A 57,671-nucleotide genomic window follows, 5' to 3' on the forward strand; every position below is an offset into this window, starting at 1 on the left:
ATACCAATGTAGAAGGCGGCGTATACAAAAATGAGTTTGAGGCAGTAGATGCCAATTTTGATGCTTACCCTAAGATGGATATCTACAGATTCCCAAAAAGTGAAACACAAACGGCTACTGTAGTAGAGAATTCCGATCCAGATGGATTAGGAAGAATCAAAGTACAATTTGCATGGCAGAAGCCATTGGGAGAGCGTACACCTTGGTTACGTATGATGACTCCCCATGCAGGCGCAGACAAAGGATTTCATTTTATCCCAGAGATCAATGAAGAGGTAATGGTAGGATTTGAAGGCGGTAATGCAGAACGCCCCTTTGTATTAGGTGCTTTGTATAATGGTAGTAAAAACCCATCATCATGGCAATCGCAGAATAATGATATAAAGGCAATTAGAACAAAGAGTCAGCACACGATTACTCTAGATGATAGTAATGGGGCAGAGATGATTACGATTACCGATAAGAACAATAATATCATTCGTATAGACACAGCCAACAACAATATAGAAATCTCTGCATTAGAGAATATGACGCTGAATGCTAAAAACATGCAAATCAACGTTCAGGAAAATTTAGATGTTTCGGTAGGAGAAAATAAAAATGAAAGTATTGGTAAAAATCAAACATTAACAGCAAAAAACAGTACTATTTTAATTGAAGAAACAGCGGAATTTCAATCTAAAGAATTAGAAAAAAATGCTGAAAGAATAGTAATGAATAGTACCAAAGAAAATATGGAGCTTTCTAGTTCTAAACAATTAGTAAGTAATAGTTCAGAGAAAAATATATTGATATAATGCGGGATTTTGGTACCGATATATTAAAAGATACTAACCAGAATAAAGATTCTATCTTACTCAGGCATCTACGTAATATAAAACCTTCAGATGAGTTTATTTCTTATCTGGTTGCTTTAAAATATTATGAAGGCGATAAAGATGCAGTGTCAAAACGCATTGATTATAGAATAGGGATAGAATACCTAGGTGAGGATTCACAAAAGCTTCCACACGTTTTTAGATTGTATAAAAAAGAATTATTCTTTAATAGAAAAAAACCTTCTCTTATTATTGAAGAAATAGCAACAGCTTTATCATCGGTTATCTACCCGTTAGAAATAACAGTAGATCATAGGGGTAAATTCACATCTATTATCAATCACGATCAAATAAAGAAGCGGTGGCCTGCGGTAAAGAGAAATATTCTTAAAGAATACAGAGGGGATATCACTTTTAAAATCATAAAAAAGTTTGAGGAAACAATCAAGGATCATAAAAAATTAGAGACATCCTTATATCGTGAGATTTTTTGGAGCATCTTTTATCATCCCGTTTATATTGGGCATAATGAGGAACTGAAAAAAGAAACCTCGATGTTATTTCCTTTAGAACCTTATGATCCGTTAGTTGTATACAAAGGAGCAACTACAATAAGCCCGATAATCACAGAGTATAATACAATTCAAGTGCAATTTAATGGGCAATCAACCATACCCAATAAGAGTCGTTTTCATCTAGAGAAGAAAGAGCATGTTATCACTTCTGATCTTCAAATTGATTATGATCTAGATCAAAATACACGCATTCCCAATTTGATACATACTACCTGTGATATATATGATGAGACAGACGAGAAAGAAATAAAAGCAATAGAACTTTTGGTAACTCGACAAGAAGGTGATCAATATGCCAAGAGTAGCTTTATGAAGAAAGAAAATAAGCAACCTGATAGAGTAAAGGTGAAACCCAAAAAACGGGATTGGTTTTTTGGATTTAAGAAAAAACAAGTATGAGCCAGAAAAAGTTAGTGTGCCATGGGGCAATGTGCAAATGCCAGTTTGGTGATGTACCTGATATGTTGACTGTGCAAAGCCAACAAAAAAACTATATCAATGACAATGCAGGCAGTCAAAAACTGATTGCTACCGATAAAGAGTTAGGAACGCCATTTCAGGCAAAAACCTTTGGTCAGTGTAAATTACAACCAACAGGAAGTAGTTTTAAACCCTGTATGCAAAATATTACTGGGTGGGATGGTATTTTTGAAAAAACACAGCTACAAGCCAATCAAGGGTATCCGCTACTAGAGGACAGTAAAGCTACTTGTGCTATTGCAGGAGCCCCTTGTGTAGAAATTGCTTTTCATGGGCAGACGGCTACCCCTTCTGCGCAAAATGTTGACAATGCAGATCAAGATTTACTAAGCCAAGTAGTACCAATGATCAATGTACAAGAAATCGATATGCTTTCTCCATATGATGGGATAAAAGTAACAGAAGAAAATAAGAGTGAGGCTACAATAGAACAAGAAGAACAAAATATTTCTGTAACTGTAGACGTTACAAAAGATACTTTTGTTCCTTTGGGGGTTCCTGATCATACAGGAAACATAGAGAATGACCATATTAACTTTAGTATTGATATTGAAGAAAACCCTGCCGAGAAAATGATGGTAGAAATTTTGGATAATGGAAAACCTCATTACAAAGAAGAAATAACAGATCAGGCAATGCTCTCTGTGGGTAGTCATGAGTGGCAATGGGATGGCTTTGATACTCATGACAATTTGGATACAACTTTTTTAAAAAAAGGAAACCTAGAAATAAAGGTTACTGTATGGTTTCAGAGTAAAGAAGAGAATGACATTAAGGCTATAGACAAATTAGTAGCTGATGAAGTAGATTGGGTAGATGTTAATATACAACGTAATATAAAACAAATAAAAGTTACACTTAGAGTAAACCTAAAAGATGGAGGAGCAAAGGGGTTAAATCAATGGGATAATGTATCAAAAGAAGCTTTAGCTTATTATTCTGATTCTCCTTTCAAAACTAGATCAAAAAACTATAGTAAATTAAAAGAGATGACTCTAGACGGTATCTCTAATCATTGGAGTAGAAAATTATCAAAAACTAATGGAGTTACAATTGGAAATACTAATTATGAAGTTATAGTAAAAGCATTATATGATGAAGGTGGGATGAAAGCTCCTAAAGTTGTATACAATACTAATAAACAAGCAGGACGATCTAGAAACTGGGAATTATCGAGAAAACTGTTTTATAATATAGGGTTTTTGTATTATAAGGGTTGGAGAAAATTAGACTCATCTTATATTGTATTTAATACAAATGGATGGTATTTTGAAGAAGAGCGAAATGCTATTGTAGATTTTAAAGATACTGCCGCTCATGAAATAGGTCATGAAATCTTACTTGCGTATGGAGGGCATGCTTATTCTAAAAAACATAAAAAATCTTCAACACTTATTACGCAAAGTGTATTATCAAATCAGCCTGATTATCCAAAGGTGGGAGAAATAGATTTAATGAAGTATTATCAAAATACTGTTAAAATAGCTGATAAAAATAGGGTTGTAGCTTCTGAGAAAGATGTATTAAGTCTATTATGGTTAACCAAAATAAAGATTTCATGAATTACATAAAAAATATTTTATTTATTGCCTTAGTACTTATTGTTTTCTCTTGTAAAACGGTTATAATCAGACCTACGGTTAAAGGGGTTGTGTATAATGAGAGTAACATTCCAATAAAAGAAGCACAGGTCGGTGTTTATAAAAGTGTAGATTCTTCTTTTGTGAAAATGACTAAAACTAATAGCAAAGGAGAGTTTATTTTACCTAAACTATCAGTTAAAGAGAAAATTATTCCTTTAGCAAAAAGAAATAATTATAATTTTTTAAAATCTCTATTTATTATAAAAAAAGAAGGGTATCAAGAATACCTCATAGAAATAGATGTGCAAAATAAAGATACAATCTTATTGAAATCGATCATTCTAAAGCAAATTTCACAAAACTAACTGTTAAATGAAATGTATTATAATATTATTCATATTACTATCTGTTTTAAGTTGTAATACAACAAAAAAAATCAATCGTATAGAAGGACATATCTATCTTAAAGATTCTACTACATTAAATAATGTTCAGGTATATTACCCTTTAAAAATTGATAGAGCTTCATGGATATATAATGAACTTGCTAAAACAGATGAAAGCGGTTTCTTTTCAATAAAAAATAGTAATGTAAAAAAAAGTAAATGGATTTCTTTAAACAAAGCAAAAGACTCTATTAAAATATACCTAAGTTTTACAAAAAATAAAGATATAAAATCAAGTGTTACTAAGAAGTTTCCTGTAAATATTGAAATTACAAAATCAATAAAAAATATTATAGATTTAGGTGAGATTTATATGTCTTTTTGATACTATTTTAAAGTGAAAATATAAAGATGAAAAAATACTATTTAATACTTATAACTATTTTGATACATTCTTGTGCATACTACAAATATATTCATCGTAATAGAATTGAAGGATACGTATATGACTCAAATGGCATTCCTGTTGCAAATACAACTATTGTGTTCGTTATTGAAGAAAATGAAAAAGGTTTGGTAATCCTTTCTAAAAATGACTCCACCTTAACAGATAAACAAGGCTACTACTATTTTGATGAAATAAGTACTATTGAAAAAGGTGTTATTGGGGGTGAACGAAGAAAACCATTTCCGTTGCCATATACTTTTATTGCTAAAAAAAATGGAATAATTATAGATACTATTAATGCTAGATTATATGCAAATCAAAAAAACGAGATTAAAATAGATACATTAATTGCAAAGGTTGACTAAAATAAAGATTTTATGAGAAAAATTGTTTTATATTTTATAGGAATACTATTAATCTCATCCTGTGTGACAAACAAAGAGGTTTTACGCCCCTATGTAAAATTTGAAATCTATGATTCAATTACCAAAAAGCCAGTTGATAATGTTACTTTGTCTAGTACAATAAATGATTCGTCACAAGAGTTGAACGATCAGAACATGTTTTCTGATAAAAAAGGAATAATAATTATTCCAAAATCAGAAGTTTCTTTAGGGGATCACAAAAAGATTATGCTGTTGACCACTATAAAGTATGTATTTAAGAAGCAAGGATGTGAAAAGTTCATTTTGGATTTACACTCACATTTGAAAATAAAATCTTCTAATGATCTAAAAGAAAGATATAAAACAAAAATATTTCTAGAAAGAAGCAAGTAGTTCTATAATTCATGTCAAATGTGTTTAATAGCATAATATTGCACCAATATTGACAACATGATACCAATATAAGTTATGGCAGAAAAAAAAGACACACCTATTGTTTTAAAAACCAAAGGAATTAATGAAGTAGTCATAGGAGAAGAAGGCAAATTAAGAGTTGTCAAATCTGGGGAAACAGAGGTGCTAAGTGTTGCCACTACAGCCTCAGATAATACTCCTGTAAAATGGGTATGGATTGCTACAGAATATCTCAAAGAGGCAAAAAAAATGCAACCTGCTCAGGTATATGATAAGTGGGGCGAATGGAAATCTAAAAACACTGACAAACCAGTAAATAAATATGGTATTGGGCATCAATATGTATATGGTAATGCAGTTAGTGCAAAGCCTACAAAAAAGGATTTATTAGAAGGAACTATTTATTATTTTGAGCCTTTTATAGATGTTCCTTCTTTAGAAAATGGGTGCTATATAGCTTCTGTAGATACCCCAAAGATATTATCTGCCTATTTTGCTAAAAGCAAAGATGAATTCAAATACCCAGGAGAAACAGGTAAAAGTAATATCTATACCTATAAAAACACCATACGATTATATATTTTGGGGCATATGTTGCCTAATTATACGGTTGACTATCATAATTTTGCATTGTTTGAAATAGAGATATGGGATACCGATGGCAATAAGATTACAGAAGATGAAAAACCATTACGATATTTTCAAAAAACAAACCCAGGCACATTTTCTGTCAACACTTTAACAGAAATAAACATAGTGATCGATGAAAAATGGAGAGAAAAGAGTAAGCATAAAGAGAAAACTGTAAAAACCTATTATGCCAAAATCAAAACCACACTCTATTATAATGAAGATACCTCTACAGAAGAAAAATTAAGCGAAGAAGAAAAAGGGCGTAATATTAACCATCATAAAAACCCTACCAACAGAAATCCTCTCATGAGAAGCATTAATAAGTTTGAGAGCGTAGCCCCTAATCTAGAAACCGTTGCCGTAACTTATACAGAAGAAGATGAAAAGGTGAGTAATTCCCTAGAGTACAAGGTGCTATTTGGATTGTTTAGTATCAATGCAGGGAGAGATGTAGGTTATGGTATGCGCCATGCAGCAAAATATACAACAAAAGATGTAGGAACATACGACACTACAAAAGGTACAGTAGTAGAGAACCAAGAGGTGTCATTCCAGGTAAAATATGATACAATGGATGTTGTTCTGGATAAGTATGAAGCCCAGAAAAACAACATGTTTGTAGTGGTAGGTGATGTAGAATATAGTGCCCGAAGTAACGAGCCCTGTAAATATTCAAAACTGCTGATTGAGCATAAAAGTAGGGCAGAGCCTTTTGTACTTTTTGACGAAGACAGCACCTCTACAGCACCTATAGATCATACCGATCTTGTATTTGGTATTGTAGCAGGAGATAAAAAAGAAACCATCAAAATTACGGCTGTTGGGTTGGCAATACAAAATTACCAAGACAAAGGCTTAAAAAAGCCAAGATGCTTTGGGATTACCACATCAAAAAGACTTAAAAAAGGTAGACTAGTAAATAAAAAAGAAAAACACCGCGATCAAGAAGAGTTTAAGCACAATACCATAGAAGATGTGTTTACTATGGAGAAAGCCTATGTGTTATATCCCGATGCCCTTAATACTACTACCAATACTAATTCTGAAACGACAGGAGATGAAACCTTAGATATACAATCACAAGACATAGATTATACCCATACTAAGAATGGTATAAAACTAGAAGTAGGATACCTATATAATAAAAACTATGATAATAGAGTTTTAAACTTTTTGGCTTATGATACAGCCTATTTAAAGAGTAATCAGTTTATAGAAGCTTTACGAAATATTTGGGTGGTTCGTTATTTGGTAAAAATAGCAAAAGGAGAACCCATACATCAATCTTACTTTGTGCCTATAGGAACCTGTAGATACCCGAATCAATTAGCTCGTATTGCAGTATATCCAGATATGAAATGGGTAATTAATTTCCATTATAATATTAAAGAGCCATTATATTATAATCAAACCCCTACAGAGATGGAGTATCAAAGCCATTCTGGGGATCGTGACATGTCTGGCAATATAAAACGAAAAAGAGAAGCCGCTACGGCAAAACATATAAGTACAGCCTATCAAAACCAAAAGAGTGAGTTTGGATTATATGTGGAGTGTGAAGTTGATGGGAGTAGTAAAATAAAATTAGGAAAAGATTTTGCTGAGAAGTTTCGTAAAATGATTTCTCCTTTAACTTGGATGGTAGATAGGCTAGATAGTGACTTAGGGGTTTCTAATGCCAAAAAAGAAGAAGAGAAGCTAAAACTTTCAGGTAAAAAAGGTTTGATGGCACGTTTAAACAAACTACCCATGAGCTTTGAACTTAAGGCCCCTAATATAGGTGTGGGTCTTGGTATTGGGTATGGTGAAACACAATGTCATGAAGTAGGCTATGAACTTGAAGGTAGGATATTAATGAATCCTATTATAGGAGCCAATGTTACACTAGATGTATTAGCACTAGGGAGTAAATTTAAACCTTGGGGAGCTATTATAGATGCGTTGGATATTGCTGCTTTTTTACTAGAGTTTTGCTCTGGTGGTAAAATTGAAGCCGAATATGTAATAGAAGTTAAATTTACAGCAGAAATATCATTGGTTGGGACAGGAAGTAAAGATGGGAGTAATAAACCCGCAGAATTAACTTACAACTTTGCGAATAAAAAATATGCAGGAAATATTGCACTGCAAGGAAGACTAAGAGGAGAAATTACTTTTAAATTTGGAATAAAATTAAAAGCAGTTGTAATGGATGCAAAAGGTATTGTTCCAGAAGACAAAGACAAAAAAATGGAAGAAATAGCTGGTGTAGGAATAGAATTAGGAGCTCATTCAGAAGTTTCATTAACTCTAGGTAAAAACTTTGGAGAACAAGACAACTTTACTTCAGACTTTTATTTTTCGGGGGTTACTGTATTTATAAAATTTCAAGGAGGAAGGAAAAAAAAGAAAAAACCTTCACCTTATGAAATTATTCCTGACTTAGAAAAATCTTTTGATGTATTAAAAAATAAAGGAGAATATAAATGAAAACTATAAAATTAATAGTTGTAATAATAATTTTGTTTACTAACTGTAAAGGGCAAGACAAAAAGAATATTGAAATGGAAACTAAATATAATACGAAAACACCAAAAAATCTATACTACCTTAATATAGAGTTGTTTATGACTTATGAGATATATATAAACGACATCAAAATAGCAAATAACATTCAATCTGGCCCAGTATCTGGATTAAGATACTTAAATGAATATATATTAAATTCTGGAAAACAAACAATAAAGCTAGTAGATAGAGATATAAATCCTCCAGGAAAATCTAACCTTCCAGATAACATTTTCGAGAAATTTGGCTTAGAAGTTTACAGTACAGATGAAAATGAAGAAAATATACAAATCGTGAAAAAATTAGATTTCCCTAATATACCAACACCAAGACCATATTATTATGAAAATACTTGGGAATTTGATGCTGTAGTACCATATAATGTAGATGGTTGGAAGAAAGGTAAAGATTTATCAAAATTAGATGAAGAGGAATTAGAAGAAAAAGTAGTTGCTAAGTTCAAACATTTACGTAATTTAATAAATAACGGTAATGTTGATGAATTTATGACAGAAAATGCGAAAGGATATGAAGAGTTTGTAATTACTAATTATTATCAAAAAAAATGGTCAGAATTTGATGAAAATATCAGAGAATTGATTGATGATCAAAAAGGTTTTATGCTTCCACTCGAGAATTATAAAATAAAAATACATGGGAACGGTAAATTAGTAACTTTGGAGAGAGTGGATAGATCTTATTTAGGAGAGAGTGCATTGATAGCTCTTGACGAAGGAGAAAACACTTTGTATACAAACTACATTAGTTTATATATGCCAGAAGGAAGCCATGAATTAAAACCAATACGATTGGTTGTTGATTATACTATTGCCGATTTTTCAAAAAAATAAAATTAAGTTCTAAAATTTTAATAAAAATGATAGCTCCAAAATAATACCTATTATTTCTAGTGTTGATAAAACATTTGATTTAGTTAAAAATAAAGGAGAATACAAATGAAAAAATATGTGCTTAAAATTCTAATAGTAAACTTTATATTACTACAGATTTCTTGTAAAACTAAAAACAAGAATGATATCAATTTAGAAAAAACTCAGAATAACCCAGAATATTATCTTGGATATAAATACCCTATACCTTATGAAATATTGATAAATGACATAGTCGTTGATAAAAACTTAGAAGGAGGCAAAAATGGTGCTGAAAATCTAAATCAATATATATTAAAAAACGGTGAACAGAAAGTTGAGATAAAAGTACTTCATCCTTTTATAGAAAAAGGAGGTTTGTTATCTAGTCAAGATTTATCTATTTTAAAAGCGAAAGTATATTTAATAGAAGGAGAAGAAGAAGATATGACATTAATAAAGGAGTTAAATTTTAAAGAAATAGAAAAAAAAGTGCCTTTAATTAATCAAGAATGGAGTTTTAAAGCAACTTTACCTTTTCAACTTATTGGATGGGGGAAATCAAAAGATTTAAAATCCTTTGAAGAAGATGAATTAAAAGAATTAGTTGTAAAAAAATTTACTGTATTGAGAGAGCTTCTAAATACGGGAAAAACAAGGGATTTTATGGGAGAGCTAGAATTTAGAAATAATGAGTTTTTTATAGCTAATTTTTTCACTAATTCTGAAAAAAATGATTACCTCATTAATTTAGAAGAAACTTTCAAAGAACATAAAGATAAAATGCTCCCTTTAGAAGATTTTAAACTTAGAATTTTAGGAAATGGCAGAGCTGTTACATTAGAAAGAATTAATAAACATACTGGTCAAGGAGTGCTTGTGGCTGAAGATAAATCAAAAAACATATTATATCTTAATTACATCATATTACATATTCCTTTAGGTAAAGAAGAATTAGAAATATTAAGAATAAATCCTTTAATCACATCTCTTGATGAAAAATAAAGGAGGATACTTTTGAGGATATGATCAATTTAGGAGATGTTAAAGAACCACAGCCTTTAGAAAATTTTGAAATACATTTATATTATCATAAGTAGAGTAGCAACATTGGTAAAAAAAAGATGATAAAGAGCCAGCTTTTGATTTAAAGATCCAGAAACAGGAGTGCGATCATGGCAACCTGTATACATTTATAAAGATATTACAACAGGGGAATGGGAAAGGTGTTAATAAAATGATATGATGAGAAAGGTTTTAAAAGTAGTATTTATAACGCTAACATTCGGGTTTTATTCATGGAATCAAGCACAAAATCAAAATTCTGGAAATAAAATAAGTTCCAATGCAATATAGATAACATGACTTTATCCAAATAAAAACACATGAAAAAACTTAGTTTATGGCTTATTGTAACCCTTTTGTCTTGTAATTCTCCAAAACTAGGAGAAGATATATTGAATTTTGAAAAACTAGATATAAGTTTTGGTATTGAAGACTTTTATTCTAAAGAATTTGAAAAATCTGAAATATTTGAATTACAGAAAGATGAAATTCTAAGTGGAAAAAAAGAAGAAGAATTTGGGGATAAATTGATGAAATTTTGGGATTTTCATACCATAAAAATTGATAGTGTTTATAGGGAGACATGGAGTTATTCTGACCCAGGAAGATTAATTGGAATTCAGTACAACATGATGGGGTGGTCTTCTGGGGATAGTTTAGCACATTACCATAATATGTATTTTGAGAAAATTGATATGATGAATAGTGCTAATGGGGAGTTTATGGCATTAGTAGCAAAAAATGAAAGTAAAAATAGAGATGATTTTGATAGTTTATTAAATTATCTCAAACAAAAAGAAGGAGAACCTACAGTTGTTAAAAATGACTTTTTTGGCGTATATTATAATTACTCTTGGAATTTGAATGATAGATATATATCAATAACTTCAAAGTTAAATAATAAAAAAAACACACTTAAAATAGATTTCGAAATTAATGAAGATAGTATTGTTATGGATACTATCAAAAAACCCTCAATTGATACAAGATTATTTATTATAAATAAAAAATATAAAGATTCAATAATTGGGAAATTACATTCTGGGGATTGGTTGTTTTTAAAATAGATAGCTTTTTATTTTAGTACAAATGATTAAAATGATAAAAAAATCATTTGTACTACATATAAAACTCTATAAATAAAGATATACTAGAATTACAATTGATTACTACATGTATGACTATTCAAAATAGATTCTACAATTAAAACAATACAGATGACACTACTTAAAAGAACAAAGAATAATTTTAGGTTTTTACTAATACTACATTGCACGATACTAATTTTTAGTTGTAATAATGATACTTCTAAACAATCCAGAATTGAAAAAAGTATAGTTTCTGTAAAAACAAGTAACTCAATCCAGAACAATATCACTGTAGAGCAATCGAATCATAGTATTGACTCTACAACGTATATAATAGACTGTTTAAAAGATATTATACCCAACGCAGAAAAGATCATGGCAACGATGGAGGGTGCTCTAGTGCAGAAAGGTGTTTTAATAAATACAAAATCAGATGGATATAGAGATTTGTTTTTTAAATATTTAGCATGTAAGGATTTTGGGTTATACAATACAAGAGATATTCATAAAGGAGAGAGGTTGTATTTTGAAAATAAATTACAGCTAGCCAAAATAACTCAGAAAAACATTCAATTATTTGATCATCATGATGAAAAATCAAATGCTTGTCATTTGGATTCATCTAAAAAAGAAGAATTTAAGAAAGGTGCCCTTAACACGTTTATGAAAATCAATACTGATTTTATAAATTTTATAATTCACGGAGATGTAACCACTAAATATTCACAAGATACTTCACTGGTCACAATTTTAGAAAAAGAGTTTCCTGTTGAATATTTTGGTAATAGAGATGTGCAATATATGATATGCTTTTTGATTTATTTAGATTTAAAAACATACGGAGAAGAAGAAAAAGAATCAGAATTCATACAAGCTAAAGAAGCTATTGAATACTATAAGAATGATCAAAAAAAGCAAAATAATAAAGATGAGAAACCCGAGAAAAAGAATGATGTAAATCATATAGAAATCATTGAACTCTCTGATAAAGACGCTAAGGAGTATGAAAAAAATGGAGGAGTGATAGAGGAAACTATTTCTGAGTCTGATGATAATAGATAAAATGAATAAAAACGAGATATTATTAGTAAACCAATTATTTTAGAACCTTATGGAGTCTAGTACTTTTACAGGGTGTCTATACTATGCAATACTATTGGCTACTTTTTTGTTTGGGGGGTATATGCTCTATATAGGTGGAGGTAAAATTACAAAAGGAATAGACTATGAGTTAAATGGTGAAGTTGCAAAAGGTACTATAACAGGTTATAGTGAAGAATGGGATAGAGAAAAGAATGAAACGTATTACACCCCTATCATCGAGTATACAGTATTAGAAACTAGTTATAAACTAGAGTCAACAGTTTCTAGTAACTCTAAGTCTTTTTTCAAGACAAGAAGAATCCTATATAAAATAGATAATCCAAAAAATGCTATAGAAGGCGGTTTTTTTATAATATGGATATTTCCTATCCTTACAGTATTTCTAGGCTTAGTTTGTGTTGGTGCTGGATACGCTATTATAAAAACAACAAAAGCTTAAAAAAAGAACAAGATGATATGCGTCATTTAATGGTTAATTTGGTATGATAACCCGTTGTAAAATGTATTTTTGATACATCATAATTAGATATTTAAACCCATATAGATGAAATACAAAGTACTCATTTTTATAGCCGTTTTAATTTTACTATTTCTAGGAATTAAGATGGTAAAAAAAATCAATTTTAATACAGAATATGAAGTTGGGCAAGTGATAGATAGCCTTCATCATGTAAAAGTGTATTACAATGGGGGAGTATCACATACTGATGGTAGAAACCTTGCGCCAGATGGCTATAATTTAGGAATTAAGTATCAATGTGTAGAATTTATAAAAAGGTACTATTATGAGCATTTAAATCATAAGATGCCTGATACCTATGGTAATGCAAAGGATTTTTTTGATGAAACACTACAGGATGGAGCGCTAAACAAACAAAGAAATTTATTGCAGTATCATAATGGGGCAGAGACAAAACCAAAAATTAATGATATCATAATTTTTAGCAGAAGTTTATGGAACCCTTATGGGCATGTAGCTATTGTAGCAGAAACAACGCAGGATAGTATCACGATAATTCAACAAAACCCTGGACCTTTTGGAGAAAGCAGAGAAAAATATAGAATAATAGATAAAGAACAAAAATATTATATAGAGAACGATCGTGTTTTAGGGTGGTTAACGTTGAACTCTAAGTAAAAGTATATCTCTAGGTACTGAATTATAATACTATCTCATAAAGAGGATTAAATCGTTTTTAAATTCCAAAAACTTATTTTACGCCTGGTAACAAAACCCAATTTTTCATAAAGTTTGATTGCTCCAATATTTGATGTTACAACATGTAAATATGGAGTTTTACCTTCATCAAAAATTTGATTCGTAGTATACGTTATTAATTGTTTAGCATAACCCTTTCCTGTATGATTAGGGCGAGTTACTACAGCACTGATCTCTGTAAACTCATTCATTTTCATTCTTTCTCCCGTTACAGCAATTAATTCATCATTTTTATAGATTCCGAAATATTTTCCTAAATCCGATGTTTTTTTATTAAAATAACCAGGCTGAACCAAATTTACCAGATCAAATAAGTCTGTTTTTTGTTTTTTAGATGTTAACTCAACAATTTGCTCGCGTATTTCTGTATCAATAGGTTTTTCAAGGAGCATTTGATTACAAATCAAATCTTTATTTAATACTATTGGATTACTGAATAGTGGTTTTTCTCCAACCACATAAAAATCTTTAGTTAAGGTTGAATATTCATTGATACCTTTTTCTGAACTGTCACCGTTTTCAAAACCACCGAAGGGACAGTATTCTGGATTATAGAATTTAATACCATTATAATCTAGTGCTAGACTATGATGGGTTTCATTCAAAGAATTCCAAACAGGATTGTCCAATTTATTTTTCTGTATTTTTTTCATTTCGAGTATTATATAATGTTTTAGTAAATTCAGCCTTGGCGTTGTCGATAAAGTCATTTTGCATGGTGATAATGAAAGCAAATTATTTAATCAATGGAGCTATAGGGTATTATGTTTACTTGTTTAAAAATAAGGAGCTTACATCTTATATTGTTTTGATATTTTTTTTTCAGGAGTTTTACATATTAAATATAAAGAGATTAAGAAAAACCATTCCAAAGGTTTCATTAAAATGTAAGTGATATTTGAACCTGTTTTAGAATTGATTTTCAGAGAAAGATTATATCCATATTTATCATAATTGGTTCTAATGAAATTATGAAATTTTGGAGATAGGTCTTGTATCATTTCTTCAAAAGCGTTGGCTATTTGTAATTGTCGATTTACAATTATTATTTTTGCGTTTCTCTTTCCTAGGCGAATTGGTTTAACAATTTCAGGGCTTCCTTTAGCAGCAACTGTGCATAGATAATGTCCTTGATGGTCAAGAATTGGAGGATGTGTTTTTTGAGAAAAAGCCCAAGTTGTTGTTTCTGTAAATACTTTAGAAATAGAATCTATATCTTGCCCAAATAGCGTTAGAATTATTGTAATAATAATAAAAAAAGGAATAAAAAGTATTAAAGCCCAAATAGATTCATCAAATCTATTTGCTAAAATGGTATTACAATAATTCAAAAAATTATTTTTATAGGTTTTGTTTTTGGCTATTACTTTTTCTTTTCGGATAATTTGGATTATAAGTAATAAAGCGATAATAAAGCTTAATAAGGGTGTAAATATAAAGAGGAATGTTCCTTCATTTTCTTTATAATGACCTAAGCTTTCTGTATTATGAGAGGTGATTTGTAAAAGAATGACTAAATTGATTATGATGCCTATAAATAAAAAAATAAGAGATAAAACAAGAATTAATGGGGGTAACTTTCTTCCTTTGACCCAGATCAATACTGCCGAAACATTAAAGCAAATAAAATAGAGAAGTAGTGTTATAATATGTTGTCCTCCAAAAGGTATGTAACATTCTGGATCTATTGGGTCTATTGCAGTATAGTATTGATTTGAGTGAGTTAAAAGTCCCAGCGCAAATAAAGCAAAAGATATTATGTAAATAATAAAAAGTATTATTTCTATAGCATTTATACTTCCTTTCTTTTTTTTTAATCCTATAATACATAAAAAAATGAAGATAAAAAATGAAATAATTAATAGTAAAAGTCCTCCCATGAATTTATTTTTTATTGACTGGCAATTATTTATTTGTAATATTTCTTTATTATTTTAGTTTTTATTTTTCTAGGTAGTTTAATGTTGCGCATTGAGGCTTTTGAGTATACTTCCTCTTGATTCCAAAATAACTCGTTCGTGTGTTGAAAATCATATCAATAAAAGAAGAACCAACCAATTTATTCTCTAATTCATAGTAAAGATGTATTTTTCCAGCTGCATCTCCTAACTTTTCAAATGGAATTTTGATATTAAAATATTTGTCTCTAGATGTATAAATACTGTATTGTCCGTCTGGACTATGAAGCCTATAATATTCTCCTTCTGTTATAGTACTTACCTAATAAATAATAATAAATGTACAAATTAGTATTCCTAATATAATTTTATAGGTAAGTTTCATTTTTTAGTTTTCAACTAATGTTAAATGTTAATTGTTGATATATAGAGATTTAATGGATTTAGCGTTTTGTAGTTTAATCTCAAATTTAATTATATTTTTTTAACGAGCCTCATTTTTCTTTTTTGACCCTAGAATAAATGTTTTAATACTGATTTATAGGCTCGCTTTTTTGAAACTAGATTGGATGTAGGCGAAGTTCTCGATGCGTTTTTCTTTCTTTTGATTTCATCCATTTGTAGAGCTTATAATCCAGATGTTTCTTAATGATCTTTATCGTAAAAGAAAATCAGCTATTTTTTATTTTGAAGCATAGGTGAAAAAGAGAATGTTATTGCGGTAAATTCAAAGTATAAATGATATTACATTGTAATACTAGAAAATAATCCATGTACCAAGTATAAGCTTGGTGCATGGATTATCGATATGTGTATAATAAACCAAAAAGAGATTATCTGTTTTTTAGTTCATTGATAGTTTTTATAAAGTTTTGTTTAATCTCATCATAGTTGTTATGGCGGTTATTATTCACGATCATTTTTCCGTTGGCAATGGTGCCATAATGCATGCTAGAATCTGTAGCATATACAATCGATGATGACAGGTTTTGTATAGAAGTAGTTGCCAATAACGGTGAAGTGGTATCAAAAAGACAAGCATTTAATGGTTGACCAATTGCAAAGAAATCTGCAACAAAATTATTCATAGCTTTTCTACCAGCAATTGTAGCCATTTCTATAGCATACATACCACTGTCCTTTTGTTGTTCAGAAAAATAAGTATTTCTCTTATGTGATATCAATCGCTGGCCATAATCTAGAATTCGTAACTCCTCTAGAGGGTTTAACCCAACATGACTATCAGTACCAATACTCCAATTACCACCTTGTTCTTGATATTTTCTTAAAGGAAATAAGCCATCTCCTAAATTACCCTCTGTACTAGGGCAAATTACAACATTGGCTTTGCTATTGGCAATTCCGTTAATTTCAGAATCAATAAGATGCGTAGCATGTACCAAATGAAATCTATCATTGAGATCTACATGATCTAATAACCATTCTACAGGTCGTTTGCCTAGGTATGTAATAGAATCTTCAATTTCTTTTAATTGTTCTGATACATGAATATGAAAAGGAATATCTTGCGGTCCTGATTTTGCTATTTCTGCAATATCAGTAGGTTCAACACCTCTCATAGAGTGAATACCTACAGCAATATTTGCATGTTGATATTGTTTGCAAGCTTCTTTGCTAGATTCCAAAAGACTTACATAAGAATCAATAGTAGGAGAGATAAATCTTCTTTGTCTTTCTCCAGGTGCTTGCCCAAATCCTCCTTTTTGATAAAAAATAGGAACTAAGGTGATGCCAATTCCTGCTGTTTTTGCAGCAGCAATCATACGGCTTCCCATTTCTGAAAGATTTGAATATGGTGCTCCATTCTTATCGTGATGTACATAATGAAACTCGGCAACATTTGTATACCCATGGCGAGCCATTTCTGCATATAACATGGTTGCAATGGCTTCCATCTGATCGGGATTCATAGATAATGCCAGTTGATACATAGCTTCTCTCCATCCCCAAAAATCATCAGGATTTGTCCCTCCTTCATGTTTTTCTGCTAGACCTGCCATCGCATATTGAAATGCATGCGAATGTGCATTCTGAAACCCAGGAACGCCATAATATGTATCCCCTTTATTAGGTGTCTTTTGTGGGTCAAAAGAAAAGATATCTGTTATGATACCCTCATCATTTACAGTGATTCCTGTATTTTCTTGCCAGCCATTGTTTTGTAATATTGCTTTAAAATAATAGGTGCTCATGATATTGTATGCATCGTATCGATTAAACTCTTTATAGTATGTTGTAGTACTTTTTGTACTTTGTGTGCCCTGTCTTGATTATATGTTATTTCATTATCATCCATGTATAATATTTTATTCATTTCTAATTGCAGGGTGTGCACATTATTTGTTGGTTTTCCAAAATAACGAGTAATATGCCCTCCTTTGAAAGGGGTGTTGTGGTGTATATCAAACTCGCCAGACTGTAACCCTTGCAATGCAGTTGTAATCAATTGTGGGTGTGCTGTTTTTTGATCATTATTTCCTAGAATCATATCAGGAAACGGATCTTTTTGAATGGTACTTACTTTATGACGAATCGAGTGAGCATCCCAAAGTAATACATGATCAAATTGTTTTTTTCTTTCTTCGATCAAGGCTTCGATTTGCCTATAATATGGCCAATAATAAGTATCTAAACGCCTTTTTATTTCTTCCTGATCTGGTTCGTGATCATCTGATTTATAGATTTTATTACCATAGAAATCAGTAATAGGAGTATTGCTTGTGATAAGTCTGTTATCATTATATAAAGGTACACTCTCTGGATCTCTGTTGAGGTCGATTACCCATCTGCTTAGATTGGCCTTGATTACAGTGATTCCTAATAAAGGAGCAAACTCATATAATCGGTCTACATACCAATCTGTATCATCAATATGCTTGCGCATTCTTTTTTTATAGTGCTTTTTTATCTCCTTGGGGAATTTGGTTCCCGAGTGAGGTACACTTATAATGATTGGAACAGCAGGAGCTTCTGCCTTTTTTATGTTGAATAAATCCATGTTATTTTTGATTTGCTATTTCAGCAATAACCAATACACTACCCTCAGTAAGGTGATTGTGTATAGTGGTTATAGAGGTTAAAGAATGTATAGCCAGAAGATCACCTGTATCGAGGCTATATTTTTTATCTTGAATGTTTATTGTAGCGTTTCCTGCATACACATATACAAATAACCAATCTGATTCGTCATTTGCATGATATTCAAATTGTTTATTTTGTGAGTAATCAAAAGCTTTTAACTCTCCTGTAGTAGTACCAGAAGTCATTAGATTAAAATCGGTACATTGCCCAAAAGAAGAGGTTTCCCATCCTCCTTCAAACTCATCTACATCATAGGGGTTAAGCTGTTTTGAATACCTGTCCTCATGCTTCAAAGTTATAGTACCATCTAAGACCATTAATTTTCTGGAGATATCAGGAAGTGGTGTAAACACCGATTCTTTTGCTACAACAGTGGCCATACTTAATCTAAAATCAAAATCTAGTTGTTTATAATTTGAATCAGGAGGGTATATATAAAATTGAGTGGTATCTCCACCAGCCCAAGTAGTTGTTTTGAATGATTGAGAAGGTACAATTGTAATTTCCATAGATAGTGAATATAAACAAAAGTAGTGTTACTATACTAATTTACTCACTAAGTGAGATTTTAATACTCCGAAGTTTGCATCTAAATTAAAGATTCGTTTCAAACGAATACTCGTGGGCTTGCTTCGCAGTAGTTTATAGAACACTACTTTTGTTGAAATTTGATACTTGTGATCGGTTATAAATTTTCTAGTAGTTCATCATCAACTAGATTAGGCAGTGTTACTTTGAGTTTAGGAGTTCTTTCCATCTCTCGTTTTATAGCAAACAAAGCTTCTTCGTTTCTGGCCCAACTTCTTCTAGAAATTCCATTATTTACATCATAAAATAACATACGCTCTAATTTTTCTGAAGCCTCGGTAGTTCCATCCAGAAGCATCCCGAATCCACCATTGATTACTTCTCCCCATCCAACGCCACCACCATTGTGAATAGAAACCCATGTAGCTCCTCTGAAACTATCTCCGATAACATTATGAATTGCCATATCTGCAGTAAATTTACTACCATCATAAATATTACTGGTTTCTCTGTATGGTGAATCAGTACCACTCACATCATGATGATCTCTCCCTAATACTACAGGGGCAGATATTTTTCCACTTTTAATAGCTTGATTAAATGCTTCGGCAATTTTAACACGCCCTTCTGCATCTGCATATAGAATACGAGCTTGTGAACCAACCACAAGTTTATTCTGTTTAGCTTCTCTAATCCAGGTAATATTATCCTGCATTTGCTGTTGGATTTCTTGCGGAGATACTTTTTTTATAGATTCCATTACTTCTAGTGCAATCTGATCGGTTGTATCTAAATCTTCAGGGTTACCAGATGTACATACCCATCTAAATGGTCCAAACCCATAATCAAAACACATAGGACCTAGGATATCCTGTACATATGATGGATATTTAAAATCAATCCCGTTGTCAGAAATAATATCTGCTCCAGCACGAGATGCTTCGAGTAAGAAAGCATTTCCATAATCAAAGAAATACGTTCCTCTGTTGGTGTGTCTATTGATGGCATTGGCATGTCTACGCAAAGATGCTTGTACTTTACTTTTGAAAGTCTTAGGGTCATTGCTAATCAATGCATTGGATTCATCATAGCTTAATCCAACAGGATAATACCCTCCTGACCATGGATTGTGTAATGATGTTTGGTCAGAACCTAATTGAATATGAATATTCTCATCATAAAATCGTTCCCAAACATCAACAATATTACCCTGATAAGCAATCGATACTATTTCTTTTTGATTTATTGCTTTTTGAGTTCTAGTTACCAATACATTGATGTCATCAATGATTTCATCTACCCAACCTTGCTCATGACGTTTTTGTGCTGCCATAGGGTTTACCTCTGCACAAATGGTGATACAGCCTGCAATATTTCCTGCTTTAGGCTGTGCACCACTCATACCGCCTAATCCAGAGGTCAAAAATATTTTCCCTGCTGATGATTCATTAGGCTGTAGTGTTTTTCTAAAAGCATTCATTACCGTAATCGTAGTACCATGTACAATCCCTTGCGGGCCTATATACATATAGCTTCCTGCAGTCATTTGCCCATATTGTGTAACTCCCAGAGCATTGTATTTTTCCCAATCATCAGGTTGTGAGTAATTAGGAATCATCATCCCATTAGTCACAACTACTCTAGGTGCATCTTTTGAAGAAGGAAATAATCCCATAGGGTGGCCAGAATATATATGTAGCGTTTGATCTTCTATCATTGTAGCCAAATACTTCATTGTGAGAAGGTATTGTGCCCAGTTTTGAAAAACAGCCCCATTACCTCCATACGTAATCAATTCATATGGATGTTGTGCAATGGCATGATCCAGGTTATTTTGAATCATCAACATGATCCCTGCGGCCTGTTTGGTATTGGCAGGGTATTCATCTATTGGGCGAGCATATATTTTATGCTCTGGCATAAATCGATACATGTAGATACGTCCATATGTATTGAGTTCCTCTAGAAACTCAGGAATGAGTTCTTGGTGCCAATCTTTGGGGAAATAACGTAGTGCATTTCTAAGAGCTAGTTTCTTTTCTTCATCAGAAAGGATTTGTTTTCTCTTAGGAGCACGGCTGATATTTGAATCCAAAGTTTTTTTTAGAGGTAATGTTTCAGGAATTCCTTGAAGTATTTGCTCTTTGAAAGTCATGATGTCATTTATTTTTTTTGGATCTCATACGTACACTATCAGAAACGAATTGTACGTATGAGATTTTGATATTATTTTTGAAATACTAATTGCCCTCGTTTCCATACTTGAGAAGGAAGGACTTTTCCTTGATGGTAAAAAATTTCATTAAAATGATTTGTTGGGAATAGGTTAAAATCCGCCAACATCCCTGATGAGATTCTTCCTCTATCAGTAAGGTTAAGGGCATTGGCTGCTCTATAGGTTATTCCTGCAAGTACTTCTGCATTACTTAGTTTCTGAAATGTACCTAGAATACAAGCCTGTATAAGTAGCTCACCCATTGGTGCAGAACCAGGATTCCAGTCACTAGCAATTGCCAAAGCACCACCTTGATCCAAGATTTTTCTGGCAGGGGTAAAATCACATCCCAAGCCTATAGAAGCACCAGGTAAAGCTACAGATACTACATCACTTTGTGCTAGTATCTTGATCTCTTGATCACTACTAGCTTCTAGATGATCAGCACTTACAGCACCTACTTTTACAGCAACTTCACTACCTCCTGCATTAAACTGATCAGCATGAACAGTGATATCGAACCCCATAGCTGTTGCTTTTTCAAAATAAGGATATATATGATCAGGTAAAAATGCACCTTCCTCTACAAAAGCATCAATCCTATTGGTTAGGTTTTCTTCTTTGAGTATAGGGAATAGAGTAGTGCTGATTTCTTCTAGATAGGCCTTGTGGTTTCCATCAAAATCTTTTGGCAGTATATGGGCGGCTAGACATGTAGAAATCAAATCTGCAGTAGTTGTAGATTCAGCCTTTTTTATAGCACGTAGCATTTTGAGTTCTTCCTCTATAGAAAGCCCATATCCACTTTTTGCTTCGATAGTGGTAATTCCTTTGGCTAATAAAGCATCAGCTCTTTTTATTACTCCATCAGTAAGTGTTTGTAGGTCAGCTTTTCGGGTTTGTGTGACAGTATCCCAAATTCCTCCTCCAGCTGCTGCTATTTCAAGATAGGATTTCCCACCATTTCGCATAGCATAATCATTGGCTCTCGACCCAGAAAAGCAAATATGTGTATGTGCATCAATAAACCCAGGGGTACATACATACTCTGTATCTAATTCTATAATTTCGGCATTGAGTTCTTGAGCTTTCTTTTTTAGATCAGAAAAAAGGCCTGTTGCATAGACTTGTTCATTTTTGATGATAATACCCGCATCTTCTGTAACAACAAGATCTTCATCCTTTATAGCTCCTTTAGAGTGTGCTTTTTCTAAAGAAACAAGCTGTTTTATAGGGCCTATTAGTTTATATTTTTCCATCGTATGTTTTTACTAAGTATTTTGCTATGATTTTTTCTAATAGTTTTCAAAAATATCAGAGAACTGTGTATCAATTGATAATTGCTCTTTTTCAGCTGTTTCATTAGCAATAGTAAGGATCACTCTATTCTTGATAATTTCTATACCTTTTTCGATATCATCAGCAAATACTCGATCTTTCTCAGCAAATGGTACTACTGTTCTTAGTTCTTTATGTATTTCATTAAGAATAGCTCCAGATTTCAACGGTTTTCTAAACTCAAAAGCCTGAGCTGCTGTTAATAATTCTATTGCTAGTATTTTCTCTACATTATCAATAACCCTCAGGGCTTTTCTACCACCGATTGATCCCATACTTACATGATCTTCTTGTCCTAATGAAGTAGGAATACTATCTGCACTAGAAGGAAAGCATAATCCTTTATTTTCACTTGCTAATGCCGCAGTGGTATATTGTAAGATCATATACCCAGAGTTGATACCTGTATCTTGCATCAGTAATTTTGGAACACCAGGAGAGTTCCCTTCTAGAGAAAGATATATTCTTCTATCAGAAATATTACCTAGCTCTGATGCAGCTAAACAAGCATAGTCAATTGCCATTGCCAATGGTTGTCCATGAAAACTACCACCACTGATGGTTAAATCTTCATTTATAATGATAGGGTTATCAGTTACAGAGTTAAGTTCTACTTCTAATAATTCTTTTAGATGTAACCATGCGTTCCTAGAAGATCCATGTACTTGTGGCATACAACGAAGAGAGTAAGGATCTTGAACACGATCACAATCAATATGATCCTCCATAATTTCAGAATCTTTTAATAAAGACTTGATTCGTGTGGCTACATGTATATTTCCTTTATAAGGACGTAATTGGTGTAGCTCTTCAAAAAATGGTTTTACAGAACCTTGTAATCCTTCGATCATCATTGCTCCTATAATATCAGCTTGTGATAAGCAACTTTGTAATTTTGATACAACTTGTACTGCATGTGCCGCAATAAACTGAGTTCCGTTTATTAAGGCTAATCCTTCTTTTGGACCTAAGTCTAGAGGCTGTAAGCCTGTTGCTTTGAATAATGCGGCAGTTGTGATCGTTTTGCCTTGGTATTCTACTTTACCCAAACCAAGTAAGGGTAAAAACAGGTGAGAAAGAGGAGCAAGATCCCCAGAAGCTCCTACAGATCCTTGACAAGGAACAATCGGTATAGCATCATTATCGATATGCCATAGGATTCTATCCAGAGTTTCTTCTGCAATACCAGAATATCCTTTGGATAAAGACTGAATTTTGAGAATCAACATAAGTTTGGCAATCTCTGTATCTATAGGTTCTCCTACACCAACACTATGACTTTGTAGAATATTACTCTGTAAGATATTGGTTTCTTCTTTAGAAATTTTGGTAGTACAAAGTGGTCCAAATCCTGTGTTTATACCGTATACAGGAGCTCCTTTTTCGACTATGTTTTCTACAATTTGTCGACTTTTTTTGATCTTTTTGCGAGAAGTTTCAGAAATAATTCCTTGGGTTTTTCCCTGAGCAATTTTAAGTGCTATTCCTGCTGTTAAATAATCTTCTCCGTACGAAAAATGTTGTGTTATGCTTGACATTGATATATTTCTATTTGATAGTACCAATTTATGACTTATTTTTGATAATTAGAAATACTAATTTGATCATTAATTAATAACTATGGGTTATCAAATAGAATTGCGTCATTTTACATATTTTATGGCAGTGGCAGAAGAATTGCATTTTAGAAAAGCGGCAGATCGGTTGTTTATTTCTCAGCCAGGCTTGAGTAGACAGATTAAGCAAATGGAAGAAATAATGGGGGTTACTCTTTTTATTAGAAATAAGAGAAAAGTAAGCTTGACTGCCGCAGGGAATTACTTAAAGAAAGAACTAGACTATATTTTTAATCATATTGATTTTACTGTAAAACAAACTCGCTTGATTGATAAAGGTAGTGATGGCGAGATTAGAATTGGTTTTTTGGGGTCTGCTATGCAGGCAGTAATCCCAGAGTTATTGGTCAAAGTAAATGAAGAATACCCTACTATACAATTTAGCCTAGAAGAGATGTCAAACTATTTACAGGTTGAGGCTATAGAAAAGGATCAATTGGATATCGGGTTTGTACGGCTGGCAAGAGTACCAAAAGATATACAGATGAAAACGATACATACAGATACATTTTCATTGGTTTTACCGTCAAACCATCATCTTACAGAAAAAACATTTACAAGTGTTAAACAAGTATCTGGAGAACATTTTATTTTGTTTTCATCAGATTATAGCTCTTTGTATTTTGATATTATTATGAGTATTTGTGAGGATAAAGGGTTTACACCCAAAGTTTCTCATAAATCGGTACATGCACAAACTATTTTTAAGTTAGTAGAGAGTGGACTAGGGGTAGCAATTGTACCTACATCATTACAACAAGGGTTTGATTTGGATGTAAAATTTCTAGAAATACCTAAAATACCACAGAAGGCAACATTGTCTTTTATCTGGAAAAAAGATAATAGAAATCCAGCACTGCAACAAATAATGAAATTTTTGCAATGATATTTTAATTTTTTGAGTCTTAATTTATTGTTTTATAGTAGAACAGCGATTATACTTTTTTTAATTCAATATAAAAAACCACTATTTTTTACCGAAATTAAAAAAAGTACAATTCACTTCAGATTCTAGAGAAAGCCTAGATCACTAATGTTTAGTAAATAAATTAGTTAGGTAAAGAATAGAAAAACTGTTCTTGTGTAATTTTTCCATTATTTACTTCATATACACAAACTTCTTCTATTTGCATACGGCCTTGCCCTTTGAAAGTACAATCCATTTTCATGGTACAACTAAAATGGTTTTCTGCCACTACGGGTTCAGATATTTCACTACCATGAAATTCTTCTACAGTAGCAAACCAATCTTCACTCTTTTTTGTTACAGCATCAATACCAGAGACATGCTCATTTGGGCTTCCTGGCATTTCTTTACTTACAATATTTTTATCATATAATTCACTAAGGACTTGCATGTTTTCTCCTTGACGACATAGTTCTACGAGACGATTGGCTACTTCTTGTGTGTTCATAAGATTTAATTTATAGATTAATACAATGATTTATAAAAGTACGTAAATTACGAAATACTTTAAATAGTAACTATCAAGAAATATTACAATAAATATATTAATTAAGTGCTTTTTTATAGGTCGCTAAGCATCGTTCTCGCGCTATTTTGTGATCTACAATTGGGTGAGGGTAAGAAAATTCATTACGATCTTTTATCCATGTATCAATATATGCATGTTGTTTGTCGAATTTAGTGATTTGTGTGGTTGGATTAAAAATCCTGAAATATGGAGCAGCGTCTACACCTGATCCTGCTGCCCATTGCCAGTTACCTATATTTGCAGACATATCATAATCTAATAGCTTTTCTGCAAAATAAGCTTCACCCCATCGCCAATCAATTAATAAGTGTTTGCATAAAAAGCTAGCAACTACCATTCGTACACGATTGTGCATATATCCTGTTTGATTTAATTGTCGCATTCCTGCATCTACCAAGGGATAACCAGTTTGTCCAGACATCCATTTGTCAAATTCTTTTTCGTTGTTTCTCCATTCTATTCTATCATACTTAGGCTTGAAACACGAATCTTTGGTATAAGGATAATGCCATAAAATTTGCATAAAAAACTCTCTCCAGATAAGTTCTGATAAGAAAGTCTGGTTTTCTGCAATAATGGCTTTTTTAACGATTGTTCTAATCCCTACAGTTCCAAAACGAAGATGTGGCCCTAGTCTAGATGTTCCGTTTTCTTTTGAAGGGTAGTTTCTAGTTGCTTCATAATTTTGAATAAGGTCTGGTGAAGTTTTATAATCCAGAGTCTTTATGGTTGATACCTGAAATCCCATTTCTTGGAGGGTGATATTAGGGAGTTCTATATTTTTAATTAAGTTAGAAAGAAAAGGTGTTGTAGAATGAATTTCTATAGTAGAAGAGAGAAACAACTCTTTCCATTTATTTTTATACGGAGTGTATACTATATAAGGAGTACCATCATTTTTTGTGATTTCTTTTTTTTCAAAGATTACTTGGTCCTTATAGGTTTGAAATTGAATTTCTTTTTTTTGTAATAGATTTTTTATTTGAGAATCACGTTCTCTGGCATATGGTTCATAATCATGATTTGTGAATACTTTATGGATTTGATATTGAGATATAAGAGTTTCAAATACTTTTTGAGGCGTACCATATACTATAGCAAGTGAACTATTATATTTTTCTAAAAGTTTCGATCGTATTTTTTGTAGGGTTTCAAAAATAAAAGTGATTCTAGGGTCATCTTTTGGTAAATTGTCTAGAATATGTTTGTCAAAAATAAATATGGGTAAAACTGGATGACCTGATTTTAACGCTTGTAGTAATCCTGTATTATCATCGATACGAAGATCTCTTCTGAACCAAAAAATAGTTACTTTTTTACCCATTTTAGTTGATGCTTAGAGTAGACATTCCTCCATCAACGCCGATAACTTGACCTGTTATCCAACTACTATTATCACTTAATAAAAATTGAGCAATATTTGCTATGTCTTCTGCTTGGCCAACACGTTTCATAGGGTGTTTATTACTCATGATTTCTTTCTTTTTTTCATTTGCTAGTAGTTTTTTTGCCAACGTAGTATCTGTAAGAGAAGGTGCAATAACATTCACTCTGAATTTAGGAGCATATTCTGCAGCCAAGGCTTTAGCAAAACCTTCTATAGCACCTTTTGCTGCTGCAATACTAGTGTGAAATGGCATTCCTACCTTTACAGCGACAGTACTGAAAAAGACTAAACTAGCTTGTTCTGAGTTTTTTAGTTTTGGGAGTAAAGTGTGTATTATTTTTATCAAAAACATAAAATTAATTTGCATATCCTGTTCAAAAATAGAAGGAGAGAGTGCTTTAAATGGTTTTAAATTAATACTACCTGGGCAATATACAAATCCATCAATTCTTTCAGGAAGAACAGTAATATCAATCTCGTCTTTTGAAGCATCATAGGGAATGTGTGTTACTTCTAGGTTACCAAGGTTTTCAGAAGTTCTTGATGCAATATAAATATTGTGTTCATCATATAATTTTAGAGCAATCTCAAAACCAATACCATGACTTCCTCCAATTAGTAAAATATTTTTTCTCATAAGTAATTTTTATGCAAAGGTAATTTGATGTGTCGTTTCTGTATCAATTGAACCGAATAGCTCAATCAGTTTTTTCTTACGATACTCAAAAATTTCTTTAAGTTTTGGTCGTATAATCAATGGGTGAATGCATTGGCCAATAATACCAAAAGGTATTTTATAATGAATAACATCTTCCATTTCTATACCATTAGGAATTTCTTTTATAAAATGAGTGTGATGCCATAAAGCATATGGGCCAAAACGTTGTTCATCTACAAAGTACTCTTTATCTTTAATATGTGTTATTTCTGTAACCCATTTATTTTTGATACCAGCAATTGGGGTAACAATGTATTGTATAATTTGACCAGAATACATAGTACGTTCATCTCCAGATAGAATTTCAAAACCCATATAATCAGGAGTAATAACTTTTAAGTTTTTTGGGTTTATAAGAAAATCCCAAGCTTTTTCAATAGAGATCGGAAGATTTTGTTTGGCTTTTAATGTATATATTTTCATCTGTCTACGTTTGATAACTTGATAAAATAGTAGAACTCTGATTTATCAAATTTAGATTTGAAAATCATAGATCACACTTATTTCATATATTGTAGTATTACAGTATAAAAGTACATTCTTTTTTGTTTAATAAAAAATAGTATTTGTTAAACAATGATAAATATTAATCTAGAAAAAGCTTTCTGCCCAAGATTTTGCTTCTTCAAGTGAATTATAAAAAACAAAAGGCTTACCGTATAAAGGTTGTTCGATAATAGCATTGTCTCGCTCTTTATTATTATGAGAAACAATTGCAAGCCCTTTCATATTAGGTAATAATCCTTTTGTATAAATATCTGGGGAGACTTTATGATCAAACTTGCGATAACTTATCATTATAAAATCTCGTGATTTATAAAATTTACGAAGTCTATCTCTTATAATAGAAGCTTTTGATAATGTGAAATTTACATTTTCGTCTATTGTGAGGATAGCATATTGATCATGCAATTCTATCTGACAAAATTCATATGAGAAACGTTCCATTGGGGAATATGGTTTATTTAACAGTAAAGATATGTTAAAAAGAATTAAATATACGTGAATAAATTAAGTAGAAATTCTATAATATTAACAATTGGTACAACAATTATTGGGTTTTACCAATTTACAGGTAAGAACTGCTAGAATGGCGCCTAAGATTGGGGCTGTAAAATATAGCCATTGGTGTTCCCAATGACCAGATAATAGCGCAGGACCCAGTGATCTTGCAGGGTTCATAGAAGCATTGGTTATAGGTCCAGCAAACATAGCTTCTAATAATACAACACCACCAATAGCGATTCCTGCCATAGTACCTATCTCTTTTGATCCTGTAGAAACATTTATGATTACAAGCATAAGAAAATAGGTGAGTAATGCTTCTAAAACAAATGCTCTAAGTGCGTCTATGGTTGGTATAGTACCTCCAAGAAATTCACTGTTTGGAAACAAGAATAATAGAACACTACTGGCACAAATGGCTCCAATACTTTGAGCAATTATATATTTAGGCACTTCAGCCCAATCAAATTTTTTGGCATATGCAAAGGCGATTGTAACTGCTGGATTGAAATGTGCTCCAGATATTTCCCCAAATGCATAGATCATTGCCATTACAATTAATCCCCATGTAATTGCTATACCAACATGGGTAACATCGCCACCAGTTACCTCATTTATTGTCATAGCTCCAGTACCACAAAATATCATACTAAATGTGCCTATACCTTCTGAAATATATTTTCTCATTATTTTGAATGTATGTATGAAGCAAATATACAGTTCCTTATTTTAAGCTTTTGTTAACTTTTTATGTAAGTGTATTCCTTATTTTCGTTACAGTTAATCTAAAAACAAATAAAACTGAACACAATGAAAAAGATAGTCTTATTTCTTTCTGTAGCCTTATTATCATTACAGATGAAAGCCCAAGTGAAAACCGCACAACCAAGTCCATCAGCCAAAACAGAGCAGGTGATTGGTTTAACAGATGTTACCGTTGAATATTCACGTCCTAGTATGAAAGGTAGGACTATCTTTGGTGATTTGGTACCTTATGATAAATTATGGAGAACAGGAGCTAATAAAAACACGCAGATAACTTTTGGTGATGATGTAAAAGTAGGCGGTAAGGAACTAAAAAAAGGGACGTACGCTATTTTTACAAAACCAGGAAAGTCTAATTGGGATGTAATTTTTTATACAGATGCAAACAATTGGGGGACTCCACAAAAGTGGGATGAAACCAAAGTTGCAGCAAAAGTAACAGTAAAAGCAACTACGATTCCTATGAATGTAGAGACGTTTACAATCATGTTTAGTGATTTTAAAACAGATGCTGCCGTTATGAATTTTCTGTGGGCAAATACAGAAGCAGCGGTTACTATAGAAACTCCTGCCAAAGCACAAACTATTGCAAGTATAGAAAAAACCATGGCTGGACCATCTGATAGAGATCATTATCTTGCCGCTACTTTTTATAAAGATGAAGGAGAATTTGCTAAGGCAAAAGAACATATTGATAAAGCAATTTCATTGCGTAAAGAACCTGCTTTTTGGTACTTTAGACAACAATCTTTGATTTATTCTAAGTCTGGAGATAAAGCTGGGGCAATAAAAGCTGCTAAAACTTCGTTAGAGTTAGCACAGAAGGCTGGAAATGCCGACTATGTAAAATTGAATAAAGATTCCCTTGCTGAGTGGGGAGCTAAATAAACACTCTTTTTCACACACAAATCATAAAAAGCGTTCTGAATTTTCAGAACGCTTTTTTGTATTTTAATCTTTTTTGAAGGTGATAAATAGGATTTGTTATTGAAATGATTTTTATTTCTTCAATTTTATTTTACTAGTTTCTTATTAAGATTTTGTTTTAGATTCTAGTTTTTCCAATCTAGATTGTAGTTCAATAAATTTGTTGTTTAATAGTTTATTTTCTTCAATTTTATTGATACCAAAATAAATAAACAGATACAAAAAATGATAAAAATATCTCCAATATAAGAGTATATGGTTGTAATCCCTTTTGTAGGTAATTGAGTAATAAGAACTTTCTCATTATCTGTAAAATGATCCATTTCACTAATTATTTTTCCAGTATAATCAACTCCAGCAGAGAGTCCTTTACTTGTTTGTCGAATTAAATTAAACCCTTGTTCTATGGCCCTGTATCTGGCCATATGTGTGTGTATTGGGTCAATTGCTTTCCAATCGTTACTAGGTGCTAATAAAATATCAGAGCCTTTGGCTTGTTTAAGATATTGAGGAAAATCCATGTCAAAACAGATCGCAGCAGCAATAGTTCCATGATATGTTTCTGTTTTTTGAATTTTTGAGTCCTTAACATTACTGATATTGGCTTCAAAACCAGGAACAGGAATAGCTTTCCAATAGTTTATAACTTTTTTGCCATCTGGATTAAATAGCACAAATTTGTTTTCCAAAGGTTTGTCGTGGTTTGGGTCTATAACTCCAACTCCTATACCTAAATGTATTTTATAATCTTGAGCTATTAAACTTGCCGATTTATACAATTCTTTTTCATCTTCTTTTAAAATTAAACTGTTTCCTTCTGCCCAGAAGATTATTTTTGCTCCAGCCTTAGCTTCTCGGATACTTCTTGCAAATAGATCAGTATTTAATTCAGAAGCTTGATTTTTAAACCTTTCAGTACCACCATCTAGATGTAGACCATATAAATCATTGTCATAAATTCTTTTTTCATCAATAGCAGAGATTGATGCAACTCTGATCGTTTCAGAATTGGGTTTTTGGATAAGTAAGCGGTATGCTCCATATATCATTGTTATACCAAAAATTATACTGTAAGTAGTAACTCCTAGCTTTACTTTTTTCCAATTGAATTTTTGTACAAATAGCCAGTTACATATAGAGGCAAACCAACCTATTATAAAAGTGATATACCCTAATCCAAAGACAGATATAGATTGTAATAAATAGAGTTGTGATTCTTGAGAATAGGCAATATGCCCCCAAGTACCGTATGGGTTAACTCTATGATAAACATACTCTATAAGCACCCAAGATACTGGAAAGATTAATGTTTGTAAAAAAGTATCCCTCTTTTTTGAAAATAACAAATCAATAAGATAGGGTAGGGCCAGAACCAATCCATATAGAGTCATTGTAATAATATAAAATGGAGCTGGTAATGGAACTAGTTTATAATATTGAAACAAAAATGCTATGGTTAATAATAACCATGCTAGAAGAAAACCTCGTAAAGCAGAGAACCTACGAACCAAATGAAGTAGCATAGTGGTTGAAATCCATGTAGCGAAAAACATGGTAAATCTTCCGTTTGAAAATAGTAGTGATACTATTAATATTGATAAGAATATTATTTTTTTTGATAAAGGAGTCGAATGATTATCCATCTATTTTTGTTTAATTGTTACGTGACAAAAATAGATTTGTAAATACTGAAAACTATTGTGTTATAAAGGGTTTGGTACGAGATAAGTGCTTTTAGGTACAGAAATTACCAAGACAAAATGTTTTTTAGAAAAGAGAATGTTATAGATACTATATTTTGATCTTTCTATAATTTAAAATATAGATATGAATAACTTTTTGATTGAAGATAAATTGGTATAAAAAAGGAGAAAAGGATATCATATCCTTTTCTCCTTTTTTATTTTTTGTACTAAATCTGTTTATTGATAATCAATTCTTACTGGTACAGCTTCACTTTTGTGATATGCAGTTTGTATGTACATTTCTCCTTCAAAATAAGTAGCTTCTCTGTCTGTAAATATATACGCTTCAGATTTTACAGGTATTTTATAGGATAGTTCTGTACCATCGGTATTAATATTGTCAAAAAACTCATCACCACTATATCTTCCAAAACTAACAGTATGTTCTCGATTTGCATCTTTGAATACTAAATAAGTAGGAGATTGAGGGTTGCTTATCCCTTTGGTAGTAAGTAGGTCATGATTTATTTTATATCTAAAATTTTGCCCTTTGATTATCAGCGTTTCTTCAGAAGAAAAGGTTTCTTTATTTGCAGAAGCAATCACAGGAGTCTGTTGATCCATCACTACAATATCTTTTATAAAATAAGTACTAAGACCATTGGTGTAATGTACTGATAAGAAATAGTTACCTACTTGTATTGAGGGTGGGATAGTAAAACTTAAATTGTCATTACTGTCTAAATTATATTCTAAACTGAATGATTCAGAATTATCTTTCTTTTCTAGAAGTACCTTTTGGATTCCATTGGTAGTAATTCCTTCTGAAATGGTATTAGTTGAATTTTGAAAAAACAAATAATCTTCTGCTTCTCTAGAACCCGCAATAGTATATGAGGTATTAGAACCTGTATAAAGAACATCAACTGCACCAGGAAGCACTTTGTTAAATGTAGTACTTCGTACTAAAAAAACATCGCTATACGTTTGATTGGTAGTTGTGTTTTTAATGGTTAATGTATAATCACCACCTCCAAAAGCTGGAGCTTTGAAATAAATTTTTTGTAATCTACTCTCTGTAGTTACCCAACCAAATGTCGTAGTTTCAACTTTGCTTAATGTAACAGGGATGTCTTTTTGCCCATCAGAAAGAGTGAGTTCCCAGTTTCCTATATTTTCATCAAAATCCAGCGCGTAAAAAGAAATTTCCCGTTCATTGAGTGCAGGGAGTAATACATCTTTATCAAATTCAAAAAATGTAAATTGAGGTGATACTCTATCACTATCATCACTGCTACAAGAGCCACATAAGATAAGAGTTAAAATAGTTACAGCTAAGATTGTTTTTTTCATAGTTTATTAAAGTTTAGTTTGTTTGTACTAGGTCTCCGTTGATTTTTTAGATAAAATCAATACTTACTTATTCATTTGTCTATGAAATGTGTGAGTTTGTATAAAACCAGTGGATTTTTAATTGTATTCCCTAATGGTTTCAAATGTACAAAAACTAATTTAATTAACTTTATAGCTATCTGAAACCTAGTAGGAGAGCCCAATTTGTTTTCTTACGGCATCCAATAAACTAATTAACTGTATACTTTTTTCAAAACTCATAATAGTACTTTCTGTACGATTTTGTAATAACATTTCTTGTGCATGAATAGCTTCATAATTATATCCATTTGTATGTACAGGAAAGTTGACTATTTTAGATTCACCATCTTTTTCTATGGTGACTGAAGAAGGTTTATGAAATTGGCTATTGAGTATTATGGTTCCTTTTTCTAGTTCAATAACTGCTTCTGTATCTGTTTTCTCAGTAATAGTACTATAGAGAGAAGCTGTAGCACCATTTTTATACAGAAGTTGTACTGTGCAATCTTCATCAACTCCTGTTCTTCCTATGGTAGCTGTTGCATTTATTTTTTCAGGATATCCAAGTATAGTTAACGCTGCAAATAAAGGATAAATTCCTATGTCAAGCAGGCTACCTCCTCCTAATTCTTTATTATAGACTCTGCTCTTAGGGTCAAAAGCGCTATTGTATCCAAAATCTGCTTTCAGAGCTTTTATTTTCCCAAGTTGATTAGATGAAATGATATCCAGTACATATTGATAATGAGGTAAAAAGTAGGTCCATAACGCTTCCATTAGGAATACATTATTTTTTTTTGCTATTGTAATCATTTCTTTTACTTGCGAGGCATCCATAGCAAAGGGTTTCTCACACAAAACAGCTTTTTTATTAGTAAGACACAGTAGTGTGTTTTGGTAATGAAAAACATGAGGTGTGGCAATATATATGATATCTATATTTGGATCTTTACTTATAGCCTCGTAACTACCATATGTTTTGGTTGCATGGTGCTTTTTTCTAAAATCCTCAGCTTTTTTTATACTTCTGCTAGCAACGGCATAGAGCATAGCATTGGATACAGATGCTAAATCTTTTGCAAATTTGTATGCTATATTACCACAACCTATAATGCCCCATTTTACACTATTTTTGTGATTCATGAAGTTGTTATTTTTGTTTTTGGTCCTATGAAAAATTGTACACAAATCGCAATTGCCATAACAAGAACACAACCGATAAGATTAAGCCATAAAAAACCAACATATGGTTTTAACCCTAGTTGTTCTAATCTAAATATAGCAAAATACCAGATTAATATAATTGCAATTTGAGTAATAATGGCTGCAATAAAAGTAGCGTTGCTATGTACAAATTTTATAAAAAAGGCTAATAAGAATATCCCTAAAACATTTCCGTAGAAAATAGAACCAATAATATTTACTAATTGGATAAGATTGTCAAACAAGCTGGCAAAACATGCTACAATAATTGCCAGAATACCCCACCCCAAAGTAAAGAATTTGGAAGCGGTTACGTAGTGTTGGTCATTTTTTTCTTCTCTTACATTACGTTTATATAAGTCAATAGCAGTTGTAGAAGCAAGCGCGTTTAATTCTGAGGCTGTAGAAGACATAGCGGCAGATAAAATTACAGCAAGAAGTAAACCAATAAGCCCTTTTGGGAGATTATTGAGGATAAAATGAATAAATACATAATCTTTATCATTGGTCTCAACAGCTATATCTGCTTTTTTAATTATTGCTTTGGCAGTATTACGAATTTCTTTTTCCTCAGTATTTAATCGTTGAATTTCTTTTTTTTGAGTGGCTCCTTGTTTTGCTAAATAATCTTTGATAGCTGTATCTTTTGAGTGATGAATCTCGGCAAGCTTGTTTTCTAGTGCAGTATATTCTTCTGCATATTCTGAATTGATAACAGCTTCTTTTCCTTTTGGATTAAAATTAAGAGGTGAGCTATTGAATTGATAAAAAACGAATACCATGATTCCTACCAGAAGAATAAAAAATTGCATAGGAACTTTGAGCAACCCATTAAATAATAGTCCAAGCTGACTTTCTTTGATAGATTTTCCTGTCAAATACCGTTGTACTTGGCTTTGATCTGTTCCAAAATAAGAAAGAGCAAGAAAGGTTCCTCCTATAATTCCGCTCCAGAACGTATATCGATTATCTAGATCAAAAGAAAAATTAAGTACTTTCATTTTGCCATTAGCACCTGCAATATCCAATGCTTTAGAAAAAGTAATACCATCAGGGAGATAGCTAATGATGATAAAAAAAGCAATCAACATACCAATAAAAATAATACCCATTTGTTGTTTTTGAGTAATATTTACAGCTTTGGTTCCTCCTGATACGGTATATATTATTACTAATATTCCTATGATGATGTTAAGGGTAGTAAGATCCCAACCTAATACAGATGATAAGATGATGGCAGGAGCAAAAATCGTAATTCCAGCGGCTAACCCTCTTTGTATCAAAAATAGTATAGCAGTCAAGGTTCTTGTTTTGAGATCAAATCGTGTTTCGAGATATTCATATGCGGTATATACATTTAATCTATGATAAATAGGTATAAAAACCATACAAATAACTACCATAGCAATAGGGACACCAAAATAGAATTGTACAAAGCCCATTCCATCATGAAAAGCTTGACCAGGAGCAGACAAAAAAGTAATTGCACTTGCTTGAGTAGCCATTACAGATAGTCCTATGGTCCACCAATGTGCATCATTGCCTCCTTTTATATAATCTTTTACATTTTTACTGCCTTTGGTTTTCCAAGCACCATATAGTACTATAAATAATAAGGTGCCTAGTAGTACGATCCAATCTATGGTTTGCATAAGTAGAGTGATTAATTTTGTTTATGAGTGGTTGTTTTTTTATGTATAGATTAAAACTATGAATACAAACTAGTGATTAGATAAAAAGCTAGTATATAAATGGCATTAGCAATTAATACAGCACTATATAATTTTTTCCACTTTAGTTTTTCTTGTTTTTCTTCCATGTTTAAAAAATTAGGTTGATCTTATTTGGTATATTCAGGGAGCTTATTTTCCTAAAGAAAGCATATTGGCAAATAATCTATATGCTCCAGAAACTCCTGCAGGAAATTCCCTAAAAAAACTAAGCCCTGTGTAGACATAATATCCTTTGCCATATTGAGCAACTAATAAAGCTCCTTTTTTCTTAGATTCTCCTTTGTCATGGGTTGCAAAAATTGGAGTGTATTCTTTTGACCATTTATTAGGGAAGTATAAACCTCTTTCTTGTACCCACCCATTAAAATCTGTATCTGTAATTTTATTAGGTGAATTCAGAATTGGATGTTCTGGTTCTAGAAAAGTAATTTTAGCATTTTCATCTGTAACACGATCTCTGGATAATTCAAGAGGGTAGGGACCTAAATTATCTGTAACCTTCAACCTACGATTGGTATTGTATTGAATGATAAGGTTTCCTCCATTCTTTACGTATTCTAATAAATATTGTTGTTTAAATTTTAATTCTTCTATTGTATTGTATGCTCTGATTCCTACTACAATGGCATCAAAAGGTTGTAGACTTTGAGTAGAAATAGATTCAGGATCAATACGAGTCACTTTGTAGCCTATTTGCTGTAAACTTTCTGGGACTACATCTCCTGCACCTTCAATATATCCAATGTTTTGTCCTTTCTTTTTGATATCCAGACGAACAACTTTGGTTTGAGAGGGCATTATTACAGTTTGAAAAGGAATATGATCATAATCAATAGTAATAACTTCTTTTGAATGCTTTGTACCGTTAATTTCTACTACGGGAGAAATATAACCTTCGCTTTGAGTTTCTGGAGAGGTGAGCGTAAATACTACTGTTTTTTCTTCTCCTTTTTGAGTAAGATTTATTGCAATATTTGCTGGTGCTATTTGCCAACCATCAGGGTGAGATAATGTTATTTTACCGCTTAGATTTGCTTTTCCTGCTTTTATAGTAACAGGAATCTGTTTTGATGTTCCGTTAGCATAAATAATTACTTTGTCTTTAATCCCAGCAGAAACAGCAGGAATGATCTCAAATGGTTTATATACTTCTCCTTTTACAGGATCGTTGGTTTTATAAACAACTTCTTTTGAGAAGGGAATAGAAACTCCCTCAATCAAGATAGTAAATAGTGCTTTAATTGTATGTTCTGTAGTTGGTTTCCCTATTAACTTTTGATCTTCTACGGTATACATTCCTAATGTACCTTTGGTGTTTAGCCAGTATGGATTTGTTATATCAAAATTGGTAGGGATTGTTGTTTTAAATTCAAAATTATTTCTAATATTATCATTCAATACTTTTTTAGGTGTATTATCTATTCCTAATGTTTCCACTTTAATAGACTGTAGCGTGATATTACTAGGACTTCTATTAATAGCTTCTACTTTAACAGTTACGGGACTTCCTTTTGTAGCATTTGCATCTGTGGCAACGGCTTCTATGTATAGACCAGAAGTAGCAGCAATAATTTCTTTAATTTCTTGAGATTTTACTGTTTTCCAGTGCGTATCTTCTAATTCTTGAATAAGCTGATATGCTTTTACTAATTGAGGGATTACAGCAGAAGGGTTTTTAAAATCAAAATCTTTTTCTACTTGATATAGAATGTCACCAATTGCTTTTCCTCCTTTTACTCGATTCCATGAAGTATCAATTCCTTCAAAAATGTTTGTTTTATCTTTTGGTAATTCTCCTTTAATTAATTCTATATATTCATTTTGTTGACCACGACTTCCTGTACTACCAAATCCTTGTGATTTGTGTTGGCTACGGCTTAATGAGGCTATTTCTGTATTAGAAAGCCCTAAAGAAGGGTAATATATACCTGTATCAAAAGCTAATAGATTTGTTTTATCTGCTTTTTCAAATTTTTCTCTACTACCATAAAACCACCAAGAAGTATTAAAAAATAGTCTTTTTGGTTGCCATGTTTCTGTAAGATTAAGTTGATCTGGATAAATAGTTTGATCACCAGCTAGGTCAAAAGCTTCTACACTTAGCATTGCAGATGAGGTGTGATGACCATGTGTTGTGCCAGGGGTTCTATGATTAAACCTATTGATGATCACATCGGGTCTGAATTTTCTTATAGCCCATACTACATCACTCAACACTTCTTTTTTATCCCAGATAGCTAATGTTTCATCAGGATGTTTAGAGTATCCAAAATCATTGGCTCGTGTAAACAATTGCTCCCCACCATCTGTTCTACGAGCGGCTAGTAATTCCTGAGTTCTGATAACACCTAATAGCTCTCTGATTTCTGGACCTATTAAGTTTTGTCCACCGTCTCCTCTGGTTAATGATAAGTATGCTGTTCTGGCTTTGACTTGATTGGCCATGTACGATATAAGCCGTGTGTTTTCATCATCAGGGTGTGCGGCTACATATAATACAGAGCCTAAAAAGTTAAGTTTTTTTATAGCTTGATGAATTTCTGCACTATTTGGTTTGTTGGGATGTTGTCCTTGTAAAAGGAATGGAAATACAATAGCAATAGTGGCTATAAAAAGTAATTTTCGCATAATTATAGGAGCAATTTTTAGTTGAATTTCTCCAAATATATAAAGATAAAATTCTCAGGATTGGGGTTTAAGGATACTTTAACAGGAAAGGCAATACTGAGAATTGTACTATTTTATTTTGCTTTTCTTTCTACAAACTCCAATTGATCAATAGAAACATTGGTGGTGAAAATTCCATAATTCACAACTGCTTTACCCTTTTCTAGAGTATCTATTGTACCTATAGATTTACCGTCAATCATTCGTACACGATCTCCAATTTTTAGTGTAATTTTTGGTTTTGCAGCCTCAATTTTTTCTTCTTTCTTTTTTTCTTCTTTTTTCTTTTTGCGTATTACCTGAACTTTTTCTTGTACCTCTTTGATTACCTTTTTTTCTTTTGCCTTTTCTGCAGTTCGCTGTTTCGCACTTTGCTTTTTACGCTTAGAATTTTCTACTTCAACAATTTTTATAAATTCATTTATGAGTTCTTTTTTTCTTTTGTTATTAAAGTATTTTTCGCTGAGATCATCTACTTTCTGTCCCAAGTAAATCATTCGTTGATTACTATCATACAATTCTTGATAGCTTTCTAATTTACGTTGTATACGCGTGTTTGTTTTTTCTAAACGTTCTTTTTCTTCTCCTGCTTTTAGTTCTTTAGATTTGAGGTCAGCAGTTGTTTTCTGAAGCTTAGATCTTTCTTTTTGTAGATTTGCAATACTTTTATCAAACCGAATTTTGCCACGCTCTACTTTTTTCTTTGCTTTATTGATTAAGCTATAAGGAATCCCATTTTTTTGAGCTACTTCAAAGGTAAATGAACTTCCTGCTTCACCAAGATGTAATTTGAATAAGGGTTCTAGTGTTTTTGAGTTAAACAACATGTTGGCGTTAGTCATGTTTGGTAACTCACTGGCAAGCATTTTTAGATTGGCATAATGAGTAGTAATAATACCAAACGACCCTCGCTCGTAAAAAACTTCAAGGAAAGCTTCTGCCAAAGCTCCACCAAGCTCAGGATCACTACCTGTACCAAACTCATCTATCAGGAATAAAGTTTTATCATTACACTTGCGTAGAAAGTAATTCATATTCTTTAAGCGATAGCTATAGGTACTCAAATGGTTTTCTATAGATTGGTTGTCTCCTATATCTGTAAGAATTACATCAAAAAGGCACATTCTACTATATTCATGTACTGGAATCAACATACCACTTTGCAACATAACTTGTAATAAACCAATCGTTTTTAAGGTAATACTTTTACCTCCAGCATTAGGGCCCGAGATTACTATTATCTGATTGTTTTGGTCTAATGTTATTGTTTGCGGAAAAGTTTTTTCTCCCTTTGACTTATTAGTAAGATAGAGTAGTGGGTGATATGCTTTTTGCAGCGTTAATTCTTTGTTTTCTGTAATTTTTGGTAGAACAGCATTCAGCTGGCCTGCATATTTTGACTTTGCAGATACTACATCGGTATCGCTTAGATAGTCTTGATATTGTATTAATAGTTCAGAAAATGGCCTTAGCTTATTGGTTAATTCCTTGAGTATTTTTACAATTTCTTCACGTTCCTCATACTGAAGGTTGCTAAGCTCACGACTATACTGCAAGGTTGCTTCTGGTTCAATATATACAATACTTCCCGTTTTAGAATTTCCCATAATCGCTCCCTTTACCTTACGGCGGTACATTGCTTTTACGGCCAAAACTCTACGATTATCTACGACACTTTCTTTGATTTCATCTAGATAGCCAAGACTGTTGTATCTAGTAAGGTCTTTACCAAAACTTCCATTTAGTTTACCTTGTATGATATTGATATCTTTTCTTAGTCTATATAATATTGGTGATGCATCATCTTTTATTTCACCAAACTTATCTACTATGTTTTCTATAAGAAGGGTAACTTCTTTGGTAAATGGTATTGCAGATGATGTTTGATATAGAACAGGATAGAGTTCTGCATTTTTTCTAAAAAAAAGAAGTAATTCATTAGTCGTTCTAGTAATAGAAGCTAATCTTTTTAAGTTTGAAGTTTCTAAAAATGTGTTCTCAATATTAAGCAATTGAATTTCTTTGGTAATGCTATCAAATCCATGATTAGGAATACGAGTATCATTAAGAAAGGAAGATTTATATTCAAATACTTCTTGTAATGAAATATGAAGTTGTTCTTTGGTATTGAAAGGAACAATTTGTAATGCTTTTGATTTACCAAAATCAGTATTGCAGTATTCTGCAATATGACTTAAGATACTATCAAACTCAAGATCGTCGAGTGTTTTTTTAGAAATACGAATCATACTTTTTTTTACCCTATTTTTGGGTTATATTCGGTCGTTTTTTAGAACAAGGCAAAAGTACACAATTGCTATAATTTTTTGACACTGATATGAATGTAAATATTGAAACAACTTGGAATCAGAGACTTAGTAAGGAGTTTGATAAGCCTTATTTCACTACATTGGTTGATTTTGTGAAATCGGAATATAAAAACAATACTTGTTATCCGAAAGGAAGTGATGTTTTTGCAGCTTTTGATCATTGTAGTTTTGATGATGTCAAAGTAGTAATAATTGGTCAAGATCCATATCATGGAGTAGGACAAGCAAATGGTTTATGCTTTTCTGTTAGTGATGGGATTGCTATGCCTCCTTCATTAATCAATATTTTTAAAGAAATAGAAACAGATCTTCAATTACCTTTTCCTGAAAACGGAAATTTAGAACGCTGGGCAAAGCAAGGAGTGTTATTACTAAATGCTACACTTACTGTAAAGGCGCATGAGGCAGGATCTCATCAAAATAAAGGATGGGAGCAATTTACAGATGCTGTAATACAAGCAGTTTCGGATAAAAAAGAGAATGTAGTCTTTTTGCTATGGGGGGGATATGCAAAGAAAAAAGGATCTAAAATTGATAGATCAAAACATTACGTCCTTACAAGCGGACACCCTTCACCTTTGAGTGCTAATAGAGGGTATTGGTTTGGAAATAAACATTTCAGTAAAACCAATTCATATCTACAGGAAACGAATAAAACCAGCATTAATTGGTAAATATTTCTTATGCTGCGTTAGGAACTTCTGAAGATTTCGACTTATTAGATGATTGGTCTGTTATAGTATTGATCTGAGCTTTTTTTGCCTTTGATTTCTTTTTATCAGAGTCAACAGAGTGTGTACTTAACTTAAGTAAGATAAAATTAAAGACAACGAGACCTGCAAGTATTATTAAAAAAGTTACCATAATTGATAGATTTGTTAGTTAACTAGTAATTATTAGATGCACTTATATGTAAAAGGTTGCTTCATGCGTTAATAATTAGTTAATATAATTGGGGTAGGCTGGGCAAATGTACAATTTTTTTTAATTGTATAAATGCTCTAATCTTATATATTTTAAGAATTGATTACTTTGTAATATCAGATGTTTTATTTTAAGTATACGATATTTGGATATATATATAGTTTATAATTCGTTAATAAATAGCATTTTATTTTAACTATTTTTTGGTTAAAGAAAACTTATTTTTTTAATAAACAGTATATTATAGATCAAAAATTAAATTTTTTGGATCTGTTTTTTTATCAATTATATCTAGGTTAAACAAATAATCCTGAACCTTGATCAATGTTTCTTTCTCTATTGGTGATTGGCTCCATTCTGTAAGTGCTAGCCATTCACGAATATCTTTGAGTTGTTGATCATACCTATAGGCTAATGTTTTATCAATGCTAGGTATGTGCTTAAAATCAGAAGTGGTGGTGTTTATTATATCAAGAATTGTTCTTACCGTTTCTGTATTTGCAGAAAGAACTTCTTCTCTAACTGCGATAACAAAACATGGCCATGGAGTAGGGCAGTCTGCTACTCTTCTAAAAATTCCATTGTCTACCAATGGTTTTGTTGTAAAATGCTCCCACATAAAATAATCAGCATTTCCATTGGTTAATGCATCTACTGCACCGTCTAAGTTTCTTATTACTTCAAATTGTAATAAAGAGGTATCCCAATCATGATTTTGTGCATTTACATGTGCCATCAAGTGTGAGCCAGAGCCATATCTACTAATTGCCGCTTTTTTATTTTGTAATTCAAAAATAGAAGAATAATTAGAATTTGCCCCTACATGAATCCCCCATATGAGAGGTGTTTGAATATATGTTTGAACAATTTTGCAAGGATTACCTGCTATAATATCTTTGGTAATTCCTTCTGTAAGAACTACTGCAATATCGATATCTTTATTTCTAAGAGCTTCACACATTGCACCTGTTCCTCCAGGATACTCTATCCACTCTAATTGTATATCGTTTTTAAGATAGCTTCCATCTTCAATACTTAGATGCCAAGGTAAATTGAAATGCTCAGGAACACCACCTATTTTTATAGTATTCATGCTATCTAAAAGTTAATATTGTGTATTTCATCGATATTTTTTGTTTTTTAACGATAAAAAATGATTGTTTTTTTATATATTTGAATTGTAATTCTTTTAAACACCATATATTTATGAAAAGTTTTAACCTCAAATAAAAACAATATTGCTATGAAAAAGAATTTTTTAAAAAATAAAAATACATATGTAAAGGTTGCGAAGGTAAAAAATAATTCTTTAGAGAATAGTATCGTAATTTTTATTGCAGTATTGTTAGTTACTAATCTGTTGATTAGTCTTAAAATATTATTTGGTTAATATTATTTTTTTGTTTCGTATAAAAAAAGGTTATCATTTATTTGATAACCTTTTTTATATTTTAAATAATTAAAAAATAACTCCTAGATTTTAATTACCTCCTTGAGTTGCTTTTTTCATACCATCTTCAATCATATTATAAAACTGATCAAGTTTTGGTAAAACTACAATTCTTGTACGTCTGTTTTTTGCACGATTTGCTGCAGAAGAATTATCAGATATAGGAATGTAATAACTTCTTCCTGCTGCTGTCATACGCTTAGGATCTACTTTAAAATCTTTTTGTAATACTCTTACCACAGAAGTAGCACGTTTTACACTTAAATCCCAGTTGTCTAAAAGAACTTTGTTTTTGATTGGCACATTATCGGTATGACCTTCTACAAGAAATTCGATATCTGGTTTGTCATTTACTACTTTTGCAACCTTACCAAGTACTTCACGAGCTCTGGCAGAAACATTATAGCTACCACTCTTGAATAATAGTTTGTCTGAAATAGAAACATACACTACTCCTTTTTCTACATTTACTTGTATGTCTTCGTCTGCAAGGTTACCAAGTGCTCCTTTAAGGCTAGTTACAAGAGCTAAGGTTACAGAATCTTTTTTGGTAATAGCATCTTGCATTGTCTTAATCTGTAAATCTTTTTCTTTGATACTCTCTAAAGATTTTTCTAGATTTTCAGCTTCTTTTGTTGATAGTGTTGCTAGATTACCAACATTGTTTAATAAAGCAGAGTTTTGATTCTTTAGGTTAGATACTTGATCTTGAAGAACTTTTAGTTGTGAGGTTGAGCTGGCTTTTTCTTCAAGACAGCTATTTAATTTTACGGTAGCTGAATTCAATAAATCCTGCGTCTTTTTTTGTTGGGCTTCTAGGTCAGAAAACTTCTTCTGCGAAACGCAAGAAGAAAGTAATATTGCTAGAGAGGCCCCAATAATCATCGCTTTTTTCATTAGAAAATTTGTTTTAGTCTTATTCTGGTTATATAACTCAAAATTATTAAAAATGTGACGTAATACTAGGTCATTAACAATAATTTATTATATCCCCTTATAATTGATTGAAATGTTTACGTTTTAATATGAAATATTGCCATACAACGGAAAAATAAGTATAATATTTCCCCGTTTTTGAAAGTTTTTTTCGTTTTTTACATAAAGTGCTGAGGTTCTTATAGAAACTCATATGAGCTTTGAAAATAGCAAAAAAATGAGAAAATTTACCTTGTAGTAAAAATCTGAATGCTGCTAGACCATCTAATAGCATTCTAATAAGTACTAAAAACCACACTTTTTTTCCTGGTACATTCTTGACAAGCAGATAAAGGCTATTTCTAAAATTAAGAAATGTTTTTTTAGGATTCATAGAATCTAGTGTAGCTCCACCCAAATGATATACAACAGATGTACCTTCATACAATATCTTGTACCCATTGCTCTGTATTCTCCAGCAAAGATCAATTTCTTCTTGGTGCGCAAAAAAATCTTCATCCAATTTCCCTACACTCTCAAATACTTGTTTCCTTATAAATAAACACGCTCCACTAGCCCAAAATATAGGGGTGCTATCGTCATATTGCCCGTTGTCTTTTTCTAGTGTATCAAATATCCTTCCTCTACAATAGGGATACCCTAATCTATCTATATACCCTCCAGCAGCTCCTGCATATTCAAAATGAGTTTTCTTTTTATAGTCTAGTATCTTTGGTTGTATAGCGGCTACTTCATTAAATGCCTGAAAGGTTTTAAGAATCGGTACAAGCCAATCTTTTGATACTTCTACATCACTATTAAGAAGACAATAAATATCGGCATCAATCTTTGCCAATGCATCATTGTACCCTTTAGCATAACCTCCATTTACTTTATTCTGAACAATCCTTATTTCTGGAAAATGAGTTTTTACATAGGCTACAGAATCATCTGTAGAAGCATTATCTGCAAGATAGATAACAGCTTCCTGAGAGTTTTTTATAACCGATGGCAAAAACTGTTCTAGTAAGGATCTTCCGTTCCAGTTTAATATAACTATTGCGATATTCACGACTGCAAAATAAAGGGAATAATTAATATAACTCCTAATTCAGATAAAAAAGTATATTGTTCAAAAAATAATAAACGATATATCCTGTTATAATCTAGGTGTTTAACCTGATTAAAAAAAATAAAAATTATTTGTGATTTGGTATGTCTTTTAGAAAAGTATATTTTTTTTCAGTATAATTCATTTGGCAGTAATAGTGATCTATACCATTGGTAATCATCAAATACTCTGCATTCAAAGCAAGATTATAACGAGCAATCTGATCAAATACTTCTTGAGTAATTTTTATACGAGTAGATTTGCATTCTACAATAAGAAAGATACTTCCGTCTGGATTAAATATGATGATATCATACCGCTTATTAAGATCGTTAAACTTTATTAGTTTTTCTACATTGATAAGAGACTCAGGATATTTTTTTTCATCAATAAGAAAATGTACCGTATGTTGTCGTACCCATTCTTCTGGAGTAAGAATGATAAATTTTTTGCGAATCCTGTCAAAAATAGAAACTTTATTTTCGCTATTTTTGAACCTGAACCGATACTCGGGAAAGTTAAGCTTTTGCATAACACAAATTTGATGATTTTTTCTGAATGGATGAAGTAAAGCAAATCGTAAGTGATATAAAAAATGGAAATATTAAACCTATATATTTCCTGATGGGTGAAGAACCTTATTATATTGATAGGATTTCTGAATATATAGATAAAAATGTACTTGCTGAAGAAGAAAAAGGATTCAATCAAATGGTACTATATGGTCGTGATGTAACTATAGATGATATTGTAGCCAATGCAAAGCGTTTTCCTATGATGGCAGAACGACAGGTTGTTATTGTAAAGGAAGCGCAAGAATTATCCCGTACAATAGAAAAACTGGCTCCTTATGCAGAGAACCCACAGATGTCTACTGTTCTTGTGATGTGCTATAAGTATAAGAAGATTGATAAGAGAAAAAAACTGTATAAAATAGTAGCAAAGAATGGGGTTATTTTTGAAGGAAAAAAGCTCTATGAGAATCAGGTAGCAGATTGGATACGTAGGGTTTTGGCGGGTGCTAAATATAGTATAGAGCCCAAAGCAGCACAAATGCTAGTAGAATTTTTGGGTACTGACCTTGGCAAAATTAATAATGAATTAGATAAATTAAAATTAATAATCCCAGCTGGCTCTCAGATTACTGCAGACCAAATAGAAAAGAATATCGGTATAAGTAAAGAGTTTAATAATTTTGAACTCCGTAAAGCTATAGGAACCAGAAATGTGGTGAAAGCTCATTTGATTATCAATTATTTTGCACAAAACCCAAAGGATAACCCTCTGGTAGTTACCATTTCTTTACTTTATGGTTTTTTCTCTCAGGTATTGCAATACCATGGATTGGCAGATAAATCTCAACGTAATGTAGCTGGTGCACTAAAAATCAATCCTTACTTTGTAAAAGATTATTCAGAAGCAGCTCAGAATTACCCAATGAAAAAAGTAAGTGCCATTATTGCTTATATCAGAGATGCAGATGTAAAAAGTAAAGGAGTCGGAGCATCTAATCTTCCCCAAGGAGATATCCTCAAAGAACTACTTGTAAAAATTATGGGATAATCTTTTACCAATCATTTTGATTATTCATTGTCCAGTTAAAAGAAATCACTTCTTTCGTATTTTAAAATATAAGATTTGATGGAGTGTTTTGTTGACTTCTATTAGGGTATGCGATAATTAATACCTGTCTCTGTTTGTGAATGACAAACAATATATAGTATAAAGATAAGCTGATTTGTCATTCTATATGAATCCACTTATATCAAAAAACGATTATTTTCCTTTGAATAAATAGTATAAGCAAAGTTGGTATAAAAACTACTTGCAATACAGTCTGTGTTTTATGTCATTTAGTTGATAATCAGATTTTTCCTGTTAATAAGAATATAAAAAGCGTGTTTGTCGGTAAGCTACTGTGTTATGTCGAATAATTGTTTAAAGTGTTCATTATCAGTACTTATTTTAGTATTTTACAATCCCCCCGTTTGCGTTTGCACTTCAACTATAGTTTTAATTTTATTTAGCATTGATATGGCACTACAGTCACAAATCCAGATTTTTATTGGGGGAGCTCCAATAAAAGCATTCAAAACATTCAATTTATTTCAGGAGATTGATAGTCATCATGATTTTGAGTTGATATGTCGCACCGATATTTTAGAAAATGGATCAGAAGAATTGGCCTCGCAGACCAAAAATTTTCTGGGAGAAATCTTTATTCTACAAGTAGAAGCCTTTGGAGTATCAGGAGGATATAAAGAACTTGAATTCAAAGGGGTAGTGACCTCTGTAAATGTTAAAAAAGGGCATCGTCATTCTGATACTGATAATGTGATCATCTCAGGAAAAAGTAGTTCTGTCATAGCAGACGATGGGCCACATTATAGTTCCTATAATGACACGGGTTTATCAGAAATATTGACCCAAACTTTTCAAGGATACGATATATCCAAATTAGAAACTGCTTTTACCCCCGTAAAATCAACACCATTACATTATAGTGTACAGCAAAATGAGAGTTCATACGAATATGCCAGTCGTTTGGCAGCACAGTATAGTGAGTGGTTTTATTACGATGGTAAAAAACTTATTTTTGGTAATACAGACTATAAAACGATTCCACTTCAATACGGCTTTGATTTGCAAGAATTCTCATTAGAATTAGCGCCCAAACCCAATAAATATAAATACTTCACCAATGATTATATAACCGATCAACAACATGAGAAATCTACATCAGAGGTTGATACGGGAGTTAATGGTTTTAATCAATTTACCAGTGAGAAGAGCAATACCTTATATGCCAAAGAAACGGCCGTATATATCAATTCTTATGATGATCCACAACTAAAACAACGTCTGGACACCCATGTAGAGCAACAAAAGAAAGCAGTAGAGGTAAAACAAGTAATTCTAAGAGGTAAAAGTGATAATCCAGGAGTGCATTTGGGGGATGTAGTCACCATACAAGATGGTGTTATGAGCTACGGATCGTTTAGGATAACAAAAGTAAGCCACCATGCCATAGAAAACGGAAAGTATGTCAATAAATTTGAAGGAGTAACAGCAGATATCGATGTGTACCCCAATACCAATATGATGGCGTTTCCCAAAAGTGAAGCTCAGGTAGCATCTGTAGTAGAAAATGTAGACCCTCAAGGAATTAGCAGAATAAGAGTACAATTTCCATGGCAAAAACCGTTGGGCGAGATCACTCCCTGGTTACGGGTAGTAGCACCTCATGCGGGTGGAGAAAAAGGATTTCATTTTATACCAGAAAAAGGAGAAGAAGTACTCATAGGTTTTGAAGGCGGTAATGCAGAACGTCCCTATGTTATTGGCAGTTTGTATACAGGAGGAGCACACCCCAGTGGTTTTCAAAGTGATGCCAATGATATCAAAGCAATACAATCTCGTAGTGGTACCAAAATGATTATGAATGATAAGGTAGGTAGTATGTTGCTCACCGATAAAGGCACGGCCTCTATGATGATGGATGGTGGGGGTAATACCAAAATGGCTACAAATACCAGTCATACTACAAGTGTTGGCGAGGACTCTAGTGTTCTTAAAATGGATGCTGATGGTAATATAGACCTTACCGGAAAAGAAAAATTAACCATAACAATCGGAGAAAGCAGTATTTCAATGCTTAAAGATGGTACCGTAAAAATACAAGGAAAGGCAATCACTGTAGAAGGTGATGATATTGGGGTAGGCGCACATAAATCTACAGCAATTTTTTCTCCTAGCAATCATATCGCAGGAAATACAAAAATGGATGGCGGAGATGTTTTTATTAATTAAAACTGCAAAGTAATATGTTTGGTAAAAAGGATACTACAATTATGATCTCTAAGCCGTTTTCTGATCGATATACCTTGTTTATTGATAGTAAAATGATCGCTGCAAATGTAACAATGAACTCTAAGACGCGTATGCGTTGGGAGTTTACCATACACCGTGTTACAACAGAATATCTAGAAATCTCTTTATTACAATTAGAAAACACCCTTATAGAAAGTGATAATCCAATGATTAAAGATATTTCTTCTATGAGTCAGGCTTTTGGCAAAATGTATTCAGAATTACATTTGATTATAACCCATACAGGAGAAGTGCTGGAAGTATTAAATATGGATTTGATACTAGACAAGTGGAATATTGCCAAAAAAGAAATGGAAAAAGCAATTGAGCATTCTCCTGAGGCAAAAGAAATTCTAGTGCTTAATGATGAGATTTTTAAAGATAAAGAAAAAGTAAAGCTGGCCATTGGCGCCAATGATTTTCTAAATCTTTATTTTCCATATGCCTATGGCAAATCACTACCCTATAAAAATGGAGACATTGTAACTCATAATTTTCTGAACTCAAATACACTTCAATGGAAAACTAAGGTAAAAGCAAAAGAAGAAGATACCTCAACAGGAACCCTGTTTTTGGTAGACGTATCTGCAGAACCCTATGGTATATTAACCAGAAGCTGGCATCAAAAAGCATATAAGAATTTTGAAAAAGTAATGGATATCAAAAAGCTGGAAGCCTTGCTAAAAAAAGAAAGTCAATATACCATTGCAAAAGATACAGGTAAACTATTAGAAGTACACTCTTGTAATAAAGAGGTGGTTGATCAAGAAAAGCTATATACAGTCATGACGTATAATATGGTAGCAGATCATAAAAATCAAAAAGCAGATACTAACCAAAAATCGGCAAACTCAACAAAAAATGAATATACAAAACCTAATAGTAAAAGGTCTTTTTTAATCGATGACCTATAAACAGATCAAATAGTAATGGGCAATAAAATAATTACAGAAAAAGATTTTTGGATGTGTTCTACAGGGTGCGTACCCGCACCTTTTCAAGGAACTGCTTCCCGCCCCAAAACCAAACCAGGAGAGGTCTATATTACCGAGCGAGATACCTCTACAGCTAGTTTTATAGATTTTGGCTGTAGTAAATACATGTGGATAGCCGCTCTTGCTGCCGCTGTATTGGTAGTAGGTGTTATTGTAGTAGGAGTACTCACCGTAGCAACAGGCGGAGCAGCCTTATTGATTATCGGTGCTATTGCAGGAGCCGCAGGAGCCACATTTGGTGGTGTTGTAGGAGGGCTGTTATGTGGGCAACAGCTAAGCGGAAAACGTACATGGATTGGTACCAAAAATAATTTTAAAGTAATAGGTACCCCTACCATAACAGGAAATAGCACAATGACCTGTGCCGCAGGAGGGAGTATAAAATTTATGCCTAATATCAAGAATTGGTGGCAAGCCATATCGCTGACATCAGCCAATTATATAGGAGAGATTTTTCAAGGGATGATGATTGGGGTTACTGTAGGTGCCGCAGGCATGGCATATTTAGGCGGTGCAGCCGCTTATAGTGTAGGGGGGATGAGAGCTGTAGGGCAGGCAGGATTAAAATTTCTGGCAAGCACACCAAGAAACCTTGTTGTTAATGCTATAGAGAGTGTGAGTAAGGTTGGGCTACTTTTTAGAGGAGTTGGTGGTGGTCAAGGAGCATTACAATCCTATGGAGAAACGGGGAGTGTTACTTATGACTCTGTAAAAGAAGGTGTGATTGGCGGAGAAATGAGTGCCTATCGGGTAGTTACAGGACAAGGTAGTTGGAACGATGTATGGGGTACTGCCATGATGTTTTTACCTGTAGGGCAAGGAAAACGAGATGTAGAAAACAGTTTTCGTAGTGCTGCAGATGATGCCCAAGTAAGAGACGCAGAACCAATAAGAACGGACGAACCAGAAACTACTACCAAAGCAGATGAGCCCGAAACTGCTAGAACGGATGAGCCAGAAACCAACAAATCTGATGAACCCGAAACCACCAAAGCAGACGAAGAAGAAGGAAACACTACCCGAAATACAGAAAGTGAATCTCCTACAAAACCTACTAAAGATGGGAAAGCGTATGAGGAGGGGAGTAATGCTAAAAAACCATCTTATCAACACGGACAAAGCGATGGAGGACCAGGAACATGGCAAAAAGAAACTACTCCTCAAAAAGGTGCAGAATATCAGGAAAAAGTTACCGGTGCACCTAGAGATACAGAGTATGTAGTACCATCAGAGCGTATGGCTAGTGGCAAAAAGAAATTTGACGGTTATGATCCTGAAACAAATACTTTGATTGATGCTAAAGATTGGGACGGATGGCCTCCGGAAGGTAACTCAAGTTTTGATACTTTTGCACAACAAAAAGAAAAAACAAACATTTTAAATGACTCAAGGATTGCAGAACAGAATGGTTCAAATCTAGAATATCATGTGCCAACACAAGCTAAAAAACAGCAAATCATTGAAATTATGGGTAATGACATGCCCGATAATTTTGATATAGTAGTAACACCTAAATAGTATTTTACATAAAAATGAAAATAGATTTTACGCTTGAAAAGATAGAGTTAACAGCTAAAGATTATTTGAAGTATGTTAAAGACATAATAATTTATTTAAAGTCATATGATGATAATTTTAATGAATTATCAACATGGGATGAAAAAAATAAGAAAGAATTTAGCTTTGAAAATGATTTGTCAAATTTTGATTTAAAAAATTTAGATAAGGTTGTAATAATAAATAATAATATTGCCTATAAAAATCCAGATCCAAGTGATAAAAAATTTGCAAAGAATTCAAAATCTTGGGCAGGTTTTAACTCTTCTTTTACCTATAAAAACTCAAATATTATTCTGAATATATTTCAAGGGTCATATGATAATATGCCTTGTAAATTAGAATTAATATTTAATGATAATAATTTGTCTGAAAATTACATAGTAGACCTTATTTATTTTATTTCTGAAAAAATTAATATCTCTTTTGTTAATGTTATTACCACCAATTTCTTCCTCAGGGTTAGACAAAAAGGTAAAAAGTCAATAGGTTGGATAAATTATGTAAGTAACAAAGATTTTTCAAAGTATTTATATGAAAATGAAGTAAAAAAGATTACCGATAATGGTGTTATTTTTAAAATTTCCGATAAAATGCCATTAGATACAGACGAAGAATTAGTAAATAGATCTATACAATTGGCAAATGAATTAGCTAGGCAGAGTAAAAAGTAATTGTTGTAATTAAATAATGGAAGAATATATATTACAAATAAAGTTCAAAAATAAAGCTATTACTCCTAGAGAGTATATTGCTAAGAGTAAACAAATACTTATTGAACTGGAAAACTTTGATCCAATTTTTAAAGACTTTTTTGGTTGGGGAAAAACAGCAAAAGCTAAAAAAGAATTCAAATCAGATAAAAGCGATTTTGAAAACATTGTTTTTGAGCAAATTAAAAATGATAAGATTGTTTATTATAATGATGATCCTAATGACAAAAAAATGTATTTAGATTCAAAATCTTGGTTACCATATAGCAATTCTTATTCTAATACTACCAAGGTAAATGATGGTCAAATTACAATAGCTATTACTTATGGTGACACAAAAAAAGACATAGGTGTTTTTTTAATTAAATTTCCCAAATGTAATTATAAAGAATTCTCTGATTATAATTTTATTAAAGAATTGATGATTAAATGCACTAGTTTTTTTGATTCAATTTATACGGTCGTTATATCCCATGATTTTATTGATAAGGTTTTAGATAAAAATAAAAAGTTTTGGATTGGCTGGATGACCTATATAAAGAACCAAAATATTCTAAACGAATTATCAAGTAGCAATTTTCTATATCAAAAAGAGCATATGTATGAAGGAACTTTTTTTTCACTGTCAGAAGATAGACCAAATGCAAGTGATGACGTACTTATAAACAAAGTTATCGAAATGCGCAATAAATTAGGGAGTCAAGGGTATTTAAATTATTCAAAGGAATTATCAAATTCTTAGAGTGTATAAAGTATGGTTAAATAGTATTATTAGAGGATTTATTATCAAATAATGAAATGTCAAATGATAGAAATAATTTAGCTTAAAAAGAATGAAATACTATTTAACTAATTGCCTAGGAGAAAAAGGTGAAGAGTCAAATCTAGAAGCCCTCAAAAAAATGATTAAAAATACTTCTTTTAATGAATGGAAAAAGGGTAGTGGTGATTGTGCAATTAATTTTCTTGATACTAATGAGCAGTTAATTTTTTTTAAGCTAGAACAAGGTGTTTTTATAATGCAAGATCCTGACTATCTTATCCCAATGACAGCAGACAAAATAAAGCAGAAAGCAAAAACATTGACACATTATGTAGGGGGAAATGAAATGAATATTCCCGATAGCTCTTTATGTAATGAAGAAGATGCTTTTAAAATTTTAAAAAGGTTTGCACAAAATAAAGAACTCTCAAATAAATATAAATGGATTGACCTTTATGAAATAGAATTTGATCATGGTTTTTAAAGATAAAGAGCTTTAATTTTTTAATATGAAGATAATAGAAAAAATAATTGATCATACAAATTGGTTGAACGATAAAAAAGGTAGCCAACTGGATATCGAAAATGAAGAAATAAGTATTTTTAATTTTGAAAACATCGATTTAAATAGTGGAATTTTTACAAATGTTAATTTTTTTGAAATTGATATTATAAATATAAATTTTAGTGGTTCTTATTTTTTTAATTGTGTTTTTAAAAATATAATTTTTATAAATATAAATCTTAGGAAAAGTGAATTTCACGATTGTCACTTTGTTAATTGTAGTATTGAAAAATCGAATATTACTAAAGCTGAGTTTTTTAATTTAAAAGCAAATAATGTAAGTTTTTTAGAAGTAGATTTAGGTTGGACATTTATTGATAGTTCAAGTTTTGTTGAAAGCACTTTTGATGAAGTTGTTTTAGAGGGTACAATTTTTTCTGATACCAAAACAGTAAACACCAAATTTAAAAACCTTATATTTTCTAAGAAGTACCCTTTAAAATATTCAGAGAATAAGAACATTACTTTTATAGAAGATGAAAAAAAACTTATAAGGAAAACAACTATCATATAAAAATAACAGACAAAACTAGGTTTGCATAGTAGAAATAGAAAAAATAGTGTAAAAAAAATAGTTTTGCTTTTAATAAAGCAAAAAGGAAATATAGATTCTTCTTACTTTTTTAATCAAATATTTACTCGTTTAGGGATTTTTAATTCAGTGCATGATGTAATTGATGATTTATCTAAAGAAGGCTTGATTATGAGCGATGGGTATTTTGATGAAAAACTTGTTAAAGATGGTTGGGATATAGAGTGGGTTTTTAAAGATAAAGGACCTAGCAAAGGACTAAAAGAAGTTTTACAAGATCCACCACCGATTAAGTATAATGTTTTAAAATAAAAAAATGAAATACTCAGATTTAGATAAAAAATTACAAGAAGCTATTGAAAAAGCTGAGAATATTGCTATCGAAAATATAAAAGAACATCAAAGCTTTATGCCATTTATATTACATGGTGAAAAAATGAATAAGGTAAAAAAAATAGTTTCAAAAAATATTGATGAAATTATTGATATTGCGGAAGAAGAAATTGCTGAAATGGAAGATTCTGATATTGTCATACTCATTTATCAAGACATAATAAGGTTAAATGATGGAGATGTTAATTCCATTGTTAGTCAGGTATATGGTTTTGAAGAAGATAGTGGATATAGCTTTGGACTTGGGTATAGAATAGGCAAAGATAAAATACAGTTTTTAAACAAAAGAGTATTTTTAGGGGAAATAAGAAATTTTCTAATGTTTTAATTCTTAGGTTTTTTTCCGTTCGTGCTATTCACTCTAGTATAGTACGATTTATAAATATATCTTTTTAATAACAAAGCTGTGTAAACTACAAGTGTTTTGTTACATCGCTAAAATTAAGAATAGGCTTATCTAGTTTTAGCACCCGAAACCACCAAAGCAGACGAAGAAGAAGGAAATACTACCCGAAATACAGAAAGTGAATCTCCTACAAAACCCGATGAGGATGGACAAGCGTATGAGGAGGGGAGTAATGCTAAAACTTCTGGTCAGCATTTTGATGATATTATAGTATTTAGAGAAAGTAAAGATTTACCAAAATATAAAAAAGAAGACGAGAGCACAGGTACTGCCGCAAAAACAGATATTAATGGTAAATATTTTTATGGGCTTAATCCAAAACTATCCCCAGAAGCGAATGCTTTACGTTAGAAATGGTTTAAGCATCCAGCGAAGGAGTACTCATTGCATCGTGTTTGAGGGAAAACTTCATACACGGTTTGATAAAGCGGCACTGACAGATTATTCTTTCTATATTTGCGATAAACAAAAACTGGAAAAGGATTGAATTGAAGCATTTTTTATATTCTTGAACCAAACGAATTTCAAAGCTTATTAGATAAAAAACTAATAAAAGAATATATTATTTATGAAAATCGGGAATATTCATAGAAAGAGAAAAACTTCTGAGATCACAAGAATTAATTTAATACTTAGTATAAATAGTGATTTGAATATCCTACCTAATTGATAGTTTTTAATAATTATAGAAATGAAAATAAAACAGATAACAACCTTCTTTTTTCTAACCTTTTTGATTTATCATACTACAATGATATCCCAAAATGACACCATTTTTTATAATAAAAAATGGAAAGAAACAACAAAAGATCAAGCAGATTTTTATAGACCTTTACCATTGCAGCAAAAAGGAGAAAATTCTCTTATAAAAGACTATTATATAGATGGATCCTTACAGTTTGAAGGCTGGTCAAAGACTAGTGATTTGGATGATTCTTATGTAGGGAAAGTAGTCTGGTTTTACTCAAATGGTAACAAGAAAAGTGAAGTTACCTATGAAAATGGTAAAAGGAATGGAGCAGAAATAATCTATTATGAGAACGGTAAAATAAAAAAAGAACAACAAATTAAAAATGATCAAATAGAGAACTCAAAATCATATAATAAAGAAGGTAAATTATTAAATACAATTATTTATAAAGATGGATATTCATTTGAAGGTGTAAGTGATTGTTTTATTAAATATAAAGATGGAAAGAGAATAGGAAAAACACTTTATTATGAAAATACTGATATAATAGCGTTTACTAGCGAATGTTCAGAAGAAGGATGTTATAACTGGAATAAAGAAACCTATTATGATATAAATGGAACCATTATACAAGAAAATAAAACGATTAATAATGGTTTAGAGAATGGTAGAGAAATTGAATATTATGAGACAGGATTCTGCGGTTATATAAAATCTATAAAATCTATTAAAACTTATAAGAATGGAAACCCAAATGGGCCATTTATAAAATATGATTTAAATCAAGAAATACTATATCAGGGTATTTATAAAGATGCTCAGCCACAGGAAGGGACTTTTGAGGAAACGCACTTAAGTCTAACTTTTATTTCTGAATATAAAAACGGAATAAAAAATGGAAAGGAAATAGTTGTAAATAAAGAAAAAAAAATAGCCGAAGGTGTTTATTTAAATGGAAAAAGACAAACAGGTACTTTTGTTGAGAAAAGAAATTATGGAGAACCAATTATAAAGAATCTAATAGATGGCATAGAAGAAGGTAAACAAAAATACTACAATGTAGCAAGAGATGTGACTGTGGGATATTACCATGCAAAAAAAGGAAAAAAGCATGGTGCTTACGCTCTATTTGATTATGAAGGAAATTCGATTGCCACAGCCACATATAAAAATGGAAAACCTTA

General features: G+C 31.8%; 52 protein-coding genes (1 of these 52 running past the window's edge). 28 read left to right on the forward strand and 24 right to left on the reverse strand.

Going from position 1 to position 57,671, the window contains the following annotated elements; translation table 11 throughout:
- From DG508_RS05245 to DG508_RS05310, 14 genes are all read left to right on the forward strand, one after another.
- The coding region (locus DG508_RS05245) for a phage baseplate assembly protein V (protein ID WP_234418178.1) at positions 1 to 797 on the forward strand (797 nt) is incomplete at its 5' end.
- The gene (locus DG508_RS05250; RefSeq protein ID WP_108867125.1) at positions 797 to 1,792 is read left to right on the forward strand and encodes a hypothetical protein; all 996 of its coding nucleotides are present in this window, start codon (positions 797 to 799) and stop codon (positions 1,790 to 1,792) included. The genes DG508_RS05245 and DG508_RS05250, both read left to right, overlap by 1 nt.
- The gene (locus DG508_RS05255) at positions 1,789 to 3,435 is read left to right on the forward strand and encodes a PAAR-like protein (protein WP_108867126.1); all 1,647 of its coding nucleotides are present in this window, start codon (positions 1,789 to 1,791) and stop codon (positions 3,433 to 3,435) included. Before DG508_RS05250 ends, DG508_RS05255 begins: the two co-directional genes overlap by 4 nt.
- Entirely contained in the window at positions 3,432 to 3,821 is a 390-nt protein-coding gene (locus DG508_RS05260) for a carboxypeptidase-like regulatory domain-containing protein (RefSeq protein WP_159090685.1), read from the forward strand. Before DG508_RS05255 ends, DG508_RS05260 begins: the two co-directional genes overlap by 4 nt.
- Positions 3,822 to 3,828: 7 nt before the next feature.
- On the forward strand, positions 3,829 to 4,227 hold the full coding sequence (locus DG508_RS05265) for a hypothetical protein (protein WP_108867128.1): 399 nt from the start codon (positions 3,829 to 3,831) through the stop codon (positions 4,225 to 4,227).
- 26 nt (positions 4,228 to 4,253) lie between these two features.
- Positions 4,254 to 4,655 carry a transthyretin-like family protein gene (locus DG508_RS05270; protein WP_108867129.1) on the forward strand — a complete coding sequence of 134 codons (402 nt, stop codon included), beginning with the start codon at positions 4,254 to 4,256 and terminating at the stop codon, positions 4,653 to 4,655.
- Positions 4,656 to 4,667: 12 nt separating this feature from the next.
- Positions 4,668 to 5,069, forward strand: coding sequence for a hypothetical protein (locus DG508_RS05275; RefSeq protein WP_108867130.1), 402 nt, complete (start codon positions 4,668 to 4,670; stop codon positions 5,067 to 5,069).
- A 75-nt stretch (positions 5,070 to 5,144) separates the two neighbouring features.
- Positions 5,145 to 8,192: a hypothetical protein gene (locus DG508_RS05280; protein ID WP_108867131.1), complete on the forward strand. Its 3,048-nt coding sequence runs from the start codon at positions 5,145 to 5,147 to the stop codon at positions 8,190 to 8,192.
- Between the two features lie 74 nt (positions 8,193 to 8,266).
- Positions 8,267 to 9,121 (forward strand): hypothetical protein, encoded by an 855-nt coding sequence (locus tag DG508_RS05285; RefSeq protein ID WP_159090687.1) that lies wholly within the window; start codon positions 8,267 to 8,269, stop codon positions 9,119 to 9,121.
- Positions 9,122 to 9,226: 105 nt separating this feature from the next.
- Positions 9,227 to 10,144 carry a hypothetical protein gene (locus DG508_RS05290; RefSeq protein WP_108867133.1) on the forward strand — a complete coding sequence of 306 codons (918 nt, stop codon included), beginning with the start codon at positions 9,227 to 9,229 and terminating at the stop codon, positions 10,142 to 10,144.
- 380 nt (positions 10,145 to 10,524) lie between these two features.
- The gene (locus DG508_RS05295; protein WP_108867134.1) at positions 10,525 to 11,271 is read left to right on the forward strand and encodes a hypothetical protein; all 747 of its coding nucleotides are present in this window, start codon (positions 10,525 to 10,527) and stop codon (positions 11,269 to 11,271) included.
- 150 nt (positions 11,272 to 11,421) lie between these two features.
- Positions 11,422 to 12,354, forward strand: a complete 933-nt coding sequence (locus DG508_RS05300) for a hypothetical protein (RefSeq protein ID WP_159090688.1) — start codon at positions 11,422 to 11,424, stop codon at positions 12,352 to 12,354.
- Between the two features lie 49 nt (positions 12,355 to 12,403).
- Positions 12,404 to 12,835: a DUF3592 domain-containing protein gene (locus tag DG508_RS05305; protein WP_108867136.1), complete on the forward strand. Its 432-nt coding sequence runs from the start codon at positions 12,404 to 12,406 to the stop codon at positions 12,833 to 12,835.
- A 105-nt stretch (positions 12,836 to 12,940) separates the two neighbouring features.
- Positions 12,941 to 13,534, forward strand: a complete 594-nt coding sequence (locus DG508_RS05310) for a CHAP domain-containing protein (RefSeq protein ID WP_108867137.1) — start codon at positions 12,941 to 12,943, stop codon at positions 13,532 to 13,534.
- 47 nt (positions 13,535 to 13,581) lie between these two features.
- Here DG508_RS05310 and DG508_RS05315 read toward each other — a convergent pair whose 3' ends face one another.
- The 8 genes from DG508_RS05315 to hutH form a co-directional block, all read right to left on the reverse strand.
- Positions 13,582 to 14,268 (reverse strand): GNAT family N-acetyltransferase, encoded by a 687-nt coding sequence (locus tag DG508_RS05315; protein WP_108867138.1) that lies wholly within the window; start codon positions 14,266 to 14,268, stop codon positions 13,582 to 13,584.
- 138 nt (positions 14,269 to 14,406) lie between these two features.
- Positions 14,407 to 15,495 (reverse strand): DUF6688 domain-containing protein, encoded by a 1,089-nt coding sequence (locus DG508_RS05320; protein ID WP_108867139.1) that lies wholly within the window; start codon positions 15,493 to 15,495, stop codon positions 14,407 to 14,409.
- A gap of 851 nt (positions 15,496 to 16,346) precedes the next feature.
- Entirely contained in the window at positions 16,347 to 17,726 is a 1,380-nt protein-coding gene (gene hutF, locus DG508_RS05325; RefSeq protein ID WP_108867140.1) for a formimidoylglutamate deiminase, read from the reverse strand.
- The gene (locus tag DG508_RS05330; RefSeq protein ID WP_103865604.1) at positions 17,723 to 18,532 is read right to left on the reverse strand and encodes an N-formylglutamate amidohydrolase; all 810 of its coding nucleotides are present in this window, start codon (positions 18,530 to 18,532) and stop codon (positions 17,723 to 17,725) included. The genes hutF and DG508_RS05330 overlap by 4 nt, the downstream gene beginning before the upstream one ends.
- Position 18,533: 1 nt before the next feature.
- Positions 18,534 to 19,124 carry a HutD/Ves family protein gene (locus DG508_RS05335; RefSeq protein WP_108867141.1) on the reverse strand — a complete coding sequence of 197 codons (591 nt, stop codon included), beginning with the start codon at positions 19,122 to 19,124 and terminating at the stop codon, positions 18,534 to 18,536.
- 176 nt (positions 19,125 to 19,300) lie between these two features.
- Positions 19,301 to 21,298 (reverse strand): urocanate hydratase, encoded by a 1,998-nt coding sequence (locus DG508_RS05340; RefSeq protein WP_108867142.1) that lies wholly within the window; start codon positions 21,296 to 21,298, stop codon positions 19,301 to 19,303.
- A 71-nt stretch (positions 21,299 to 21,369) separates the two neighbouring features.
- Complete coding sequence (gene hutI / locus DG508_RS05345; protein WP_108867143.1) at positions 21,370 to 22,617, reverse strand: imidazolonepropionase; 1,248 nt, start codon at positions 22,615 to 22,617, stop codon at positions 21,370 to 21,372.
- A gap of 36 nt (positions 22,618 to 22,653) precedes the next feature.
- On the reverse strand, positions 22,654 to 24,234 hold the full coding sequence (gene hutH / locus DG508_RS05350; protein WP_108867144.1) for a histidine ammonia-lyase: 1,581 nt from the start codon (positions 24,232 to 24,234) through the stop codon (positions 22,654 to 22,656).
- A gap of 82 nt (positions 24,235 to 24,316) precedes the next feature.
- Here hutH and DG508_RS05355 point away from each other — a divergent pair, with 82 nt between their 5' ends.
- Positions 24,317 to 25,198, forward strand: a complete 882-nt coding sequence (locus DG508_RS05355) for a LysR family transcriptional regulator (protein ID WP_108867145.1) — start codon at positions 24,317 to 24,319, stop codon at positions 25,196 to 25,198.
- Between the two features lie 163 nt (positions 25,199 to 25,361).
- Here DG508_RS05355 and DG508_RS05360 read toward each other — a convergent pair whose 3' ends face one another.
- The 6 genes from DG508_RS05360 to DG508_RS05385 all read right to left on the reverse strand — a co-directional run bounded on the left by DG508_RS05360 (position 25,362) and on the right by DG508_RS05385 (position 29,638).
- Complete coding sequence (locus DG508_RS05360; protein WP_108867146.1) at positions 25,362 to 25,727, reverse strand: nuclear transport factor 2 family protein; 366 nt, start codon at positions 25,725 to 25,727, stop codon at positions 25,362 to 25,364.
- A 97-nt stretch (positions 25,728 to 25,824) separates the two neighbouring features.
- The gene (locus DG508_RS05365; protein ID WP_103865611.1) at positions 25,825 to 27,132 is read right to left on the reverse strand and encodes a cryptochrome/photolyase family protein; all 1,308 of its coding nucleotides are present in this window, start codon (positions 27,130 to 27,132) and stop codon (positions 25,825 to 25,827) included.
- Position 27,133: 1 nt separating this feature from the next.
- The gene (locus DG508_RS05370) at positions 27,134 to 27,832 is read right to left on the reverse strand and encodes an SDR family NAD(P)-dependent oxidoreductase (protein WP_108867147.1); all 699 of its coding nucleotides are present in this window, start codon (positions 27,830 to 27,832) and stop codon (positions 27,134 to 27,136) included.
- A 9-nt stretch (positions 27,833 to 27,841) separates the two neighbouring features.
- On the reverse strand, positions 27,842 to 28,336 hold the full coding sequence (locus tag DG508_RS05375) for an SRPBCC family protein (protein WP_108867148.1): 495 nt from the start codon (positions 28,334 to 28,336) through the stop codon (positions 27,842 to 27,844).
- Between the two features lie 168 nt (positions 28,337 to 28,504).
- A complete protein-coding gene (locus DG508_RS05380) occupies positions 28,505 to 28,861 on the reverse strand; it encodes a hypothetical protein (protein WP_103865614.1) in 357 nt (118 codons plus the stop codon).
- A gap of 84 nt (positions 28,862 to 28,945) precedes the next feature.
- Entirely contained in the window at positions 28,946 to 29,638 is a 693-nt protein-coding gene (locus DG508_RS05385; RefSeq protein WP_328515268.1) for an MIP/aquaporin family protein, read from the reverse strand.
- 90 nt (positions 29,639 to 29,728) lie between these two features.
- On the opposite strand from DG508_RS05385, the gene DG508_RS05390 reads away from it, so the two are divergent.
- The gene (locus DG508_RS05390) at positions 29,729 to 30,571 is read left to right on the forward strand and encodes a DUF2911 domain-containing protein (protein WP_108867150.1); all 843 of its coding nucleotides are present in this window, start codon (positions 29,729 to 29,731) and stop codon (positions 30,569 to 30,571) included.
- Positions 30,572 to 30,777: 206 nt separating this feature from the next.
- On the opposite strand, the gene DG508_RS05395 is transcribed toward DG508_RS05390, so the two are convergent.
- The 6 genes from DG508_RS05395 to DG508_RS05420 all read right to left on the reverse strand — a co-directional run bounded on the left by DG508_RS05395 (position 30,778) and on the right by DG508_RS05420 (position 41,521).
- A complete protein-coding gene (locus tag DG508_RS05395) occupies positions 30,778 to 32,253 on the reverse strand; it encodes a nitrilase-related carbon-nitrogen hydrolase (RefSeq protein WP_108867151.1) in 1,476 nt (491 codons plus the stop codon).
- A 279-nt stretch (positions 32,254 to 32,532) separates the two neighbouring features.
- A complete protein-coding gene (locus DG508_RS05400; protein WP_108867152.1) occupies positions 32,533 to 33,648 on the reverse strand; it encodes a hypothetical protein in 1,116 nt (371 codons plus the stop codon).
- Positions 33,649 to 33,834: 186 nt separating this feature from the next.
- Positions 33,835 to 34,812 (reverse strand): Gfo/Idh/MocA family protein, encoded by a 978-nt coding sequence (locus tag DG508_RS05405; protein ID WP_108867153.1) that lies wholly within the window; start codon positions 34,810 to 34,812, stop codon positions 33,835 to 33,837.
- Positions 34,809 to 36,524 (reverse strand): sodium:solute symporter family protein, encoded by a 1,716-nt coding sequence (locus DG508_RS05410; RefSeq protein ID WP_108867154.1) that lies wholly within the window; start codon positions 36,522 to 36,524, stop codon positions 34,809 to 34,811. Before DG508_RS05410 ends, DG508_RS05405 begins: the two co-directional genes overlap by 4 nt.
- A 210-nt stretch (positions 36,525 to 36,734) precedes the next feature.
- Positions 36,735 to 39,233, reverse strand: coding sequence for a PIG-L family deacetylase (locus DG508_RS05415; RefSeq protein ID WP_108867155.1), 2,499 nt, complete (start codon positions 39,231 to 39,233; stop codon positions 36,735 to 36,737).
- 113 nt (positions 39,234 to 39,346) lie between these two features.
- Positions 39,347 to 41,521 carry an endonuclease MutS2 gene (locus DG508_RS05420; protein WP_108867156.1) on the reverse strand — a complete coding sequence of 725 codons (2,175 nt, stop codon included), beginning with the start codon at positions 41,519 to 41,521 and terminating at the stop codon, positions 39,347 to 39,349.
- Positions 41,522 to 41,610: 89 nt separating this feature from the next.
- On the opposite strand from DG508_RS05420, the gene DG508_RS05425 reads away from it, so the two are divergent.
- Positions 41,611 to 42,276: a uracil-DNA glycosylase gene (locus tag DG508_RS05425; RefSeq protein ID WP_108867157.1), complete on the forward strand. Its 666-nt coding sequence runs from the start codon at positions 41,611 to 41,613 to the stop codon at positions 42,274 to 42,276.
- Between the two features lie 491 nt (positions 42,277 to 42,767).
- Here the strand turns inward: DG508_RS05425 and DG508_RS05435 are convergent, their stop codons facing one another.
- The 4 genes from DG508_RS05435 to DG508_RS05450 form a co-directional block, all read right to left on the reverse strand.
- Complete coding sequence (locus DG508_RS05435; protein ID WP_108867159.1) at positions 42,768 to 43,619, reverse strand: substrate-binding domain-containing protein; 852 nt, start codon at positions 43,617 to 43,619, stop codon at positions 42,768 to 42,770.
- Positions 43,620 to 44,006: 387 nt separating this feature from the next.
- On the reverse strand, positions 44,007 to 44,873 hold the full coding sequence (locus tag DG508_RS05440) for an OmpA/MotB family protein (protein WP_108867160.1): 867 nt from the start codon (positions 44,871 to 44,873) through the stop codon (positions 44,007 to 44,009).
- Positions 44,874 to 44,970: 97 nt separating this feature from the next.
- On the reverse strand, positions 44,971 to 45,963 hold the full coding sequence (locus DG508_RS05445; RefSeq protein WP_108867161.1) for a glycosyltransferase family 2 protein: 993 nt from the start codon (positions 45,961 to 45,963) through the stop codon (positions 44,971 to 44,973).
- Between the two features lie 127 nt (positions 45,964 to 46,090).
- Entirely contained in the window at positions 46,091 to 46,534 is a 444-nt protein-coding gene (locus DG508_RS05450; RefSeq protein WP_108867162.1) for a type I restriction enzyme HsdR N-terminal domain-containing protein, read from the reverse strand.
- Between the two features lie 26 nt (positions 46,535 to 46,560).
- On the opposite strand from DG508_RS05450, the gene holA reads away from it, so the two are divergent.
- The 11 genes from holA to DG508_RS05505 form a co-directional block, all read left to right on the forward strand.
- Positions 46,561 to 47,565 carry a DNA polymerase III subunit delta gene (holA, locus tag DG508_RS05455; protein ID WP_108867163.1) on the forward strand — a complete coding sequence of 335 codons (1,005 nt, stop codon included), beginning with the start codon at positions 46,561 to 46,563 and terminating at the stop codon, positions 47,563 to 47,565.
- A gap of 471 nt (positions 47,566 to 48,036) precedes the next feature.
- The gene (locus DG508_RS05460) at positions 48,037 to 49,812 is read left to right on the forward strand and encodes a type VI secretion system Vgr family protein (protein WP_159090690.1); all 1,776 of its coding nucleotides are present in this window, start codon (positions 48,037 to 48,039) and stop codon (positions 49,810 to 49,812) included.
- 14 nt (positions 49,813 to 49,826) lie between these two features.
- On the forward strand, positions 49,827 to 50,786 hold the full coding sequence (locus DG508_RS05465; protein ID WP_108867165.1) for a hypothetical protein: 960 nt from the start codon (positions 49,827 to 49,829) through the stop codon (positions 50,784 to 50,786).
- A gap of 15 nt (positions 50,787 to 50,801) precedes the next feature.
- Entirely contained in the window at positions 50,802 to 52,385 is a 1,584-nt protein-coding gene (locus tag DG508_RS05470; RefSeq protein ID WP_108867166.1) for a Tox-REase-5 domain-containing protein, read from the forward strand.
- A gap of 14 nt (positions 52,386 to 52,399) precedes the next feature.
- The gene (locus DG508_RS05475; protein ID WP_108867167.1) at positions 52,400 to 53,098 is read left to right on the forward strand and encodes a hypothetical protein; all 699 of its coding nucleotides are present in this window, start codon (positions 52,400 to 52,402) and stop codon (positions 53,096 to 53,098) included.
- A gap of 16 nt (positions 53,099 to 53,114) precedes the next feature.
- Positions 53,115 to 53,879 (forward strand): hypothetical protein, encoded by a 765-nt coding sequence (locus DG508_RS05480; protein ID WP_108867168.1) that lies wholly within the window; start codon positions 53,115 to 53,117, stop codon positions 53,877 to 53,879.
- A 91-nt stretch (positions 53,880 to 53,970) separates the two neighbouring features.
- Positions 53,971 to 54,384 (forward strand): hypothetical protein, encoded by a 414-nt coding sequence (locus tag DG508_RS05485; RefSeq protein ID WP_108867169.1) that lies wholly within the window; start codon positions 53,971 to 53,973, stop codon positions 54,382 to 54,384.
- A gap of 25 nt (positions 54,385 to 54,409) precedes the next feature.
- Positions 54,410 to 54,979, forward strand: coding sequence for a pentapeptide repeat-containing protein (locus DG508_RS05490; RefSeq protein ID WP_108867170.1), 570 nt, complete (start codon positions 54,410 to 54,412; stop codon positions 54,977 to 54,979).
- Positions 54,980 to 55,000: 21 nt separating this feature from the next.
- On the forward strand, positions 55,001 to 55,309 hold the full coding sequence (locus DG508_RS05495; RefSeq protein WP_108867171.1) for a hypothetical protein: 309 nt from the start codon (positions 55,001 to 55,003) through the stop codon (positions 55,307 to 55,309).
- Between the two features lie 4 nt (positions 55,310 to 55,313).
- Positions 55,314 to 55,718, forward strand: a complete 405-nt coding sequence (locus tag DG508_RS05500) for a hypothetical protein (protein WP_108867172.1) — start codon at positions 55,314 to 55,316, stop codon at positions 55,716 to 55,718.
- 769 nt (positions 55,719 to 56,487) lie between these two features.
- A protein-coding gene (locus DG508_RS05505) for a toxin-antitoxin system YwqK family antitoxin (protein ID WP_159090692.1) crosses the window boundary here: on the forward strand, positions 56,488 to 57,671 show its 5' portion. 859 nt of this gene lie beyond the right edge of the window; only the first 1,184 of its 2,043 coding nucleotides appear in the window; the start codon lies at positions 56,488 to 56,490; its stop codon lies off the right edge, out of view.

Origin of the sequence: Aquimarina aquimarini (genome assembly GCF_900299535.1) — a bacterium.
GTDB classification, from domain to species: Bacteria; Bacteroidota; Bacteroidia; order Flavobacteriales; family Flavobacteriaceae; genus Aquimarina; species Aquimarina aquimarini.

Coding starts and splice junctions, on each gene's coding strand:
- DG508_RS05300 (WP_159090688.1), top strand. CDS start 11,422: ATGACACTACTTAAAAGAACAAAGAATAATTTTAGGTTTTTACTAATA.
- DG508_RS05305 (WP_108867136.1), top strand. CDS start 12,404: ATGGAGTCTAGTACTTTTACAGGGTGTCTATACTATGCAATACTATTG.
- hutI (WP_108867143.1), bottom strand. CDS start 22,617: ATGGAAAAATATAAACTAATAGGCCCTATAAAACAGCTTGTTTCTTTA.
- DG508_RS05460 (WP_159090690.1), top strand. CDS start 48,037: ATGGCACTACAGTCACAAATCCAGATTTTTATTGGGGGAGCTCCAATA.
- DG508_RS05420 (WP_108867156.1), bottom strand. CDS start 41,521: ATGATTCGTATTTCTAAAAAAACACTCGACGATCTTGAGTTTGATAGT.
- DG508_RS05255 (WP_108867126.1), top strand. CDS start 1,789: ATGAGCCAGAAAAAGTTAGTGTGCCATGGGGCAATGTGCAAATGCCAG.
- DG508_RS05375 (WP_108867148.1), bottom strand. CDS start 28,336: ATGAAAATATATACATTAAAAGCCAAACAAAATCTTCCGATCTCTATT.
- DG508_RS05355 (WP_108867145.1), top strand. CDS start 24,317: ATGGGTTATCAAATAGAATTGCGTCATTTTACATATTTTATGGCAGTG.
- DG508_RS05470 (WP_108867166.1), top strand. CDS start 50,802: ATGGGCAATAAAATAATTACAGAAAAAGATTTTTGGATGTGTTCTACA.
- DG508_RS05340 (WP_108867142.1), bottom strand. CDS start 21,298: ATGACTTTCAAAGAGCAAATACTTCAAGGAATTCCTGAAACATTACCT.
- DG508_RS05500 (WP_108867172.1), top strand. CDS start 55,314: ATGAAATACTCAGATTTAGATAAAAAATTACAAGAAGCTATTGAAAAA.
- holA (WP_108867163.1), top strand. CDS start 46,561: ATGGATGAAGTAAAGCAAATCGTAAGTGATATAAAAAATGGAAATATT.
- DG508_RS05390 (WP_108867150.1), top strand. CDS start 29,729: ATGAAAAAGATAGTCTTATTTCTTTCTGTAGCCTTATTATCATTACAG.
- DG508_RS05400 (WP_108867152.1), bottom strand. CDS start 33,648: ATGAAAAAAACAATCTTAGCTGTAACTATTTTAACTCTTATCTTATGT.
- DG508_RS05290 (WP_108867133.1), top strand. CDS start 9,227: ATGAAAAAATATGTGCTTAAAATTCTAATAGTAAACTTTATATTACTA.
- DG508_RS05370 (WP_108867147.1), bottom strand. CDS start 27,832: ATGAGAAAAAATATTTTACTAATTGGAGGAAGTCATGGTATTGGTTTT.
- DG508_RS05275 (WP_108867130.1), top strand. CDS start 4,668: ATGAGAAAAATTGTTTTATATTTTATAGGAATACTATTAATCTCATCC.
- DG508_RS05250 (WP_108867125.1), top strand. CDS start 797: ATGCGGGATTTTGGTACCGATATATTAAAAGATACTAACCAGAATAAA.
- DG508_RS05415 (WP_108867155.1), bottom strand. CDS start 39,233: ATGCGAAAATTACTTTTTATAGCCACTATTGCTATTGTATTTCCATTC.
- DG508_RS05330 (WP_103865604.1), bottom strand. CDS start 18,532: ATGGATTTATTCAACATAAAAAAGGCAGAAGCTCCTGCTGTTCCAATC.
- DG508_RS05365 (WP_103865611.1), bottom strand. CDS start 27,132: ATGGGTAAAAAAGTAACTATTTTTTGGTTCAGAAGAGATCTTCGTATC.
- hutH (WP_108867144.1), bottom strand. CDS start 24,234: ATGTCAAGCATAACACAACATTTTTCGTACGGAGAAGATTATTTAACA.
- DG508_RS05475 (WP_108867167.1), top strand. CDS start 52,400: ATGAAAATAGATTTTACGCTTGAAAAGATAGAGTTAACAGCTAAAGAT.
- DG508_RS05360 (WP_108867146.1), bottom strand. CDS start 25,727: ATGAACACACAAGAAGTAGCCAATCGTCTCGTAGAACTATGTCGTCAA.
- DG508_RS05380 (WP_103865614.1), bottom strand. CDS start 28,861: ATGGAACGTTTCTCATATGAATTTTGTCAGATAGAATTGCATGATCAA.
- DG508_RS05440 (WP_108867160.1), bottom strand. CDS start 44,873: ATGAAAAAAGCGATGATTATTGGGGCCTCTCTAGCAATATTACTTTCT.
- DG508_RS05490 (WP_108867170.1), top strand. CDS start 54,410: ATGAAGATAATAGAAAAAATAATTGATCATACAAATTGGTTGAACGAT.
- DG508_RS05260 (WP_159090685.1), top strand. CDS start 3,432: ATGAATTACATAAAAAATATTTTATTTATTGCCTTAGTACTTATTGTT.
- DG508_RS05320 (WP_108867139.1), bottom strand. CDS start 15,495: ATGGGAGGACTTTTACTATTAATTATTTCATTTTTTATCTTCATTTTT.
- DG508_RS05315 (WP_108867138.1), bottom strand. CDS start 14,268: ATGAAAAAAATACAGAAAAATAAATTGGACAATCCTGTTTGGAATTCT.
- DG508_RS05485 (WP_108867169.1), top strand. CDS start 53,971: ATGAAATACTATTTAACTAATTGCCTAGGAGAAAAAGGTGAAGAGTCA.
- DG508_RS05410 (WP_108867154.1), bottom strand. CDS start 36,524: ATGCAAACCATAGATTGGATCGTACTACTAGGCACCTTATTATTTATA.
- DG508_RS05435 (WP_108867159.1), bottom strand. CDS start 43,619: ATGAATACTATAAAAATAGGTGGTGTTCCTGAGCATTTCAATTTACCT.
- hutF (WP_108867140.1), bottom strand. CDS start 17,726: ATGAGCACCTATTATTTTAAAGCAATATTACAAAACAATGGCTGGCAA.
- DG508_RS05395 (WP_108867151.1), bottom strand. CDS start 32,253: ATGGATAATCATTCGACTCCTTTATCAAAAAAAATAATATTCTTATCA.
- DG508_RS05335 (WP_108867141.1), bottom strand. CDS start 19,124: ATGGAAATTACAATTGTACCTTCTCAATCATTCAAAACAACTACTTGG.
- DG508_RS05480 (WP_108867168.1), top strand. CDS start 53,115: ATGGAAGAATATATATTACAAATAAAGTTCAAAAATAAAGCTATTACT.
- DG508_RS05295 (WP_108867134.1), top strand. CDS start 10,525: ATGAAAAAACTTAGTTTATGGCTTATTGTAACCCTTTTGTCTTGTAAT.
- DG508_RS05280 (WP_108867131.1), top strand. CDS start 5,145: ATGGCAGAAAAAAAAGACACACCTATTGTTTTAAAAACCAAAGGAATT.
- DG508_RS05285 (WP_159090687.1), top strand. CDS start 8,267: ATGGAAACTAAATATAATACGAAAACACCAAAAAATCTATACTACCTT.
- DG508_RS05265 (WP_108867128.1), top strand. CDS start 3,829: ATGAAATGTATTATAATATTATTCATATTACTATCTGTTTTAAGTTGT.
- DG508_RS05465 (WP_108867165.1), top strand. CDS start 49,827: ATGTTTGGTAAAAAGGATACTACAATTATGATCTCTAAGCCGTTTTCT.
- DG508_RS05425 (WP_108867157.1), top strand. CDS start 41,611: ATGAATGTAAATATTGAAACAACTTGGAATCAGAGACTTAGTAAGGAG.
- DG508_RS05310 (WP_108867137.1), top strand. CDS start 12,941: ATGAAATACAAAGTACTCATTTTTATAGCCGTTTTAATTTTACTATTT.
- DG508_RS05450 (WP_108867162.1), bottom strand. CDS start 46,534: ATGCAAAAGCTTAACTTTCCCGAGTATCGGTTCAGGTTCAAAAATAGC.
- DG508_RS05270 (WP_108867129.1), top strand. CDS start 4,254: ATGAAAAAATACTATTTAATACTTATAACTATTTTGATACATTCTTGT.
- DG508_RS05405 (WP_108867153.1), bottom strand. CDS start 34,812: ATGAATCACAAAAATAGTGTAAAATGGGGCATTATAGGTTGTGGTAAT.